Below are 57319 nucleotides of genomic sequence, written 5' to 3' on the forward strand. Positions count from 1 at the left end.
CGCGGCGGTCACGGCGATTGCGGCAGTTTTTGCTCCGCGCGACCGGCCGTACGAGAAGGGGCACCGGGCCATCGGGTCCGGTGCCCCTCTCGCGTGTGCCGGCGGTACGTGTGTGACGCTGGCCCACATGCCTGTCGTACGGGATCTGCGCTTACTCCTGCGTCTCAGGGACTTCCGCCGGCTGCTCGCGGTCCGGCTGCTCTCCCAGGCGGCCGACGGTGTCTTCCAGGTCGCGCTCGCCGCGTACGTCGTCTTCTCCCCCGAGAAACAGACCTCGCCCGCCGCCATCGCCTCCGCGATGGCCGTACTGCTGCTGCCCTACTCGCTGGTCGGCCCGTTCGCCGGAGTACTCCTCGACCGCTGGCAGCGCCGCCAGGTCTTCCTGTACGGGAATCTGCTGCGCGCCCTGCTGGCCGGGTGCACGGCCCTGCTGATCCTGGCGTCCGTACCCGACTGGCTCTTCTACGCCTCGGCGCTCTCCGTGACCGCCGTCAACCGGTTCGTGCTCGCAGGGCTCTCGGCGGCCCTGCCCCGGGTCGTCGACGACGAGCGCCTCGTCCTGGCGAACTCGCTCTCCCCCACCGCCGGCACCCTCGCCGCGACCGCGGGCGGCGGACTCGCCCTCGTCGTACGGCTGACCGCAGCCGACTCCGACGCCGCCGTGATGCTGCTGGGCGCCGTCCTCTACATCTGCTCGGCGCTCACCTCACTGCTGCTGGCCCGCGAACTGCTCGGCCCCGAGCACGCGCCCGCACAGCCCCGGCTGGGGGCCGCGCTCACCTCCACCGCGCACGGGCTCGCCGACGGACTGCGCCATCTCGCCGAGCGGGGTGCGGCGGCGGGCGCGCTGGCCGCCATGACGGTAATGCGCTTCTGCTACGGGGCACTGACGGTGATGGTGCTGATGCTCTGCCGCTACGCCTGGACGGACCGGGAGTCCGACGGCCTGGCACTGCTCGGGCTCGCCCTCGGAATCTCCGGCGCGGGGTTCTTCGCGGCGGCGCTTCTCACCCCGTGGGCGGTGGGCCGGCTCGGGGCGCCCGGATGGATGGTGCTCTGCGCCACGGCCGCGGCCGTGCTCGAACCGGCGCTCGGGCTGCCTTTCGCGCCCGTACCGCTGATGGCCGCCGCGTTCCTCCTCGGTCTGATCACCCAGGGCGCGAAGATCGCCACCGACACCGTGGTGCAGACGACGGTGGACGACGACTTCCGCGGCCGGGTCTTCTCCCTCTACGACGTTCTGTTCAATGTCGCCTTCGTGGGCGCCGCCGCGGTGGCCGCGCTGATGCTGCCGCCGGACGGCCGGTCCGCGCCGCTGGTGGTGATGGTCGCGCTTCTCTACGCGGCCGTCGCGGCGGCCCTGACACGCGGGAGGCGGTGTTTCACGTGAAACACCGCCTCCCGGGGAACCGTGCCCAGGCGATGTTTCACGTGAAACATCGCCTGGGCGTCATCAGTTCTGCGCCGCCCACCACTCCTTGAGCGCGGCGACGGCCGCATCCTTCTCCATGGGGCCGTTCTCCAGCCGCAGCTCCAGCAGGAAGGTGTACGCCGCGCCGATCACCGGCCCGGGGCCGACATCCAGGATCTCCATGATCTGGTTGCCGTCCAGGTCCGGCCTGATGGCGTCGAGCTGCTCCTGCTCCTGGAGCTGGGCGATGCGCTCCTCCAGGCCGTCGTAGGCGCGGGAGAGCGCGTTCGCCTTGCGCTTGTTGCGGGTGGTGCAGTCGGAGCGGGTCAGCTTGTGGAGCCGGCTCAGCAGCGGGCCCGCGTCGCGTACGTAGCGGCGGACCGCCGAGTCGGTCCATTCGCCCGTCCCGTAGCCGTGGAAGCGCAGATGCAGCTCGACCAGACGGGAGACGTCCTTCACCATCTCGTTGGAGTACTTGAGCGCGGTCATCCGCTTCTTGGTCATCTTCGCGCCCACCATCTCGTGGTGGTGGAAGGAGACCCGGCCGTCCTTCTCGAAGCGCCGGGTGCGGGGTTTGCCGATGTCGTGCAGGAGCGCGGCCAGCCGCAGCACCAGGTCAGGGCCGTTCTCCTCCAGGTCGATGGCCTGCTCCAGAACGGTGAGCGAGTGCTCGTAGACGTCCTTGTGACGGTGGTGCTCGTCGCTCTCCAGCCGCAGCGCCGGCAGCTCGGGCAGGATCCGTTCGGCGAGCCCGGTGTCGACGAGCAGCGCCAGCCCCTGGCGCGGGTGAGCGGCGAGGACCAGCTTGTTCAGCTCGTCCCGGACCCGCTCGGCGGAGACGATCTCGATACGTCCGGACATGTCCTTCATGGCCGCGACGACCTCCGGCGCCACCTCGAAGTCCAACTGCGCGGCGAAGCGCGCGGCCCGCAGCATCCGCAGCGGATCGTCGGAGAAGGACTCCTGAGGGGTGCCGGGCGTGCGCAGCACCTGGGCCGCGAGGTCCTCCAGCCCACCGTGCGGATCGATGAACTCCTTCCGCGGCAGGGCCACGGCCATCGCGTTGACCGTGAAGTCCCGGCGTACGAGGTCCTCCTCGATGGAGTCGCCGTAGGACACCTCGGGTTTGCGTGACGTACGGTCGTACGCTTCCGAGCGGTACGTGGTGACCTCGATCTCGAAGCGCTGATCCGCGTCCCCGACGCGGGCGTCCTTCTGGCAGCCGACCGTCCCGAAGGCGATCCCGACCTCCCACACCGCGTCCGCCCAGGGCCGCACGATCTTCAGTACGTCCTCGGGGCGGGCATCGGTCGTGAAGTCCAGGTCGTTGCCGAGCCTGCCCAGCAGGGCGTCCCTGACCGAGCCTCCGACCAGGGCGAGACCGAAACCGGCCTCCTGGAAACGGCGGGCGAGATCGTCGGCGACGGGGGACACCCGCAGCAGTTCGCTGACCGCGCGGTGCTGCACCTGGCTGAGTGCACTGGGGTTGTCTTCATTGGCTTTCGGCACAACAGAAAAGGGTACGTGCCGTGGCTCATCCGGTCGTCCCCGTTTCGGGCTCCCCCTCCGATTCACGGGTTTCCGGCAGCGCATGAGATTCTTCCGATCATGTGGAGCAGTCCCCAGCACTTCGCCACAGCGCACATCGTTACCATGCGTGGACGCAGCAACCGACAACCACCAACGGCAGCAGACGATGACGAGGGACGGGCGAGCGCGTGGCCGAGGCGGCAGACTTCCAGGGGACGGGCCATTCCGCTGCCCGCCGATGGCTGCGGCGCACAGCCTCCCTCCTCGCCGGGGTACCGCTCATGGCGAGTCTGCTGGCCGGTACGACGGCTCCCGCCGCCCAGGGGGCGACACAGGCCGCCGGGGGCCGTACGGTCCATGTGGCGCTCGACACATTCGCGCCCAGCGCCCCGGTGAAGGGCGACACGCTCACCATCTCGGGGACCGTGACCAACGAGGGCAAGAACACCGTCAACGACGCGCAGGTGGATCTGCGGGTCGGGCCGCGGATGGCCGGCCGGACCGCCATCGACGACGCCGCGGCGCGCTCCGGCCTCTCGGGTGACGTGGCCCCGATCGGCGGGGCGTACAAGGTCGTCATCCCGAAGCTCCCGGCCGGGATCCCGCAGGACTTCGCCCTGTCCGTCCCTGTCAGCAAGCTGGGGCTCGACGAGGACGGGGTCTACCAGCTCGGCGTCTCGGTGACGGGGCAGACCTCGGCCGCCCCGTACGACCAGGTGCTGGGTGTCCAGCGCACCTTCCTGCCCTGGCAGCCCGAAGGGACGGACAAGAAGACCCAGGTCACCGCGTTGTGGCCGCTGATCTCGTCGACGCATCTCTCCGCCGAGACCGGGCGGGACGATCAGCAGACCCCGGTCTTCGAGAACGACGACCTGGCCGAGGAGCTGGCGCCCGGCGGGCGGCTGGAGCAGATGGTCTCCCTCGGCAGCCGCCTCCCGGTGACCTGGGTGATCGATCCCGATCTGATCGCCACCGCCGACGCCATGACCAGGAACTACAGCGTCAGAAGTGGCGACACGACGGTCCCGGGCCGCAACCAGGCCGTGGCGGTCAAGTGGCTCGACTCGCTGGAGAAGGCGGTCAAGGCCGGCAAGGTCGTCGCGCTGCCGTTCGCCGATCCGGACCTGGCCTCGCTCGCGCACCGCGGCAAGAGCGTCTCCGGCGCGCTCAGCCATCTCCAGCCGGCCACCGATGTGGCCGACGACACGGTGGAGACCGTCCTCCACGTCAAGCCGTCCGTGGACTTCGCCTGGCCGGTGGACGGCGCGATCGACCCGTCGATCGTCGATGTGGCGACCTCCGCGGGCGCCCACAAGGTCATCACCCGCAGTGACAGCCTCCAGGACAACCTCCCGTACACCCCGAACGCCGCACGGCCGATCGGCGGCGGCACGACGGCCGTCGTCGCGGACTACCGGCTCTCGACCGCCTTCCAGGGCGACATGTCGGCGGCGAGCAGCTCCACCCTCGCCGTCCAGAAGTTCCTGGCCCAGTCGCTGGCCGTGACGCTCCAGGAGCCCGACAACGAGCGCAACGTCGTGGTCGCCCCGCAGCGGACGCCGACGGCGGCCCAGGCGCAGTCGATGGCGCGCGCGCTGCGCGCGCTGGAGCCCGAGCGCTGGACGGAGCCGACGGACCTGATCGCGGCGGCCGCGGTCGGCCCTGACGCGGACGCCACCACGAAGGTCCCGGGCGCCTCCCACTACCCGAAGAAGCTGCGCGCCCAGGAACTGCCGACCCGGACGTTCCTCGACATCAAGAACACGCAGGACCGCTTCGACAAGTTCAAGGCCATCCTCACCGCACCGGACCGGGTCGCCGCCCCCTTCGGCAATGCGATCAGCCGGGCGATGTCGACATCCTGGCGCGGGGACCCGGACGGCGCCGAGCAGTACCGGGAAACGGTCGACACCTATCTGCAGAGCCTCACCGACGAGGTGCGGCTCATCCCCAAGTCCGTGCTCACCCTGTCCGGGCGCAGCGCGACGATCCCGGTGACCGTCCAGAACCAACTGCTCCAGGGTGTGCAGAACCTGGTGCTGCGCCTGAAGTCGGACAACCCGACCCGGCTGAAGCTCGACGGTGATCTGGCCGTCGCGGAACGGCCGATCAAGATCGACGGCGGGCACAGCCAGTCGGTGAAGTTCACCGGCGCGGGCAATGCCAACGGGCCGGTGCAGGTGACCGCCCAGCTCTACACGGTGGACGGCAAGCTGTACGGCGGCCCGATGACCTTCCAGGTGAAGGTCTCGGAGATCACGCCCACCGTGATGCTCGTCATCGCGGGCGGTGTGCTGCTGCTGGTCCTCGCCGGGGTGAAGATGTACAGCCAGCGCAAGCGGGCCGTGGCCCGTAAGGCGGGCGCCGGGCCCGCGAACGGCGACGGCGGCGGGAGCGGTGACGACGGCCCGCAGGACGGCAACGGCGACGGTGACCGGGGCGGCCTGGAGGGTACGGACGCCACCGGTCCAGACGCCGCCGGACCGGACGCCACCGGACCGGACGCCGCCGGACCCGACACCACCGGACCCGACACCGCCGGTCCGGACACCACCGGGGACCCGCACGGCACGAAGAACACGGCCGCCACGAAGGCCGTCGAGGACACAGATCCCGGGCAGCCGAGTGACCCGACACCGGACACCGGTCCGGAAAGCGCGGACGCGTCGGGCGCGGGTGAGAAAGTGGACCGTTGAGCGATGTCGTGGCCGGTCGGCCGGGGACGATGAGGTGGGGTAACCATGAACGCGCCGTACGACGGTGACCGTGGGCCGGGCACGGGCGGCGATCCGGCAGGCCAGGTCCCGCCGCCTCCGCCCCCTGCCCAGGACCCGTATGTCCAGGACGCCTACGCGCAGGACCCCTACTGGGCGCAGGACCTGTCCGCGCAGGATCCGGTGACCGAGGCGCTGTACGACCGCGCCTCGCACCCGCCGCCACCCCCGGGCACCTATCCGGACCGCCAGGACCTGTACCGGCAGCCGCACGCCCAGCAGCCCGCCCCCGATCCGCGGATCTGGGCGCAGCCCCCGCCGCCCGAGCCCTCGGGCCCCTCCCGTCTTCTGCCGTACGGGGACGACGCGCGGACCACCCAGTTCACCGGCGTCGACGATCTGGTCACCCGGGCCGCGGACGAGAGTCCTGCGCCGGACGCGTTCGCGCACCTCTACCGGGACCAGCAGGCCACGGCGCAGGCCGTGGCGGCGCCGGAGCCCGAGGCGGCCCCCGCGCCGCCGCCGGCCAAGAAGTCGGGCGGCAAGGCCGCCGGGCTGCTCAAGTCCAGCGCGCTGATGGCCGCGGGCACGCTGGTGTCCCGGCTCACCGGCTTCGTACGGAGCCTGGTGATCACGGCCGCGCTGGGTGCGGCGCTCCTCGGTGACTCGTTCACCGTCGCCTACACCCTGCCGACGATGATCTACATCCTCACCGTCGGCGGCGGCCTGAACTCGGTCTTCGTACCGCAGCTCGTGCGGGCGATGAAGAACGACGACGATGGTGGCGTCGCCTACGCCAACCGGCTGCTGACCCTGGTCATGGTCGCGCTCGGCGCGATTGTGGCACTGGCTGTGTTCGCGGCGCCCGTGCTGGTCCAGGCGATGTCGGACCCGATCGCCAGCGACGCCGCCGCCAACAACGTGGCGGTCACCTTCGCCCGCTACTGCCTGCCCACGATCTTCTTCATGGGTGTGCACGTGGTCATGGGCCAGATCCTCAACGCGCGCGGGAAGTTCGGCGCGATGATGTGGACCCCGGTCCTCAACAACATCGTCATGATCACCACGTTCGGTCTGTTCATCTGGGTGTACGGCACCGCCGCCGACTCCGGTATGACCGTATCGACGATCCCGCCGGACGGCGTACGGCTGCTGGGCATCGGTACGCTCCTCGGGCTCATCGTCCAGGCGCTCGCGATGATCCCCTACCTCAGGGAGACCGGGTTCCGGTTCCGCCCGCGGTTCGACTGGAAGGGCCACGGCCTCGGCAAGACGGTCAAGCTCGCCAAGTGGACCGTCCTGTTCGTCCTCGCCAACCAGGCGGGTGTCCTGGTCGTCACCCAGCTCGCCACGGCCGCGGGCAAGGCGTCCGGCACGGACGGCGCAGGCATCCTGGCCTACAGCAACGCCCAGCTCATCTGGGGCATGCCGCAGGCCATCATCACCGTCTCGGTCATGGCCGCCCTGCTGCCCCGGATCTCCCGCGCCGCCAGCGACGGCGACCCGGGCGCCGTCCGCGACGACATCTCCCAGGGGCTGCGCAACTCCGCGGTCGCGATCGTCCCGATCGCCTTCGGGTTCCTCGCCCTCGGTGTCCCGCTCTCCGTCCTGATGTTCTCGTCCAGCGGCCTGGAATCGGCGCGGTCCATGGGCTTCATCCTGATGGCGTTCGCCCTCGGTCTCATCCCGTACTCCGTGCAGTACGTCGTCCTGCGCGGCTTCTACGCCTACGAGGACACCAGGACGCCCTTCTACAACACGGTCATCGTCGCCGCGGTCAACGCCGCGGCCTCCGCCCTCGCCTATGTGCTGCTGCCCCCGCGCTGGGCCGTGGTCGGCATGGCCGCGGCATACGGACTGGCCTACGCCGTCGGTGTCGGCGTGGCCTGGCGCAGGCTGAAGAACCGGCTGGGCGGCGATCTGGACGGCGGACGCGTCCTGCGGACGTACGCCCGGCTCTGCCTCGCCTCCGTGCCCGGCGCCCTCGCGGCCGGAGCGGTCGCCTACTTCGTACTGGAAGGTCTGGGCAGCACTGCCCTCTCCTCGATCGTCGCCCTGATCGGCGGCGGCATCGTCCTGCTGGGGCTCTTCTTCGTCGCGGCGAAGAAGATGCGGATCGAGGAGATGAACGCCATGGTCGGCATGGTCCGGGGTCGCCTCGGACGGTGACGCGGCCCGGCCCGGTACAACCATCATCGGCTACCGCGTGTCGTGCATAGCGTCCGACTGTGGGCACAATTGGCTTGGCTGTTGGACAGGGCGCAATGGATGGGGAGGCAGGAGCGACGGTGGCGGAACGTAGCACGGCTGCCGTCGACGTGGCCGGCAACAGTGGCGATGAGCCGCTGACCGCCAAGGCGGACAAGGCCACGACCGACGGGTTGGCGAAGGCCCAGGAGACGGCGGAGCGGTCCGCCGACGACACGGGCGGTGAGCGGCGGGACACCGAGCCGGGCGGCTCGGCGCCCGAACTCCACAGCGGCCACAGACTCGCCAGACGCTACCGCCTGGAGGAGTGCGTCACCCGTCTGGACGGTTTCAGCAGTTGGCGTGCCGTCGACGAGAAACTGCGCCGCGCCGTCGGCGTGCACCTGCTGCCCTCCGACCATCCGCGGGCCCGTTCCGTCCTGGCCGCGGCCCGGTCCGCCGCACTGCTCGGCGATCCGCGCTTCGTCCAGGTCCTGGACGCCGTCGAGGAGGGCGAGGTCGTCTACGTCGTCCACGAATGGCTGCCGGACGCCACCGAGCTCACCACGCTGCTCGCCGCGGGCCCTCTGGAGGCCCACGAGGCGTACCAGCTCGTCAGCCAGGTCTCCCAGGCCATGGCCGCCGCGCACCGTGAGGGGCTGGCCCATCTGCGGCTGACGCCCGGCGCCGTCCTGCGGACCTCCACCGGCCAGTACCGGATCCGCGGTCTCGCCGTGAACGCCGCGCTGCGCGGCATCCGCGCGGACCGGCCCCAGCGCACCGACACCGAGGCGATCGGCGCGCTCCTGTACGCCGCGCTCACGCAGCGCTGGCCGTACGAGAGTGACGCGCACGGCCTCTCCGGCCTGCCCAAGGGTGTCGGGCTGATCGCCCCCGACCAGGTGCGCGCCGGCATCCACCGCGGTCTCTCGGAGCTCGCGATGCGGGCCCTGATCAACGACGGCGCCACCGCATCCCGGCAGGATCCGCCGTGCACCACGCCGGACGAGCTGTCCGCTGCGGTCGCGGAGATGCCCCGTATCCGGCCGCCGGAGCCCACGTTCACGGCCCCGCCGGAGTACCAGCGCACCACGTACCAGCAGGGCACCTACGGGCGCACCCAGGCGGGCGTCGGGGTGACGTCCCCGCCCCCGGTGATGCCGCCGCCGCCCCCGCTCCAGAGCCGCACCGGCAAAGCCCTCAAGTGGACCGTCGCCGCGCTCCTCATCGCCGTCCTGGGCCTGGGAAGCTGGCAGGTCGCCGACCGGCTCCTCGACGGAGAGCGCGGCACGCCCGACACAACCCCCACGCAGACCACCACCGGGGGCGGCGACAAGGGAGTCAAGCCCGTCAAGCCCCTCAAGATCGACGGTGCGACGGAGTTCATGCCCGAGGGATCCGGGATAAGGCCGGAGCTGGTCTCGAACGCCACCGACGGCGACAGCGGCACGGCCTGGATCACCAAGCAGTACTGGAACTACCCCAATTTCGGTAACCTCCCCGGCCACACGCAGGGCAGCGGAATCGTCGTCGACCTCGGCAGTGTGAAGGACGTCTCCGGTCTCGACATACGTATGTACCGGTCCGGTCAGAAGACCGAAGTGCTGGCCGCCGGCGCGGACGCGTCGGATCCGGCGTCGCTCTCGGACTTCTCCCAGCGGCTCACCAAGCTGGAAACAGTCGGAAGCACGGTGAAGACCACTCTCGACAAGCCTGTGCGGACCCGGTACGTATTGATCCACATCACTGAGCTGCCGCAGGACGGATCCGCCACCCGCTTCCGCGGGGGCATCTCGGAGATCCAGATCACCGGCTGACCGGAGACAGGGGAGGGGGCTCACCGTTGGACGACGCCGCACTGGGCGACTTGAGCGACCAGGACCTGCTGAGCGCTCATGTCACGGGCCACTCTCGGGCCTTCGGCGAGCTGGTACGGCGCCACCGCGACCGGCTCTGGGCCGTCGCCCTCCGAACCCTGGGGGACCGCGAGGAGGCGGCCGACGCCGTGCAGGACGCCCTCGTCTCCGCCTTCCGGGCCGCCCACACCTTCCGCGGGCAGTCCGCCGTCACCACCTGGCTGCACCGCATCACCGTCAACGCCTGCCTCGACCGGGCCCGCAAGGCCGCCTCGCGCAGGACCTCGCCCATGGACGACACCGAGCGGCTGGAGCAGCTCCTCGAACCCCACGAGTCGGCCGAGGCGCCCGCCGAGCGGCAGGACCTCCACCGGGAGCTGCTGGCGGCACTGGCCACACTCCCTGTCGACCAGCGGGCCGCCCTGATCCTCGTCGACATGCAGGGTTACCCCGTGGCGGAGGCCGCCGCCGTGCTGGGGGTGCCCACCGGCACCGTGAAAAGCCGCTGTGCGCGCGGCCGGGCCAGACTTCTCCCTCTGCTCACCCATCTACGCGGGGACACCAGGGATAACAGCGGTTCCGAGCGGGGAAGGAACCGGACGCCGCGGGCATCCGTCCCACCGGCATCGGGACCAAAAGATTCAGGATCGAGCGATCCTGCTGGAGTGAAGGGCGGAGGTGGGCGCACATGACATCTACGACCGACACCGCTCAGCATCCGGATGTCTCGGAGATCTCCGACCTGGCCGAGGGCCTGCTGCCACCGGCCCGCAGCGCCGATCTGCGGCAGCATCTCGACGGCTGCGTCCTCTGCGCCGATGTCCATGACTCCCTCGAAGAGATCAGAGGACTGCTGGGCACCCTGCCGGGGCCGCCCCGGATGCCCGCCGATGTCGCGGGCCGTATCGACGCCGCCCTCGCCGCGGAAGCGCTCCTCGACGCGACCACGCCCGATGACTCCACGACCCTCGATGAGTCCCCGCCATCGACCGAGCCCGCGGACTCCGTCGATGTTTCACGTGAAACATCGCCCCCGTCCGAGCCGCACTCCCCGCCACATTCCCCGGCGGCCACGTCGGCGGTGACGACGGACACCGTACGGGCCGACCGCCCCGCCGGACGGCCGAAGGCGGCCACCGGACCCGGACGCGGCGGACCGTCCCGCCTGCGGCGCCGCCGTACCGCCGTCCTGGGTGCCGTGTTCGGTACCGCCCTCGTAGGGGTGGGCGTACTGCTGCTCCCGTCGCTCCACTCCTCGGACTCCGGGGAAGCGTCCAAGACCGCCAGCTCCGCTGCGGGCGACAGCGACCTGTTCTCCGAGACACGTCTTCAGGACCGCGTGGACACCCTGCTGGCCTCCGGCACCGATGCCGGGACGCAAAGCGAGACCAAGGCCGGCCGGCCGCGTTCCATGGAGGGCGACCGGGGCGGAGCCTCGAACTCTCCCCTGCTCACACCGGCGCCCGCCGTTCCGGCCTGTATCCAGCGAGGCATCGGCAGCAGTCTGTCGGCGCTCGCCGCCGAGCGGGGTACCTATCAGGGAAGCGACGCATATCTCGTCGTCCTGCCGCACTCCGGTGACAGCACCCGGGTCCAGGCCTATGTGGTCGACGCGACCTGCGTGAAGAGCGCTCCCTCGACCGACGGAACCGTCCTGCTGACGCACTCCTACCTCCGCCGCTGACGCCCCCTCGCGTCGAGCCGGAAGACCTCGGGAATGCGGGACCCGTAGGATCCGTTGGATGGGGTGAAAGTCGTTGATCCGGCCCCAGTAGTGCAGTCTGCAGAGACGAGGAAGAAACCCGTGAGCGACGTCCGTAATGTGATCATCATCGGCTCCGGGCCCGCCGGCTATACGGCCGCGCTGTACACCGCGCGCGCATCGCTGAAGCCGCTGGTCTTCGAGGGCGCCGTCACCGCCGGTGGTGCGCTGATGAACACCACCGATGTGGAGAACTTCCCGGGCTTCCGCGACGGCATCATGGGCCCGGACCTGATGGACAACATGCGGGCCCAGGCCGAGCGCTTCGGCGCCGAGCTGGTCCCGGACGATGTCATCTCGGTCGACCTCACCGGTGACATCAAGACGGTCACCGACACCGCGGGCACCGTGCACCGGGCCAAGGCCGTGATCGTCACCACGGGCTCCCAGCACCGCAAGCTCGGCCTGGCCAACGAGGACACCCTGTCCGGGCGCGGTGTCTCCTGGTGCGCCACCTGTGACGGCTTCTTCTTCAAGGACCAGGACATCGCCGTGATCGGCGGCGGGGACACCGCGATGGAGGAAGCCACCTTCCTCTCGCGCTTCGCCAAGTCCGTCACGATCGTCCACCGCCGGGACACGCTGCGTGCCTCCAAGGCCATGCAGGAGCGTGCCTTCGCCGACCCGAAGATCAAGTTCGCCTGGGACAGCGAGGTCGCCGAGATCCACGGCGAGCAGAAGCTCTCCGGGCTGACCCTGCGCAACACGAAGACCGGCGAGACCTCGCCGCTCGCGGTGACCGGGCTGTTCATCGCGGTGGGCCACGACCCGCGGACCGAGCTGTTCAAGGGCCAGCTCGACCTGGACGGAGAGGGCTATCTGACCGTGGCCGCCCCGTCGACGCGGACGAACCTCTCCGGTGTCTTCGGCGCCGGCGATGTGGTGGACCACACCTACCGCCAGGCGATCACCGCCGCGGGCACCGGCTGCTCCGCCGCCCTCGACGCCGAGCGCTTCCTCGCCGCGCTGAGTGACAGCGAGAACGCCGAGCCGGAGAAGACCCCCGCCGTCTGACCAGAACTCCCCATCCACACCCCTCAACCCGTAAGGAGGCCGCCGTGGCCGGCGACCTGAAGCATGTGACCGACGATTCCTTCGACGAGGACGTTCTCAAGAACGCCAAGCCCGTCCTGGTGGACTTCTGGGCCGCCTGGTGCGGACCGTGCCGCCAGATCGCCCCGTCGCTGGAGGCCATCGCCGCCGAGCACGGCGACAAGATCGAGATCGTCAAGCTCAACATCGACGAGAACCCGGCCACCGCCGCCAAGTACGGGGTCATGTCCATCCCGACCCTGAACGTCTACCAGGGCGGAGAGGTCGTCAAGACCATCGTCGGCGCCAAGCCCAAGGCCGCGCTCGTCCGCGACCTCGACGACTACATCGGCTGACGAACGGCAGGCGTCGGAAGACGCACGGTGTTTCACGTGAAACGGGTCCGCCCCCCCCCACTCGGGGGACGGACCCGTTCTCCGTTCCACACGCCGCTGCCCGCCTCAGAGCGGCCGTAGCGCCGGCTCCTTCTTCACCGCTCCCAGGAGCCGGTCGAGCGCCAGCTCCACGTCTTCCTTCCAGGAGAGCGTGGTACGCAGCTCCAGCCGCAGCCGGGGGTATCTCGTGTGCGTGCGGACCGTCTTGAAGCCCACCGCGGTGAGATGGTCGGCGGGCAGCACACAGGACGGCTCCTTCCAGCGGCTGTCACCGAACGCCTCGATGGCCTTGAAGTCCCGACGCAGCAGATCCTTCGCCACGGTCTGCACCATCACCCGGCCCAGCCCCTGCCCCTGATAGCCGGGCATGACCCAGGCAGTCATCAACTGGACGGCGTCCGGGGAGACCGGGCTCGTCGGAAAGGCCAGGGAGCGCGGCACATAGGCGGGAGGCGCGTACAGGACGAAGCCGACCGGCAGATCATCGATGAAGGCGACCCGACCGCAGGATCCCCACTCCAGCAGAACGGCCGAGATCCACGCCTCTTTCTCCGTACCCGCCCGGCCCGCTCCTACCGCGGCTTCACCGCTGACCGGATCAAGTTCCCAGAAGACACACGTACGGCAGCGATGGGGGAGGTCCGAAAGGTTGTCCAGCGTGAGCGGTACGAGCCGACGCCCCATGGAGGCTGTTCCTCACTTCTTTCCCCTGCCGCGGCCCGAGCGCCCGTCAGTGCGCTCCGTTCCCGGAGCAGGCCGCCGACAAAGCCACCGAGCACGCCGAGTGCCATTCCGGCCGACATCAGTTGGCCGCGGCTCACCGATCGCATGGCCCTCGCTCTCCTTCTGAGGTGGATCAAGGTGGATGCGCCCTACCAGAACGCATCGTATCCACCCAGAGACAAGCCGGGACACCGCGGGATCGCAAAGGGCGGGCCGTGTTCCGGTCAGCGTGGAACACGGCCCGCCCCAGTGGTGCGGTGGAGCCTCAGCTCTCCTCGTCGTCCCCGGTGTTCTCGGCGAGCGCCTGGTCCAGGACGCGCCCCTCACCGGGGGCAAGAGTTCCGAGGATCCGGTCGAGATCGTCCATCGAGGCGAACTCGACGACGATCTTCCCCTTCTTCTGTCCCAGGTCGACCTTCACCCGGGTCTCGAAGCGGTCGGAGAGCCGCGACGCCAGATCGCCCAGCGCCGGCGACACCCGGGCACCGGCCCGCGGCCCCTTCGACTTGGGGGAGGTCTGAGGACGCGACCCCATCAGGGTCACGATCTCCTCGACCGCTCGTACGGAGAGCCCTTCGGCGACGATGCGGTGGGCCAGCCGGTCCTGCTCCTCGGAGTCGTCCACCGACAGCAGCGCCCTGGCGTGACCGGCGGAGAGCACTCCGGCCGCGACCCTGCGCTGCACCGGAGGGGACAGACGCAGCAGCCGCAACGTGTTGGAGACCTGCGGGCGCGAACGCCCGATCCGGTCGGCGAGCTGGTCGTGCGTGCAGTTGAAGTCCTTGAGCAACTGGTCGTAGGCCGCGGCCTCTTCCAGCGGGTTCAACTGGGCCCGGTGCAGGTTCTCCAGCAGTGCGTCCAGCAGCAGCTTCTCGTCGTCCGTGGCGCGGACGATCGCGGGGATGCGCTCCAGGCCGGCTTCCCGGCAGGCCCGCCAGCGCCGCTCGCCCATGATCAGCTCATAGCGCTCCGACCCCACCTGCCGTACGACGACGGGCTGGAGAAGCCCCACTTCCTTGATGGAAGTGACCAGCTCGGCGAGCGCGTCCTCGTCGAACACCTCGCGGGGCTGCCGGGGGTTCGGCGTGATCGAGTCGATCGGTACTTCGGCGAAGTGGGCTCCGGCCACGGCCTGCTCGGGCGCCGCCGCACGCTCCGGTACGACGGTCTCCGACTCCGGGGAGACGGTGGCCGTCGGCAGCGACGTCACCTTCGCGGCGGCCACCCCGCGCTCCGCCGTCATCACCGGGGCCCCGCCCGGAGAAACCGGGGCCACCGCGGGGGAGGTCACCGGCTGCTCCTGCGGAGCGGCGGGGATCAGTGCACCAAGCCCACGCCCCAATCCTCTACGTCGCTCGCTCACTGGATCCCCTCCGACATGCTCTGCTGGCTGTTCTGGATACTCACATGGGCCTGCTGGGCGTCATAGTGCACCCCCACCCCCCGCAGGGCGATCTCACGGGCGGCTTCGAGATACGAGAGGGATCCACTGGAACCCGGATCATAAGTCAGCACCGTCTGCCCGTAGCTCGGCGCCTCCGAGATACGGACGGACCGGGGAATGCTGGTCCGCAGCACCTCTTTGCCGAAGTGGCTGCGGACCTCGTCCGCCACCTGCGAGGCGAGACGTGTCCGGCCGTCGTACATGGTGAGCAGAATCGTCGAGACATGCAGCGTGGGGTTGAGGTGCGCCCGCACCAGATCGACGTTCCGCAGCAACTGACCCAGCCCTTCCAGCGCGTAGTACTCGCACTGAATGGGGATCAGAACCTCTGCTCCCGCGACCATCGCGTTGACGGTCAGCAGGCCGAGCGAGGGCGGGCAGTCGATGAGGATGTAGTCCAGCGGCTGCTCGTACGCCTCGATCGCCCGCTGCAGTCGGCTCTCCCGTGCCACCAGGGACACCAACTCGATCTCCGCACCGGCGAGATCGATGGTGGCCGGGGCACAGAAGAGACCTTCGACGTCCGGGACCGGCTGGACCACCTCGGAGAGCGGCTTGCTCTCCACCAGGACGTCATAGATCGAAGGAACTTCGGCGTGATGGTCGATCCCCAGCGCCGTGGAGGCGTTGCCCTGCGGATCGAGGTCGACCACCAGCACGCGCGCACCGTGGAGCGCGAGCGACGCGGCGAGGTTGACCGTGGTGGTGGTCTTGCCTACGCCACCCTTCTGGTTGGCGACGACCATGACACGTGTCTGTTCGGGGCGGGGCAGACCCTCGCCGGCCCGGCCCAGTGCCTCCACCGCCAGTTGGGCGGCGTGGCCGATGGGGGTGTCGTCCATCGGGGGCGGTGTTTCACGTGAAACATCCTCCCCCGGCGACTCGGTGCGGGGACCGGGGACCGGATCGGCCGTCGGTCCCGCGATGTTGGCGTCGGACCGCAAGGATTCACTCTCCTCGACTTCAGACTCGCAATGGACAGAGCCTGCCATGCTTTCGGGGTCGTGAACCAGCGAGGCCCGTGGATCTGTGGATGAATCCGCGTCTGTGGACAACCCCGTCCCCCGTACGAGGGGTTTTCGGCCGCGTGGTGTGGCGGCCTCGCGACCTCGGGTGATGATGCCCTGCAGCAGTGAGCGACGTTTCACGTGAAACACGATGCACGCGCTGCGGGGCTAGACCATCACGACACTCCGCAATGCATAGGTATGGCAGCTTGTATGGACCATCACTGATAGCCACAGAGGACTGTACGGCTCAACGGCGGCGCCGTGCACGGCCGGCCCGCGCGGCCTTGGCCCGCTTCGTCGCGAACCGCACACCGCCGGGGCTCTCCCCGACCTCCACCCGCACCACCGTGGCGAGCGGATCGACGATGCCCTCCCCGACCTGAAGCACGGAGGTCTCCACCACGCCGAGCTTGCTCAGCGCCGCACGGGCCCCGTTGATCTCCTCCTCGGCCGTGTCGCCCTTCAGCGCCAGCATCTCGCCGTAGGGGCGCAGCAGCGGCACCCCCCAGCCCGCCAGCCGGTCGAGCGGCGCCACCGCCCGCGCCGTCACCACATGGACCGGCTGGAGCGTGCCGAGGACCTCCTCGGCACGGCCGCGTACCACCGTCACATGGTCCAGGCCCAGCAGCTCGACCACTTCCTGGAGGAAGTTCGTCCGACGCAGCAGCGGCTCCAGCAGCGTGATCTTCAGGTCCGGCCGGACCAGCGCCAGCGGAATCCCGGGGAGACCCGCGCCCGAGCCGACATCGCAGACCATCACGTTCTCGGGCACGACCTCGGAGAGCACCGCACAGTTCAACATGTGCCGCTCCCACAGACGCGGCACCTCGCGGGGGCCGATCAGACCGCGCTTGACGCCCGCGTCCGCCAGCAGCTCCGCGTAGCGGACAGCCTCCGGAAAGAACTCACCGAACACAGTGCGCGCCTCGTCCGGTGCGGGGGGAAGCTCTGCTGCCTCCGTCACGGGAACCGTCCTTCCATACCGAACCACCCACCGGTGGCTGACTATCAGGCTGACAAAGATCGGCCCCGCCTGCGCGACAGGCGGGGCCGAATACGTTGAACCACTCAGGCAGGGAGCACCACGACGAAGCGCTCGGGCTCCTCGCCCTCGGACTCGCTGCGCAGACCGGCGGCGGCGACCGCGTCGTGCACGACCTTCCGCTCGAAGGGCGTCATCGGGCTCAGCTTCACCGGCTCACCGGTGCTCTTCACCTCGTCCGCCGCCTTGGCACCCAGCTCGGCCAGCTCGGTACGCTTCCTGGCCCGGAAGCCCGCGATGTCCAGCATGAGCCGGCTGCGGTCCCCGGTCTCCCGGTGGACAGCGAGCCGCGTCAGCTCCTGAAGTGCCTCCAGGACCTCGCCGTCGCGCCCCACCAGCTTCTGAAGATCCCCACCGGCCGCATCGCTGATGATCGAGACCGCGGCCCGGTCTGCCTCGACGTCCATGTCGATATCGCCGTCGAGATCGGCGATGTCGAGCAGGCCCTCAAGGTAGTCGGCCGCGATCTCCCCTTCCTGCTCCAGACGGGTCAGGGTGTCGCCCCCCTCAGGGGCGGCGGAGATGGTGCCTTCCGTCACGGGTGGACTCCTTCTTACTTCTTGGTCGGGTGCTTGGGCCGCTGCTGACCCTTGCGCTGTCCGGACTTGGCCTTCTGGCGTGTGGCGCCGCCGGCGGGCTTGCCCGACGGCTTGGACGTGGTGTCCTGCGGCTCGTCCTTCTTCTGCAACGAGGTCTTCGGCTGCGGCTCGTCCGGCTCGGCGTCATCGGACGCCGGCTTGTCCGTACCGGCCTGGGTCGCGGCGGCCTGCCGCTGTGCCTTGGTCTGGCGCTTGGGCTGCTGGCGCCTGGCCGCGGCACCCGCCTCGGCCTCGGCGGCGGCGGTGTCGCTCTTGTCGACCGTGCCGTCGGGCTGCGCGGCCAGACCCGACTTGCCCAGGCCCACGACGAACTTGCGCTCGTTGTCGTTGCGGTCCGGGCCCTTGGCCACGATCGCCTGCACGACGGAACGCTTGCGACGGGACCGCACCTCGCCGTGCGCGGTGATGCTCTTCAGCAGACGCTGCAGGTACTGGTCCTGCGCCTTGCTGCCCGGGGTGGGGTTCTGGTTGATCACGTACATCTGCTGGCCCATGGTCCACACGTTGGTGGTCAGCCAGTAGACGAGCACACCGACGGGGAAGTTCACGCCGGTGACGGCGAAGATCAGGGGGAAGATGTACATCAGCATCTTCTGCTGCTGCATGTACGGCGTCTTGACCGTCAGGTCGACGTTCTTCGTCATGAGCTGGCGCTGCGTGTAGAACTGCGACGCCGACATCAGGATGATCATAATGGCGGTGACGATCCGTACATCGGTCAGCGACGCGTTGAGCGACGCGACCTTCTCGCTGCTGTCCAGGAACTTGGCGGCCAGCGGGGCACCGAAGATGTGCGCCTGCCGGGCGCTGTCCAGCAGCTCCTGGTTGATCACGCCGATGGTCTTGCCGCTCGCGATGCTGGAGAGCACGTGGTACAGCGCGAAGAAGAACGGGGACTGCGCCAGGATGGGCAGACACGAGGAGAGCGGGTTCGTACCCGTCTCCTTGTACAGCTTCATCATCTCTTCGGACTGACGCTGTTTGTCGTTCTTGTAGCGCTCCTGGATCGCCTTCATCTTCGGCTGGAGCACCTGCATGTTCCGCGTCGACTTGATCTGCTTCACGAAGAGCGGGATCAGGCAGATACGGATCAACACCACCAGGGACACGATGGACAGTCCCCAGGCCCAGCCCGTGTCGGGGCCGAAAATCATCCCGTACAGCGAGTGGAACTGGACGATGACCCAGGAAACTGGTGTGGTGATAAAACTGAACAGACTGGCAATCGTGTCCACTAATCAGGCTCCTTGAGCTTTGGGCGAGGTCTCTGCGGCCGGGCTGGGGGTGTCGGGGGCCGATCCCCCGGAAGGCACGTCAGCAGCGGGCCGCCCGCCCTTACCGCCGCGCCACGCGTTGCGCAGCAGTTCATGCCATCGCGGCCGTTTACGCGGCGGGACATGGTCCACACCGCCCGGCGACCACGGATTGCACCGCAGAATGCGCCAGGCGGTCAGCGCCGTGCCCTTCACCGCGCCATGGCGGTCGATGGCCGTATATCCGTAGTGCGAACACGACGGGTAGTACCGGCAGACAGGCCCGAGGAGCGGGCTGATCGTCCACTGGTACAGCTTGATCAGAGCCAGCAGCGGGTACTTCATCGCGCGCCCCCTCCCAGCAGCCGCCGGAGAGCGGCGTCCAGGTCTCGGGCCAGCAGTGCATGATCGGCGTCGCCTGATCCGGGCAGCGCCCGTACGACCACCAGGCTACCGGGGGGCAGCGTGGAGAGGCGGTCGCGTATGAGATGGCGCAGGCGCCGCTTCACGCGGTTCCGTACGACCGCGCCGCCCACCGCTTTGCTTACGACGAAACCCGCACGCACCGGGGAAGCGCTCTCCCCAGGCGCGTGCGGGTCCGTTGAACCGCTGTTCAGATGGACGACAAGAAGCGGGCGTCCAGCCCGGCGTCCTCGTCGTACCGCGGTCGCGAAGTCCTCGCGCCGCCTCAGCCGATTCTCGGTAGGCAGCACGTCATGACCTGTTTGTCAGCAGGCGATCAGGCGGACAGACGGGCGCGACCCTTGCTGCGGCGAGTCGCGAGAATCGCGCGGCCGGCACGGGTACGCATCCGCAGCCGGAACCCGTGGGTCTTGGCGCGACGGCGGTTGTTCGGCTGGAAGGTGCGCTTGCTCACTCGGGGGCTCCAGAAAATGATGTGTGGATGGCGGGACATCGCCTGGCTGTCACCGTGCGCCCACGAGAGGCTGAGAAGCTCGCGTTCACGCCCGAGTGCACCGCTTCACAACCACAGATCGTGATCTTTGCCCATCGGAGGCAGGCGGCAGCAGCCATCGACAACTCGACCTGGTCACGGTACGCGCGGCTACGCCATCCGGTCAAACCAGCTCGGTGCCGGACTCCATTGTGCACAGGCTGTGGACAACAACTTGAACCGCGCGGGTCGCCCTGACTACCTTGGCGGAGACCGCTCCCTATGCGCCGGTCGGTCTTCACCCCGGCTTTCCCCGCCGGCCTTCCCACCCCGTCCCGAGAAGCACACATTCGTGGGACCAGCGAGAGAGCGTGCCTTGTGGCTGATGTACCTGCCGATCTTGCCGCAGTGTGGCCACGAGTGCTGGAGCAGCTCCTCAGGGAGGGCCAGCAGGGCGTAGAGCCCAAGGACAAACAGTGGATCGAACGGTGCCAGCCACTGGCCCTGGTCGCGGACACCGCGCTGCTCGCCGTCCCCAATGAATGGGGCAAGCGCGTCCTGGAGGGGCGACTCGCCCCCCTCATCAGCGAGACCCTGAGCCACGAGTGCGGCCGGCCCATCCGGATCGCGATCACCGTCGACGACTCGGCGGGTGAGCCCACCCCGCCGGCCCCGCCCGTACCCCAGCAGCACCGCTACCAGGGCCCGCTCCACGACGAACCGCGGCAGGACGACGCGTACGACGGCTACGGGCACCGCCCTGCCGACGACGGCATGCCGTCCGTGCGCCCCGCCTACCCGGACTACCAGCAGCAGCGCCCCGCCCCCGGGGCCTGGCCGCATTCCCAGGAGGACCTGTCCTGGCAGCCCCGTCTCGGCGGGTACCAGGACCGCGACCCCTACGCCACCGCCCGGCCGCAGCAACACGACTACCGGCAGCCCCAGGGCCAGGACCGGTCCCCGTACGAGCACCCCACCAACCAGCACGACCAGCGCGACCACCACTCACGCCACGACCGTCACGACCTCCAGGAGCCGCCCGCGCCGCGGCACGGCGGCGGGCAGAGCGTGGGCCGCGCGCGCGCCGGGGCGCCGGGACCGCTGGGCGCCCAGCCCGCCCCTGCGCCGGGCCCCGGCGAGCCGCAGGCCCGGCTCAACCCCAAGTACCTCTTCGACACCTTCGTCATCGGCGCGTCCAACCGCTTCGCGCATGCGGCGGCGGTCGCCGTCGCCGAGGCGCCCGCCAAGGCGTACAACCCGCTCTTCATCTACGGCGAATCCGGACTCGGCAAGACGCACCTGCTCCACGCCATCGGGCATTACGCGCGCAGCCTCTACCCCGGTACGCGGGTGCGGTACGTCAGCTCCGAGGAGTTCACGAACGAGTTCATCAACTCGATCAGGGACGGTAAGGGCGACACCTTCCGCAAGCGCTACCGCGATGTCGACATCCTCCTTGTCGACGACATCCAGTTCCTGGCGTCCAAGGAGTCGACGCAGGAGGAGTTCTTCCACACGTTCAACACGCTCCACAACGCCAACAAACAGATCGTGCTCTCCTCGGACCGGCCCCCCAAGCAACTGATCACGCTGGAGGACCGGCTGCGCAACCGCTTCGAGTGGGGACTGACCACGGACGTCCAGCCGCCGGAGCTGGAGACCCGTATCGCGATCCTCCGTAAGAAGGCGGTCCAGGAGCAGCTCAACGCGCCGCCCGAGGTGCTGGAGTTCATCGCCTCGCGGATCTCGCGCAACATCCGCGAGCTGGAGGGCGCCCTCATCCGGGTCACCGCGTTCGCCTCGCTCAACCGGCAGCCGGTGGACCTCGGGCTCACCGAGATCGTGCTGAAGGACCTCATCCCCGGCAGCGAGGACGCGGCCCCGGAGATCACCGCGACCAACATCATGGCGGCGACCGCCGACTACTTCGGGCTGTCGGTGGACGACCTCTGCGGCTCCTCACGGAGCCGGGTGCTCGTGACGGCGCGGCAGATCGCGATGTACCTCTGCCGTGAGCTGACCGATCTCTCGCTGCCGAAGATCGGCGCCCAGTTCGGCGGACGCGACCACACGACGGTGATGCACGCGGACCGGAAGATCCGCGCGCTGATGGCCGAGCGCCGCTCCATCTACAACCAGGTGACGGAACTCACCAACCGCATCAAGAACGGCTGAGACCGCCCCACCCGTCGCGGGACGGTGCGAGAGAGCGGCCTGACAGCGCTCACGAGGGCGTCCGGGACCCCGTCCGACACGGTCCTGGGCGCCCTTTGGCCGTCCCGGAGGGCTCGCGGCGCCTCCTCCGGCGTGTCGCCGGACGGTCTCGCTGTTCGAATACGCGGCGGTGCGGAGGTCTTCTCCACAGATTCGGGCAGAATCTTCCGTCCACAGCCTGGGGACCCAGGAGTTGTCCCGATCGTGTCCACAGGGGAGGCCACCGACCGGACATCGCTCCAGGTCAGGAGGGTGTGGATTTGTGGTTGACGCCGCTCCACAGGCTGTGGACGGAAATTTCGTCCACAGGGCGTCCGAGATCTTGTCCACCGACGGCCCACAGGCAACCGTTCGTCGCCCACAGCTTCTCCACAGCCCTGTCCACTGTTCGGCAACGAAACCCCCGGGGTCGCTGAGTCGAGTGAAAGGCGTCACACCAAGGAGGTCGGTTGGGCTGTGGGGAACATGGGTAAAACTGGGGACGCGGCTGGGGAGAAGTCACGGTGTCCTGTGCATGGGGTGTGCAGAACTTTCGTCCGTCCACAGAAGAGCCGAGTTCTCCACGGCTCCGCCCACAAGCGCGGTGGATAAAAAAACGGGCTTGACCTGCGCATAAGGCGTTATCCACGGTTTCCACAGGGCCTACTACTACTACCCCTGAGAGTTAGCCAGGAGTCCGCTTCGAAGCAGGGCCTGTGCACAACTTCGCGGCCGACCATCCGGAACGTCTCGCCTCGACTTGACCCGCGACAGCACCGAGTGTCGGTGCCGTAGGTCAGACTGGTCCCCGGCATCACAGCCGACGACGAAGGCCAGCAGGGCGAGCGAGCAACAGCAGGAGGCGGTTCCGGTGAAGATCCGGGTGGAGCGCGATGTACTCGCGGAGGCGGTGGCCTGGGTGGCCCGTAGCCTTCCGGCCCGTCCGCCGGCACCGGTACTCGCGGGCCTTCTGCTGAAGGCGGAGGACGGCGCTCTCAGCTTCTCCAGCTTCGACTACGAGGTCTCGGCGCGGGTCTCGGTGGACGCGGAGGTGGAGGAGGACGGCACCGTCCTCGTCTCCGGCCGGCTGCTCGCCGACATCTGCCGCGCCCTCCCCAACCGTCCGGTGGAGATCTCCACAGACGGTGTACGGGCGACCGTCGTCTGCGGCTCCTCGCGGTTCACGCTCCACACCCTCCCTGTGGAGGAGTACCCGGCGCTGCCGCAGATGCCGACGGCCACCGGCACCGTTCCCGGTGAGGTCTTCGCCTCCGCCGCCTCCCAGGTCGCCATCGCCGCGGGCCGCGACGACACGCTGCCCGTGCTCACCGGCGTACGGATCGAGATCGAGGGCGACACGGTCACCCTGGCCTCGACCGACCGCTACCGCTTCGCGGTCCGTGAGTTCCTGTGGAAGCCCGAGGCGCCGGACATCTCCGCGGTCGCCCTGGTGCCCGCCAAGACGCTGCTGGACACCGCCAAGGCGCTCACGAACGGCGACACGGTCACGCTGGCGCTCTCCGGCTCCGGCGCGGGCGAGGGTCTGATCGGCTTCGAGGGCGCGGGACGCCGTACGACGACCCGCCTTCTTGAGGGCGATCTGCCGAAGTACCGCACGCTCTTCCCGACCGAGTTCAACTCGGTCGCGGTGATCGAGACCGCCCCGTTCGTCGAGGCCGTCAAGCGCGTGGCCCTGGTCGCGGAGCGGAACACCCCCGTACGGCTCAGCTTCGAGCAGGGCGTTCTCATCCTGGAGGCGGGTTCCAGCGACGACGCACAGGCTGTGGAGCGGGTCGACGCGCAGCTCGACGGCGACGACATCTCGATCGCCTTCAACCCGACCTTCCTGCTGGACGGTCTGAGCGCGATCGACTCCCCGGTGGCCCAGCTCTCCTTCACGACGTCCACGAAGCCGGCACTGCTGAGCGGCCGTCCGGCCGTCGACGCGGAGGCGGACGAGGCGTACAAGTACCTGATCATGCCGGTACGCCTGAGCGGCTGACCCCACAGGTGAGTGGCCGGGTCCGGGCGTAGGCTCGGACCCGGGTACGAATCGCCTCAACGCTTAAGGAACGCCTGATGGAGCTCGGTCTTGTGGGTCTCGGCAAGATGGGCGGCAACATGCGCGAGCGCATCCGCCGTGCCGGCCACACCGTTATCGGATACGACCGCAACCCGGACCTCGCGGACGTCCACAGCCTCAAGGAGCTGGTTGACCGGCTCAAGGGTCCGCGCGTCGTGTGGGTGATGGTCCCCGCGGGAGCCGCGACCCAGGCGACGATCGACGAGCTGGCCGAGCTGCTGTCCCCCGGCGATGTCGTGGTCGACGGCGGGAACTCCCGCTGGACCGACGACGAGAAGCACGCGGTCGAGCTGGGCATCAAGGGCATCGGCTTCCTCGACTGCGGTGTCTCCGGCGGCGTCTGGGGCCTCGACAACGGTTATGCGCTGATGTACGGCGGTGCCCCGGAGCATGTGGCGAAGGTCGAGCCGATCTTCGACGCGCTCAAGCCCGAGGGGAACTTCGGCTCCGTGCACGCCGGCAAGGTCGGCGCGGGCCACTTCGCCAAGATGGTTCACAACGGCATCGAGTACGCCATGATGCAGGCGTACGCCGAGGGCTGGGAGCTGCTGGAGAAGGTCGACTCGGTCACCGACGTCCGTGAGGTCTTCCGCTCCTGGCAGGAGGGCACGGTCATCCGTTCCTGGCTGCTGGACCTGGCGGTCAATGCGCTGGACGAGGACGAGCACCTGGACCAGCTCCGGGGGTACGCGGAGGACTCGGGCGAGGGCCGGTGGACGGTCGAGGCGGCCATCAACCACGCGGTGCCGCTGCCCGCGATCACCGCGTCGCTCTTCGCGCGGTTCGCCTCCCGCCAGGAGGACTCGCCGCAGATGAAGATGGTCTCGGCGCTGCGCAACCAGTTCGGCGGCCATGCCGTCGAGTCGGCCGACGACAAGTAGTGACATCGGGGGAGGTCCGCGCACAGCCATGCATGTGACGCATCTGTCGCTGGCCGACTTCCGGTCGTACGCCCGGGTGGAGGTGCCCCTCGACCCGGGCGTCACCGCGTTCGTGGGGGCGAACGGGCAGGGCAAGACGAATCTGGTCGAGGCGGTCGGTTATCTGGCGACGCTCGGCAGCCACCGGGTCTCGTCGGACGCGCCGCTGGTCCGGATGGGCGCCGAGCGCGCGGTGATCCGGGCGGCGGTCACGCAGGGCGAGCGCTCCCAGCTCGTGGAGCTCGAACTGAACCCCGGCCGGGCCAACCGGGCGCGTATCAACCGTTCGTCGCAGGTCAAGCCGCGTGACGTGGTCGGGATCGTACGGACGGTGCTGTTCGCGCCGGAGGATCTGGCGCTGGTGAAGGGCGATCCGGGCGAGCGCCGCCGGTTCCTGGACGAGCTGATCACCGCGCGGTCGCCGCGGATGGCGGGGGTGCGGTCGGACTACGACCGGGTGCTCCGTCAGCGGAACACGCTGCTGAAGTCGGCGGCGATGGCGCGGCGGCACGGTGGGCGTGGCATGGACCTGTCCACGCTGGACGTCTGGGACCAGCATCTCGCGCGCGCCGGGGCGGAGTTGCTGGCGCAGCGGGTCGATCTGATCGCCACGTTGCAGCCGCTGACGGACAAGGCGTACGAGCAGTTGGCGCCGGGCGGCGGGCCGGTGACGCTGGAGTACCGTTCCTCCGCCGGTGGCCCCGGCGGTGACGAGGCCGCGGGCCCCCCGGGCCCGGGTGAGCCGGCCGCCGGGTCCTCGCGCGACGAGCTGTACGCGCATCTGCTGGCGGCGCTGGCCGAGGTGCGCAAACAGGAGATCGAGCGGGGTGTGACGCTGGTCGGCCCGCACCGGGACGATCTGGTGCTGAAGCTGGGCCGGCTGCCGGCGAAGGGGTACGCGAGCCACGGCGAGTCCTGGTCGTACGCGCTGGCGCTGCGGCTGGCCTCGTACGATCTGCTGCGCGCCGAGGGCAATGAGCCGGTGCTGGTGCTGGACGACGTGTTCGCCGAGCTGGACGCGCGGCGCCGGGAGCGGCTGGCCGAGCTGGTGGCTCCGGGGGAGCAGGTGCTGGTGACGGCGGCGGTGGACGACGATGTGCCGGGTGTGCTGGCCGGGGCGCGGTTCATGGTGGCCGAGGGTGCGGTGGAGCGCGTATGAGTCCGTCCGGAACGCTGGGGTTCCCGGGGACACCGGAGCCGGGAGCCGGGCCCGGGGCCGCTTCCGGGGCCGGTCCTTCGGTGCCGTCGTCATCCGGGGCTTCGGGGTCGGTGCCCGAGCCGTCCGGGGTGGATCTGGCCCGGGTCGCGCTGCGTGCGGCGAAGGAGCAGGCCCGCGCCCGGGGCAATGCCGTCCAGCAGAAGAAGCAGGCCAGGCGGGGCGGCGGGCTGCGGTCCGGCGCGCGGGCCGACGGGCGTGATCCGCTGCCGCTGGGCGCCGCGATCAACCGGCTGATCATGGAGCGGGGCTGGGAGACCCCGGCCGCCGTGGGCGGGGTGATGGGCCGCTGGCCGCAGATCGTCGGGGAGGACCTGGCGAAGCACTGTGTGCCGCAGCGTTACGACGACGCCGAGGACGCGCGGGTGCTGACCGTGCAGTGCGATTCGACGGTGTGGGCGACGCAGCTCCGGCTGCTGGCGCCGCGCCTGGTGGCCCGGCTGAACGAGGACCTGGGGCACGGCACGGTGCGGATGATCAAGGTGCTGGGGCCGGGGGGCCCGCCGCAGCGGTACGGCCGTCTCCGGGCGCCGGGGAGCACGGGGCCCGGCGACACGTACGGCTGAGAAGGCCGAGAGGGCCGGGAAGGCCGAGAGGGCCGAGGCGACCGGGAGGACCGAGCCCGTCGCCCTCCTGTCCCCCTCCCCTGCCCCTCCCGTGTCCCGCGCCTCGTACGTCCCCGTCCCTCCGTCCCCGTACCTTCCCGGTGCCCGTACGCGGCACCGTTCCTCCTCACGAGCCGTCCTTCTTACGGGGGACGGCTCGTCCCGTTCCGTACCGTCCCGATGGCGCTGTGACCTGGGGAAGCGCCTGGGGAGATTGAGGTGTCCCTCACCGTAGCGGGAGGTTGACAGGCCGAAGCGCTCAACGCCGGTGTGAGCCTCTTGGAGCCCCTTCCCGAATATGGGGAGTCGGAGGCTGCTCATCCAGGGCGGCACATGCGGACTCAGGTACCGGCAAACCCCCATTCGGGTCGGCGCTACCGGTAGACTGATGGAAAATCCCGCGCTGCTTGCGGGGGACTGTCAACAGATGCTGACACAAGCCGAACGACGCAGCCGCTCCCGCTTGCTCGGAGGACGGCCTGTGCTGTGCCAGAAAGGGCGCTTCGTGGCCGATTCCGGCAACCCCAATGAGAAGACCCCGTCCGTCGCCACTGGCGAGCACGGCGAGGTAACCGCCGCGTACGACGCCAGTGCCATCACCGTCCTCGAGGGCCTGGACGCGGTCCGCAAGCGGCCCGGCATGTACATCGGCTCGACCGGTGAGCGCGGGCTCCACCACCTCGTGCAGGAAGTCGTCGACAACGCCGTCGACGAGGCGATGGCCGGTCACGCGGACACGATCGACGTCACGATCCTCGCCGACGGCGGGGTCCGGGTGATCGACAACGGCCGCGGGATCCCGGTGGGCATCGTTCCGTCCGAGAACAAGCCGGCCGTCGAGGTCGTGATGACAGTGCTGCACGCGGGCGGCAAGTTCGGCGGCGGCGGGTACGCCGTCTCCGGCGGTCTGCACGGCGTGGGCGTCTCCGTCGTCAACGCGCTGTCGACGAAGGTCTCGGTCGAGGTCAAGACGGACGGTTACCGCTGGACGCAGGACTACAAGCTCGGTGTGCCCACGGCGCCGCTGGCCCGTAACGAGGAGACGCCGGACTCCGGTACGTCGGTGACGTTCTGGGCCGACCCGGATGTCTTCGAGACGACGGACTACTCCTTCGAGACGCTGTCGCGGCGCTTCCAGGAGATGGCCTTCCTCAACAAGGGCCTGACGCTGACCCTGACGGACGAGCGCGAGTCGGCGAAGGCCGTCGTGGGCGCGGATGTCGCGGGTACGGACGCGGTGGAGAGCCCGGGCGAGGAGCCGCCGGCGCGTACGGTGACGTACTTCTACGAGGGCGGCATCGTCGACTTCGTGAAGTACCTCAACTCGCGCAAGGGCGAGCTGATCCACCCGACGGTCATCGGCATCGAGGCCGAGGACAAGGAGCGGCTGCTCTCGGTCGAGATCGCGATGCAGTGGAACGCGCAGTACAGCGAGGGTGTGTACTCCTTCGCGAACACGATCCACACGCATGAGGGCGGTACGCACGAGGAGGGCTTCCGCGCGGCGATGACCGGTCTGGTCAACCGCTACGCGCGCGAGAAGAAGTTCCTGCGGGAGAAGGACGACAATCTCGCGGGCGAGGACATCCGCGAGGGTCTGACCGCGATCATCTCGGTGAAGCTGGGCGAGCCGCAGTTCGAGGGTCAGACGAAGACGAAGCTGGGCAACACGGAGGCGAAGACCTTCGTCCAGAAGATCGTGCACGAGCACCTGACGGACTGGTTCGACCGTAATCCGAACGAGGCCGCGGACATCATCCGCAAGTCGATCCAGGCCGCCACGGCCCGGGTCGCGGCCCGTAAGGCGCGGGATCTGACCCGTCGCAAGGGGCTGCTGGAGAGCGCGTCCCTGCCGGGCAAGCTGAGCGACTGCCAGTCGAACGACCCGTCGAAGTGCGAGATCTTCATCGTCGAGGGTGACTCCGCCGGTGGTTCCGCGAAGTCGGGCCGTAACCCGATGTACCAGGCGATCCTGCCGATCCGCGGCAAGATCCTGAACGTCGAGAAGGCGCGGATCGACAAGATCCTCCAGAACACCGAGGTGCAGGCGCTGATCTCGGCGTTCGGCACGGGGGTGCACGAGGACTTCGACATCGAGAAGCTCCGCTATCACAAGATCATTCTGATGGCGGACGCCGACGTCGACGGCCAGCACATCAACACGCTGCTGCTGACGTTCCTGTTCCGTTTCATGCGTCCCCTGGTCGAGGCCGGGCACGTCTACCTCTCCCGCCCGCCGCTCTACAAGATCAAGTGGGGCCGGGACGACTTCGAGTACGCCTACTCCGACCGGGAGCGCGACGCGCTGGTCGAGCTGGGCAAGCAGAACGGGAAGCGGATCAAGGAGGACTCGATCCAGCGCTTCAAGGGTCTGGGCGAGATGAACGCCGAGGAGCTGCGGATCACCACGATGGACGTCGACCACCGGGTGCTCGGCCAGGTCACGCTGGACGACGCGGCCCAGGCCGACGATCTGTTCTCGGTGCTGATGGGCGAGGACGTCGAGGCGCGGCGGTCCTTCATCCAGCGCAATGCCAAGGACGTCCGCTTCCTCGACATCTAGTCGGTCACTGCTGACGGATTCGACAAGGCCGAAAGGAACACTGACCAGCAATGGCCGACGAGAACACCCCCGCAACACCTGACAACGCCGACGGCTCCGAGAACTCCGGCGTCCCCGGCACCCCCGGGACCCCTGTGGTCCAGGAGGTGGTCGAGGCGGTCGAGGGACTGGCGATGCGCGTAGAGCCCGTGGGGCTCGAAACGGAGATGCAGCGCTCGTACCTCGACTACGCGATGTCCGTCATCGTGTCGCGCGCGCTGCCGGACGTACGGGACGGCCTCAAGCCCGTGCACCGGCGTGTGCTGTACGCGATGTACGACGGCGGTTACCGGCCCGAGAAGGGCTTCTACAAGTGCGCCCGCGTCGTCGGTGACGTGATGGGTACGTACCACCCGCACGGCGACTCCTCGATCTACGACGCGCTGGTCCGCCTCGCGCAGCCGTGGTCGATGCGGATGCCGCTGGTGGACTCCAACGGCAACTTCGGTTCGCCGGGCAACGACCCGGCCGCCGCCATGCGGTACACCGAGTGCAAGCTGATGCCGCTGTCGATGGAGATGCTCCGGGACATCGACGAGGAGACCGTCGACTTCACGGACAACTACGACGGCCGCAACCAGGAGCCGACGGTGCTGCCGGCGCGGTTCCCGAACCTTCTGATCAACGGTTCGGCGGGTATCGCCGTCGGTATGGCCACCAACATCCCGCCGCACAATCTGCGGGAGGTCGCGGCCGGCGCGATGTGGGCGCTGGAGCACCCGGACGCCTCGCACGAGGAACTGCTGGACGCGCTGATCGAGCGGATCAAGGGTCCCGACTTCCCGTCGGGCGCGCTGGTCGTGGGCCGTAAGGGCATCGAGGAGGCGTACCGTACGGGCCGCGGCTCGATCACGATGCGCGCGGTGGTCGAGGTCGAGGAGATCCAGAACCGCCAGTGCCTGGTGGTCACGGAGCTGCCGTACCAGACCAACCCGGACAATCTCGCTCAGAAGATTGCCGACCTGGTCAAGGACGGGAAGATCGGCGGTATCGCCGATGTCCGTGACGAGACGTCCTCCCGTACGGGGCAGCGCCTGGTCGTCGTCCTGAAGCGGGACGCGGTCGCCAAGGTCGTGCTGAACAACCTGTACAAGCACACCGATCTCCAGTCCAACTTCAGCGCGAACATGCTGGCGCTGGTGGACGGGGTGCCGCGCACGCTATCGCTCGACGCGTTCATCCGGCACTGGGTGACGCACCAGATCGAGGTCATCGTCCGGCGTACGAAGTACCGGCTGCGCAAGGCGGAGGAGCGGGCGCACATCCTGCGCGGTCTGCTCAAGGCGCTCGACGCGATCGACGAGGTCATCGCGCTGATCCGGCGCAGCGACACGGTCGAGATCGCGCGTGAGGGCCTGATGGGGCTGCTCACGATCGACGAGATCCAGGCGAACGCGATCCTGGAGATGCAGCTCCGCCGGCTGGCGGCCCTGGAGCGGCAGAAGATCGTCGCGGAGCACGACGAGCTCCAGGTGAAGATCAACGAGTACAACTCGATCCTGGCGTCGCCGGAGAAGCAGCGCACCATCGTGCGCGAGGAACTGTCCGTCATCGTCGACAAGTTCGGTGACGACCGACGCTCCAAGCTGGTCCCCTTCGACGGTGACATGTCCATGGAGGACTTGATCGCGGAGGAGGACATCGTCGTCACCATCACGCGTGGCGGCTATGTGAAGCGTACGAAGACGGACGACTACCGCTCGCAGAAGCGCGGCGGTAAGGGCGTACGCGGGACGAAGCTCAAGGAAGACGACATCGTCGACCACTTCTTCGTCTCCACGACCCACCACTGGCTGCTGTTCTTCACGAACAAGGGCCGGGTCTACCGGGCCAAGGCGTACGAGCTCCCCGACGTCGGCCGGGACGCGCGGGGTCAGCATGTGGCCAATCTGCTGGCATTCCAGCCGGACGAGCAGATCGCCGAGATCCTCGCGATCCGCGACTACGAGGCCGTGCCGTATCTCGTTCTCGCAACAAAGGCGGGGCTGGTCAAGAAGACCCCGCTCAAGGATTACGACTCTCCGCGGTCGGGTGGTGTCATCGCGATCAACCTGCGGGAGACGGACGCGGGCGCGGACGACGAGCTGATCGGCGCCGAGCTGGTGTCGGCGGAGGACGATCTGCTGCTCATCAGCAGGAAGGCGCAGTCGATCCGGTTCACCGCGACGGACGACGCGCTGCGGCCGATGGGCCGTGCCACGTCCGGGGTCAAGGGGATGAGTTTCCGCGAGGGCGACGAGCTCCTCTCGATGAATGTCGTCCGGCCCGGTACGTTCGTCTTCACTGCCACGGACGGCGGATACGCGAAGCGGACCGCTGTTGACGACTACCGCGTCCAGGGCCGTGGCGGCCTCGGCATCAAGGCCGCCAAGATCGTGGAGGACCGCGGGTCGCTCGTCGGCGCGTTGGTGGTCGAGGAGACTGATGAGATCCTTGCCATCACCCTCGGCGGTGGTGTGATTCGCACGCGAGTCAACGAAGTCAGGGAGACGGGCCGTGACACCATGGGCGTCCAACTGATCAACCTGGGCAAGCGTGATGCCGTCGTGGGTATCGCGCGTAACGCCGAGGCGGGCCGTGAGGCTGAAGAGGTCGACGGGACCGATGACCCGGGGACCGATGAGGCCGGTACGGCCGAGGTCGCCGGGGGCAGCAAGCCTCCGGCCGGGGAGCACGAGGAGTAAGCGTGAGTGGAGCCACGGGCGCCGGATCGGCCGCTTCCGGAGCGAACGGTGCCCGTGGCCCTGCCACGGACTCCCAGGGGGTTACGGTGACCGACACCCGGGGGAACAAGCCCCCGTACGAGACCTATGGCGCTGGGCAGCCGCAGCCGGCCGCTCAGCCGTACCACCCGCCGCAGGCGTATCCCTCTCCCGGCGGCGGAGCCACTCAAGCCGGAAAGGGATCCATGCCGGCCGGACAGCAGGGCCAACAGGGAGCTTCCGTGACATCTGCCCCTTCCGCCACCGGGACCGCCGGGTCCTCCGGTGGCGGCGGATCCGCCACACCGACGGGACCGGCCGCCGCAGCCGCGGCGGTGCGTCTGCCGAGGACGGGCGCGCGGACCACGCCCCGTACCCGCAAAGCGCGACTGCGGGTCTCCAAGGCCGACCCGTGGTCGGTGATGAAGGTCAGCTTCCTCCTCTCCATCGCGCTCGGCGTCTGCACGATCGTGGCGGCGGCGGTGCTGTGGATGGTCATGGACGCCATGGGCGTCTTCTCGACCGTCGGCGGGACGATCAGCGAGGCCACGGGGTCCAACGAGAGCAACGGGTTCGATCTCCAGTCGTTCCTGTCGCTGCCGCGGGTGCTCGTCTTCACGTCGGTCATCGCGGTGATCGACGTGGTGCTGGCGACCGCGCTGGCCACGCTCGGGGCCTTCATCTACAACCTCTCCGCGGGCTTCGTGGGCGGCGTCGAGCTGACGCTCGCCGAGGACGAGTGAGGACCGGGTATCGATTTTGGGGCTGGCCCTGAAGTGCGCTAATCTTCAGGGGCAGCGCGGGGCTATAGCTCAGTTGGTTAGAGCGCATCCCTGATAAGGATGAGGCCACAGGTTCAAATCCTGTTAGCCCCACCGCGAGTATCGGCCCGTACGGATCACCTCCGTACGGGCCGATTGCATTGCGCCGGTCGCGCGCGACCGGCGCAATCGGTCCGGCTGCCTTTCGCGCGGCTCATTGCGTACGTGTCCGCCGGTTGAGCGACCGTTCTTTTACTGTCGGTGTCCGGCCGTGAAGAAGGCGGGAGTTGGGGTGCGGACAGGTCACCGATCGATATCGATCGGTGTGTATAGTCGGGCGCCAGAAGTCCCCTACGTCAAGGAAAGACGAGGTCGCGCGGTGAAGAAGCTTCTCTTGGTCGCACTGGCTGCCATCGGCGGGCTCCTCGTGTACCGCCAGATCCAGGCGGACCGCGCCGAGCAGGATCTGTGGACGGAGGCGACCGACTCCGTGCCCGCAGGTTCGGGTGTGTGAGTCGCAGCAGTCCTGATGCGAGCCCCGGTCGCTGAGCGGCCGGGGCTTCGTGCTGCCCGGGGCCTGGTGGCGTACGTGGTCCGCTGCCGGTCGCCCTGGGGGTTCGTACCGCCTGTCGCCCTGGGCCTCGTACCGTCCGGGCAGACAGGGGCGCGGCTGCCGGGGCAGGATGGAGCCTCGCAGACGGAACGTGGCAGCGGGCACAGGCAGGGGGAGAAGCGCGTGAACGGGCAGCGCAGCAGGGGCCGGGTGGCGTCGGCCGCGACATCGGTGATGTGCGTGGCGGCGGCCGTGAGCGCGGTCGCCGCGCTGCCGGGGCAGGCGTGGGCGGCGGGCGAGCCGGCTCCGTACGCCTTCGCGCCCGACGCGCGGCAGATCACCGGCGCGGCGACCACGAGCGAGGCGAAGACGCTGGACACCGGCGCCGTCTACCGCGACGCGATCAAACCGGGCGGGAAGCGCGTCTACCGGCTGGACCTGACGAAGAATACGAGCGACTACGTCTCCGCGGTCGCCGTGCCCGGGCCCGGTACGAAGGTCGCCTTCGGGGACAAGATCGAGGTGTCGTTCCAGAACCGCGAGGGTACCGACTGCAGTTCGAACTACTCGAACTTCGGTACGCAGGGCGAGTTCGCCCGGCCGCTCGCCGCCTACGCCTACCGGGTGGTCAAGGAAGGCTCGTCCACCTGCCAGGAGTCCGGGCCGTACTACGTCGTCATCGAGCGGACCAGTGAGAAGACCTCCTCGGCCACGCCGTGGGAGCTGGAGATCCGCCATGTCACCGAACCGGGGCTCAAGGAGACCGGGCCGACCGAGGCGCCCTCGCAGTGGCCGAGCGCCTCCCCCGAGCCGGTCGCGGGCGCCGTGCGCGAGCGGGCGGGCGGCAACGGCTTCACCGACGCCAAGGGGCTGGAGTCGGGCGAGTGGACGACGAAGATCGAGCCGGGGGCGAGCCTCTTCTACCGGGTGCCCGTCGACTGGGGGCAGCAGCTCTTCGCCAGCGCCGACCTCGGCAGCTCGGACGGGGACGGGTTCGTGGGCGGCGCCCTCGGGGTGTCCCTGTACAACCCGGCGCTCGGGTACGTGGACGGCAGCAGCTCGGTCTCGTACGACGGCAAGCAGAAGACGACCGCCCTCGACCCGCTGCCGCCGGTGGCGTACGAGAACCGCTTCGGATACAGCTCCGGCGACCAGGACATGCGGTTCGCGGGCTGGTACTACCTGCGGATCAGCCTCAACCCGGAGGTCGGCAGGACGTTCGGCCAGAAGCCGTACGGGCTGACGCTGCGGGTCGACGTCAAGGGCACGCCGAAGACCGGGCCGGGATACGACGGGCCCGCCGGCCTGTTCAGCGTGACCGACGACGACCGGGACGCGGCCTCGGCCGGCCAGGCCCCGACGGACGCGGCCAGGAGCGACACGATGGCGCTGGTCGCGGCGGGCGGGATCGGCACGGGCACGGTGCTGGTGCTCGGACTCGGCGTGTGGACGCTGCTCGCGCGGCGGGGCGGGGCGGGCGGCGGCCGGGACGGGGCCGTACAGGGGGCGTGACCGGCGGGTCCGTCAGACCTGGGTGAGCGCCCAGAAGCCGACCGCGAAACAGGCCAGCGCCAGCAGCAGGACCGGGACCGTCACCTTCGGGGGCGGTCCCGGTCGCTTGCGGGGCGCGTGGTGGGCGACGGCACGGTGCGCCGGCTGGTCCTGCTGGGCCTGCTGTGGCAGGGAGGCCTGCGGGAGGGGCGCCTGCGGGCTCTGGGCGGTGTACGGACGCGTGAGGCTGTAGTCCTGCCGTACGGCCGCGGTCTGCGCCTGGGAGTGGGCCAGCTCGGCCGCGGAGGGGTGCTGCTGGGGCTGCTGCTGGGGGGCCTGCTGCCGGACCGGCGGTGGGGGGAGATGGAAGCTGCCGGTCTCCGACATGGGGGTGGGGGGAGGCGTGGGGGACGGTTGTACGGGCGGTTCCTGGGCGGGGACGGCTTCGTGCGCGGGGACGGGGGCGGGCCGGGGATCCGGGGCGGGCTCGGCCTCCGCCTTCGGCTCGGGCTCCTTCACGGGGCCGGACGGGCCGAACCCGGGAGGCAGCGGACCGATCTGGTCGAAGATCTCGACCGGCTCCTCGTCCTCCCCGGCCTCGGGGAGGAGATCCACGGCCGTCGTCAGCGCCTTGCGCGCCCCCGTGGCCGTACGGAACCTGGCCTCCGGGTCGGGCTGGACCAGCCCCGCCAGAACCTGCCACAGCGGCTCCGGGATGCCCTGAGGCGCCCCCGGGGTGCCGTGCGCCGCGAAATGCTCGACGAGCGCCTTGGAGTCGGGTTTCCGGCCCTGCAACAGGTAGAGCGCGACGAGGCCCACCGCGAAGAGATCCGCGGGGAAGTCCGGCTCCGCGCCCATCATCTGCTCGGGCGCGAAGTAACCGGGCGTTCCCACCACGTAGTTGGTCTCCGTCAGCCGCGGCTCCCCCTTGCGCATGGAGATGCCGAAGTCGGACAGGCGCAGGTGCGGCCGCGCCGTTCCGGTGGCGTCCAGCAGGATGTTGGCCGGTTTGATGTCGCGGTGCACGACCCCCTCCGCGTGCACCGTGGCCAGACCGGCGAGCAACTGATCGAGCAGGGTGCAGACGAAGCGGGGCGGCAGCGGGCCGTAGTCGCCGATGACATGCGCCAGCGACCCGCCGGTCACCAGATCCATGGTGAACAGCACCTTGTCGTCGTCCGCGGCCCAGCTCGCCGGGGCGAGGACATGCGGATGATCGATCCTGAGCGCCTGCTCACGGACGAACCGCAGCAGGGTGTGCGCGTCGCTCTGCTGGAGGACCTTCGCGGCCACGTAACGGCGGCGCCGGTGGTCCCAGGCGCGCCAGACGGCGCCCACACCGCCGCGGCCGATCGGATCGATCAGCTCGTACCGCCCCGCGAAGACCTCACCCATGGCGCCGCGCTCGCTCCCCGTCGTCGTGTCCGGCGGACTTCCGCCCTTGCCCTGCCCGTACCGCTTGCTGCTTGTCGCTTGTTGCTTGACGCTTGTCGCTCTAGCTCTGGTGCGCCTCGTAATGGGCGACCGCGTCCGCGGTGCGCCCGGCACCGTAGACCCGGAGGAACTCTGCCAGTTCGGGCTGGGTCGGGGCGAGGGAGTCCGCCGCGTCTATGATGTCGCCGGCCGCGGCGACCGACCGCAGCAGGGACTGGATCTCCCGCACCACCCGGCGCACGGTGGGCGCGCCCGAGCTGTTCGTCGTCTGGCTGGTACCCGTCAGGACGGAGCCCCCCTGGGACTTCTTGATCTCCTCCATCCGGTCGGTGGCCTCCCCGGCGCTGACGCTGCCGTCCGCCACCTGCCCCGCGAGATCCTGCAACGCCTGCACACGCTGGACCACCGCCGGGTTGCCGATCTTCGCGCGCTGGCCACTCATCAACTGCGAGAGCATCGGCGCCGACAGTCCCAGCACGGCCGCGAGCCGCGCCTGGTTCAGACCCAGGTCATCGATGAGGCGACGGAAGAGCGCCCCCAAAGGCTCTCCGTACCAGCTTCTCTGGAGCTCTCTGGCTCTGGCAGTCGATTCCTGCTGTGCGGCATCCATGCGCGTCTCCCCATCGCTTCCCCAATGCGGCAGCTTCACTGCTGCGAACCTCGTGGGGCATCTTACGGAGCGTGGTCGCGCACGGGGAGCCCCAATCGTTTTGCGGGATCCCCCGGTACACCCGGTACTCTGGTGCCCGGTGATGGGAGAGCCAATCTCTGCTGGTCGGCGTACCCGCCCGTCCCGGGGCCTTAGCTCAGTTGGTAGAGCGCTGTCTTTGCATGGCAGATGTCAGGGGTTCGACTCCCCTAGGCTCCACTTCGTTGGAGGCCCCCTGACCTGCGGAAACGTAGGTCAGGGGGCCTTTCTGTGTTCATAACGTCAGCACCGTGTCAGCACCGGTCTGATTTGCGGTGCCTTCCATGGCGTACATCAAGAAACGGGACAAGCGCGACGGAACGGCGAGCCTCACCGTCATGTGGAGGGCCGGCGGAGCCCGTGGTGGCAAGCAGGAGTCCGAGGTCTTCGAGGACGACACGGCCGCCGAGCGCTTCCGTGACCTGGTGAACGGCCACGGCCGGCAGTGGCCACCCGGGTGGGTACGGGGTCAGGGGTTCGTAGCCGAACTCCGCAGGCCGGACACGATGTTCGAGCCCTTCGCCCTGGCCCACATCGACCGGCTTACCGGCATTCAGGGTGATACGCGATCGAAGTGCAAAAAGCTGGTGATCGACAACATGTCGCCCTGGTTCAAGCCGTACGGGCTTCTGGCCGCCATCTTGCAGGCCGCCGTCGATGCCGAGCCATCCCTCAGAGCATCTAACCCGTGCGCAAAGACACGCTTGCCCCGGCTGGACGGCGAGGAGGACGAGGAAGAAGCCGTCTTCCTGGAACGGGACGAGTGGGCGTGGATCCACGAGTGCCTTGGGGCGGCCCCGGAGGCCCGAGAACTGGCGGAACTGATCGCGGAGACCGGGTTCCGCTGGGGCGAGGCCACCGCACTCCAGCCCCGGGACATGCGACGTCGCAACGGGCGTCCCGCGATCCGGATCCAGCGCGCGTGGATGCGGAACGAGGACGGGAAGCCGTACATGGGCGCCCCGAAGTCCAAGAAGTCCCGCCGGACGGTTGTCATCAGGTGGAGCCTGTGGGAGAGGCTTCAGCGCCGAGCCAAGGGGCTCAAGCAGAACGATCTTCTTTACACCGGCCCCGCAGGCGGACGATGGGATGCAGGAACGTTTCGTCGCCTTCGGTGGCTGCCCGCCATCGAACTCGCGGCGGAGAAATACGGACTGATCAAGCGACCCAGGATCCACGACCTCCGGCACTCACGCGCGTCGTGGCTGATCGCCGCGAAGGTGCCGCTGCCCGCCATCCAGGCCAGGCTGGACTGGGGTCCGGCCCGCGTCCATGACCTTGAGTACGTCCCAGGGCAAGGGCGCCACCGATGTGCTGGCGAAGGTGTCGGCGGTGATGGAGGCGATCGAACCGTGGCACGTCGAGCAGCCACTGCCCGTCGCGGCACGTGGCCCGGCCGAGGACGTCGCTCCGGACTGTCCCCTGGCCGCGCTGCCGCTGACTGTCCCGTACGACAGAGGGACGCTGGCTCGGATGGTGTGGGAGTGGACGCCCGGCACCGGCCTGGCGTGTGGGAACACCCGCGGTGAGGCGCTGCTGCACGCCCTGTTCGAGGTGGTTGAGAGGGACGTGCTGTACCGGGACGGGGGCGGTGGGTGGCCGGGCGCGGACGCTGATCGACCCGGGGACGGTCGAGGACTCCTACGGCCGGGAGGTGATCGACCGGGTGACGGCCGCTGGAATGTCGGTGGAGCTGGCCCTCGTGGACGGCCCGTACGGATTGCCGGTGTGCCTGGCCTACCTGTGGTCGGAGGATTTTCCGGTGGTGTTCGCAGGCGGCGGGTGCCACACCAGTCCCGTGATCGCGTTGACCCGGGCGCTGACCGAGGCGGCGCAGTCGCGGCTGACGGCCATCGCCGGACACGCGACGACCTCCCGAGTGATCCCGGCTCGTTCGACATCCCTCCCTTCCGCCCAGCGCGCAGGGACGGGCTTACTCCGTGGCCGGAGACATCGGCCCGCTTCGAGCCGGTTCCCGGCGGCTTCGCCGGCCAGGCCAGGGAGGTAGCGCGGCGGGTCGAACACGTCACCGGGCACGAGCCGGTGGCTCTGGACCTGTCCGACGCGGCCGAGCCCGTCCACGCGCTGCAGGTCATCTGTCCCGGTACCCGCTCACGAATCAGAAGGGCGATGCCCCGATGACGCACCCCTCCGTCACTCCGTCCGCCGCACCGTCGGCAACGGCCGAACAGCAACTCGAACTGGCGGCGCAGTTCGACGCGTTCCACGCCGCGCGGGCACGGACTACGCCGAGTTGCTCGGCTGTTCGGTCCGTACTCCGTGCAGCCCGGGAGGCCACCGGTAAGGGGGTGCGTGAGCTCATCGACGAGCGGCGCCTCCTGGAAGCCCGGCGCCTACTGGGAGACGCCCGGTGGGACGCCCGGTGGGACACCCGGTCCGTGGCCGTCCACCTCGGCTTCACCGATCCCTCGAACTTCGGCCGCTTCTTCCGCGACCGCACCGGTCTCACCCCGGCCGCTTTCGCGGCCCGGTAGGCAACGCGTGGGTGGGTGTGCCGATCGGGCTGGGGTCAGACCCAGTTGGGGATGTGCTCTTCGGCGTAGCGGGCGCCGAATCCGCCGGTCGGGAGGATCTCGTGGATCGCGGCGAGATCGGCCTCGGTGAGGGTGACGTCGGCGGCGTGGGCGTTCTCCTCCATGCGGGCGGCGCTTCGGGTGCCCGGGATCGGGACGATGTGCTCGCCCTGGGCGAGCAGCCAGGCCAGGGCGAGCTGGGAGACGGTGATGCCCTGGGCCGTTGCCAGCCGGCCAAGTCGCTCCACGGCTTCGACGTTCTTCTCGAAGTTGCCGGGCTGCCAGCGCGGGTTGGTCTTGCGGAAGTCGGTGGCGTCGTACTCTGCCGCGGGCTTCGCGCTACCGGTGATGAAGCCGCGGCCGAGGGGCGAATAGGGGACGAAGCCGATGCCGAGCTCCTCAAGGACCGGGAAGAGCTGCTCGACGTCGCGCTCGAAGAGCGAGTACTCGGTCTGCAGGACCGAGACCGGCTGGACGGCGTGCGCTTTGCGGATGGTCTGCGGGCCGGCCTCGCTGAGGCCGAAGTACTTGACCTTGCCCGCGTCGATGAGCTCCTTGACGGTGCCCGCGACGTCCTCGATCGGCACGTCCGGGTCGACGCGGTGCTGGTAGAGGACGTCGATCTGGTCGACGCCGAGGTAGCGCAGGCTGTTGTCGGTGACGGTGCGGATGTTGTCCGGGCGGCTGTTGAGGCCCAGTCCCTGCTCGGTCTGCGCGAAGCCGAACTTGGTGGCCAGGACCACCTCGTCGCGGAAGTCGCTCACCGCCTTGCCGAGCAGAACCTCGTTGTTGCCCGTGCCCCAGCCGTAGATCTCGGCGGTGTCGAAGAAGGTGACGCCCAGCTCGTGGGCGCGGCGGATGGCGGCAACGCCCGCCTCCTCGTCACTGGGGCCGTAGCCCTGGGTCAGGCCCATCGCGCCGTAGCCGATCGCCGAGACGGTCAGGCCCTGGGTGCCGAGTTTCCTGTGCTGCATGCCAATCTCCTCATGTCAAACCAAACGGTTCTGTTTGGAGCGTACGCTGATCGTTTCCCTGTGGCAAACCAAACGGTTTGGTCGGGTAGCGTGGAGGCATGAGCCCTTCCACCCGCGCAGACTCGGTCCGCGACCGCATCGTGAGCGCCGCCAAGGCCGAGTTCTCCCAGCACGGGATCGCCGGGGCGCGGATCGACCGGATCGCCAAGGCCGCCAGGACCAGCAAGGAACGCGTCTACGCCTACTTCTCCAGCAAGGTGGCCCTCTACCGGTTCGTCTCCGCGCAGGAACTCGCGGCCGTGACCGAAGCGACCCGCATGGACCCCACCGACCTGCCCGGTTACGCCGGCCGCCTCCATGACTACTTCACCGACCACCCCGACCGCTTCCGGCTCATCAGCTGGGGGCAACTGGAACTCGACGCCGGCGACTCCCTCCCCTACGACTCCTTCCGGGAAACCGTGGCTCACAAGGTCGAGCAGGTCCGCCAGGCCCAGGAAGCCGGCCAGCTGGACGCCCACTGGGACCCGGTCGACATCCTGGTCCTCGTCCACCAGATCGCCACCGCCTGGGCTGCACAGCCTGACCTGCTGCCTCCGTCCGGCGATGACCGCGCTGCGTTCCTGGTGGCGCGCCGGGCTGCCATCGTCGCGGCCGTCGAGCGCCTGTTTCCCGCGACTGTGAACTGAGAGGTTCCGCGAGTTCTTGAAGCGGCGCCACGCGGGATCGGGGCTCGGGCGAGTGGTCGAGCTCTGTCGCATCTCGTGAAGATCGAACAGCGGGTGACGGTGCCGCCTCCTCGAGGCCCGGCGCCTGCTCGGAGATGCCCGGTGAGGCGCCCGGGCCGTGGCCGCTCACCTCGGCTTCACCGACATCGCGAACTTCGGCCGCTTCTTCCGCGACCACACCGTCCTCACCCCGGCCGTCTTCGCGGCCCGCGAAGCGAGGTCCGACGCTTGACGGAAACGCGGCTGACGCCCCTTGCCCGTCAGGAGGCAATGGCTGTCTTCGCAGTCTGCGCGTTGTCGCACCGCTCACCTGTCGAGAGCCCGCCGGATGAACTCCTCACGGGTCGCGTTGGAAGCACGCGACACAGCCGCATCACCAACCGACATGTCGAACCCGTGGAAGCCTCCGCCCCACATGTGGAAATCGACGCTCACTCCCGCCTCGGACAAGCGGCCGGCGTAGATCAGGATCTCGTCGCGGAACCCCTCCGCCGAGCCGGTGTCGATGTAGGTGCGCGGCAGCCGGCAGAGGTCCTCGGCGCGGGCCGGCGCGGCGTACTGCGAGACGTCCGGGCTGCCGCGCCGCTCGCCCAGTACGGAGGTCCACGCGTACAGGTTGCTGTGGCGGTCCCATACGCCTTCGCGGTCCACCATGCGACTGCTGTGTGTCTCGAAGCGGTCGTCGAGCATGGGGCAGATCCGTGTCCCGATCGTGGAGCTGCCACTCTTCGGTCGGCCAACTGCTGATCTGTGCAGCTTCCTCTTCAGCCGCGTCATAGAGCGGGCGGCGGAGCCGCTCACGATCGGCCTCGGTGGCCAGGGGAAGAACCCGTCAGGACTTGGAGCTGGGCCGACCGGGAATGTGACTGAGAATGGACTTGGAGAAACCTCCATCGACGCAGACATCTTGGCCGGTGACATATCCTGCCAGCGGGCTGACAAGAAACTCGATCACGTTCGCGATATCCATCGGATCGCCGATTTTCGACAACGGGATGATTTTTTCCCTTGCCTTCTTGACTTCGGGATCGAGGTACATTTGTTCAGTCATCTGCGTGCGAGTCATTCCCGGGGATACCACGTTCACGCGGATTCCATCAGGTGCCCATTCCAGTGCGAGTGTCTGAGCCAACAGCGTGAGCGCAGCCTTGGTCGGACTGTAAGCACCCGATCCGGCATGTGGGAGCTGGCCGGACATTGAAGAGGTGAAACAGGCGGACCCGCGGCTATCCTTCAGGTGCGGGTAACTTGCTTTGGCAAGTAGCCACGCCCCGCGGAGGTTGACGGAGAACATGCCGTCCCAGTCCTCGAGGGAGAGATCCTTGAGTGCGCCAGGTTTGGCGATTCCGGCATTTGCCACCAGCGCATCCAAGCCGCCGAACTCGTCGACCACAGCGGTTACCAGCTGACCGGGCACGTCGGGATCACCCAGGTCTCCTGTCAATGCAATGGCTTTGCCGCCCATCGACTGGATCGATCGGACGACCTCGTCTTGTCGCGCGTTCGCAGTAAGGCCGGATACCGCGATCATCGGCTGTTCGCCACGGGCAAGCGCTGCCTCTGCGAGCCTCAGGCTTGCAGACGCGCCGATGCCGCTGCTTCCGCCACTGACCAGAACTCTCATTGCACACTCTCCTTGCATATTTCCAGCGGGCATACTCAGCAGGACACCCAAGTCGTGACAGCTGTACCTAATGCGTTTCGAAGCACTTCGACTCACACCGGTGATCGAGAACTGTCACCTCACTGTTCGATGACCCTCGGAGTCACTCTGAACCCCGAGGTGCTGAAATCACTCTCCGAGATTCCAACCCTCTTCAATGAGGTCACGCATCGCCTTCGCGAATTCTTCAAGGGTGTTCTCTTCGCGGATGATTTCGAGCACGACGTTGTCTACCCCAATTGTTTCTTGGACTGCTTTACCCAGCCCGTTCCAATCGATCACCCCAGTGCCGATGGGGTCATGGCCCCACGTTTCCGTACCCGTGTCGGAGATATGCATGAGTGCAACCGATTCGTGGTGTGAGCGCAGACTCGATACGGGATCCTCCCCGATGTAAGCAGCGTTCGCGACGTCGTACACGATTTTTAGTGCATCATCATTGACCGTGCCGACGATATCCGCCAGTTCCCCAATCGTCGGAGCAAAGCAGTAGGGGGTGTTCTCGAAGAGGAGTCGTTTTCCCGCCCGCTTGGCCAGCGGGACCACTTCGCCAGATCGTCGATGACCTCCTGGGCGGGGGTGCCGTCGATGCGGACCTCGTTGCTCAGCTTGACGGGGTTGACCACGAGCAGCGCCACCACGGCGGACACCACCGCCAGCCAGCCGGCGATCACATACCAGGGCCTGGCGTAGGCGAAATGCCCCAGCCGGTACAGCAGTACAGACATGCCCTTCTCCCTTCTCCGGCGCACCCTGCTGGGCACGCACACCGAACGAAGTGAGAGAGTACTATCAAAACGATAGGGAACTATCAAAGCGGTAGGGTGCTACCGTCCCGCAGGCGATTGAGTAGTCTGCGGTGCAGAACGGGAGGGTCAGAGATGCCGAACGCCGCACCGCGCACACACCGGCTCCGCAGGGTTGACGCCCGCTCCAGCGTGGAGCGCATCATCGCGGCCGGACGCAATGTCCTGGGCGCGGGGGAGGGCTCTTTGGAGCAGATCGCCGCCGAGGCGGGCGTGGGCATCGCGACGCTCTACCGACACTTCCCCAACCGGGAGGCCATCGTCCGGGCCGTCCTCGACGACATCCTCGAAACCGACCTCCTCTCGCTGATCAACGACGCCACGGCCTCCCGCCACCCACGCCAGGCCCTCCTGGACATCGCCACCCGGCTGCTCGACCTGATCACCGAGGAGCGGGGACTGGTCACCTTCGCCGCCAACTTCGCCGACGTCGCCGTGGACGCCCTCCAGCGCCTCAGCGAGTCCCTCCGCCCCCTCCTTGAGCACGCACAGGAGCAGGGCGAGATCCGTACCGACCTCACCGCGGACGACATACCGCACTTCCTCGTCATGGGCATCGCAGGCCTCGCGCTCCCCGGCACCGCACCGTCCATGCGTGCACGCTTCATGACCCTGCTCTTCGACTCGCTCAACCCCGCCAGCGCGTCCCCTCTCCCACCGGCACGCGCGGAAACGGGAGATGACGACCTCCGCGCCGCGATCAGCGGCGTCGTCCGGGACTGACTCCCGGAGGCCGCGACTGACCTCAGTAGCGCCTGATTCGGTGGTGCTGCAGGCGAGTAGAGATGACTGGGCGGCTTGGCACCCTGAACCAAACTCTGGTCACCAGTGCACGTACCCCGTTGCGCGCGGGCCAGGTGTCCGGAGCGGGTCTTCTCAGCCCGCTCGAGGGAATAGCTGCTCGACTGCGGTGACCACGGCGGCGCGGCGGGCTGCGGTGGTGGAGTCGGTGGCGTGTTCGGCCGCGGCTTCGGTGAGTTCGGGTTGAGCTGCCCAGGTAGTGGCGATCTGGTTGACCAGGGCGAGGATGTCGGCCGGGTCCCAGGCGGGATTGAGCTGCCCGGCCTGCTGGGCCCGGCGGAGCTTGTCGAGTTTGCGGGTGATGACCGCCCGGGTGGGATCGTCTTCGGTGTCGGCAGCATCAGCCAGTTCGAGGCGGCCCCAGGTGATCAGGCGGTGATGGTCGGGGCGGGCGGTGAAGTAGTCGAACAGGCGGCCCGCGTAGCTGGGAAGGTCGGACGGGTCTATCTGGGTGGCGTCGGCGATGACAGAGAGCTCTCGCGCGGCGACGTGGGCGTAGAGCGCTTCCTTGCCGCGGAAGTAGGCGTAGACCCGTTCCTTGCTGGTCCGAGCGATTTTGGCGATGCGGTCGACGCGGGCGCCGGCGATGCCGTGGCGGGCGAACTCCTCCATGGCGGCGGCGAGGATCCGCTCACGCGTGGTGTCGCCACTGTCAGAAGTGGCTGCGTGCGCTGAGGTCTGGCCGGAGTCGGGGGAGTGGGACATAACCCCAGGATAAGACACCGAACGGTTTGGTTTGGTGTTGTGGGATGCGCGCCCGTAGGGTTAAAACCGAACAGTTCGGTTCGGCCCGTTCGGGGTGGAACCGGCAAGCACTGAGGAAGTGAACTCATGCAGCACCGCAATCTGGGCTCTCAGGGCCTGCGCGTCTCGGCGCTCGGTCTTGGCGTCATGGGCATGTCCATGGCCTACGGCACCTCGAACGACGACGAGGGCACCGCGACCATCCGCCGCGCCCACGAACTCGGGATCGACCTCTTCGACACCGCCGAGCTGTACGGCGCCGGCGCCGGCAGCAACGAGATCCTGCTGGGCAAAGCGGTCCGGGACTTCCGCGACGAGGTGGTCCTGGCCACCAAATTCGGCTTCGACATGACCTCCCAGCCACTCGGTTCCGGCTTCAACAGCCGCCCCGAGAACATCCGCAAGGTCGCCGAAAACAGCCTGCGCTACCTGCAGACCGACCACATCGACCTCTTTTACCAGCACATCTCCGACCCCAACGTCCCCGCCGAGGAAGTCGCGGGCGTAGTCGGTGAACTGATCACCGAAGGCAAAGTCAGGTACTTCGGCCTGAGCAACGTCGGCCCCCAGTACATCCGCCGCGCCCACGCCGTCACCCCGGTCTCCGCCCTCCAATACGAGTACTCCCTCTTCGAGCGCGAGGTAGAGGAGAAGATCCTCCCCGTCCTGCGGGAGCTCGGCATCGGCCTGGTGCCCTACTCCCCGCTCGGCCGAGGCTTCCTGGCGGGCGCGGTCAAGCCCGCGACCGAATACCCCGCGGACGACATGCGCAGCTGGGACGAGCGCTGGCAGGGCGAGAACTACGCCTACAACCTCCGCGCCACCGAACAGCTCACGGAACTCGCCGCAGCCAAGGGCATCACCACCGCCCAACTCGCGCTGGCCTGGCTCCTCGCCCAGGGCCAGGACGTCGTGCCCATCCCCGGCACCCGCAGCGCCAAGCGTCTTGAGGAGAACGCCGGCGCCGACGGCGTCCAGTTCACCAGCGCCGACCTGGCCCGCATCACCGAGATCCTCCCCCACGGATCGGCGGGCAGCCGCTACCCGGCCGCGTCACTGTCCAGCTTCACCACCGACTGACCACGCCGACGCCTGGACGCCTTCCCACCGACGTACGGAAGCTCCTGGTAGATGGGTTCACGACCAAGGTCGCCTGCCGCCCAGGAGCTTCCGCGGGCTTGTCTACCCGTCCGGCATCGATGTGTCCACCTCGACCCTTCGCTTCCTGTCCGGGCGTCTGCGGGTGATCCGCAGGGAACGCGGCGGCACTCGCTGGCGCCGCCTGAGCACTGGCCGCCAGGCCCTGCTCGCCCTCGCCCATCTACGGCACGAGCACACCTACGCTCAGCGGCACGAACGTGCAGGTCATCACCGATCCGGCGGGGCGGGTGCTGCGGGCGTCGCCCACGCTCCCGGGGGCAGTCCACGACATCAAGGCCGCGCGCACCCACGGCATCATCGACGCCCTGGAAGTAACCGGCGTGCAGTGCTGGGCAGGAGCATCAAGGGCTACCCGGGCGCCGACGGCACCGTCCGCGTTCCCTACTGAGGGCGTTGGGAGACGTTGTCCGCAGGTCAGCAGGCAGCCAACCGCTCGCACGCGAAGATCCGAGCCCTCGTCGAACGGGCCATGGCCACCCTCAAGACCTGGCGGCTCCTGCGCAAGCTGTGCTGCTCCACCACTCGCATCACCAGCCTCGTAGGAATTGACTCTTTTCAAATCAGCGTGGTGTCGTGAAGTGGGTGCGCTGGAGCGCAATGATCTCGCTTTGCCATACCGAGGATGATGTGAACACCCTTCACTGCCATGGCGTTGACGGCCAAAGGCTGACAGGGCACCGCCACAGCGCCGATTAACATCAGGTCCGACACCCGCACCGTCTTGTCCGTGCCCGTGACGGCGTGTGGGCGGTTGACGATCTCCAGCACTGCCATCGCGCTCACCGATTCGGTGTAGCCGGTGAGGGCGGCGCGCTCGGTGAATGCCACGGCTTGTGAGTCATGCCCGAAGGCTGGGGTGTTCGGAGCCACGGAATGGACCGAAGAGGTTGACGTCGTCCGCTCTCGCCAGGAGGGTTTGCGCCAGCAATCGATGCCTCGAAGCTGCGCGATCCTTTGTCCTGGTTTTCCGGTGAAACTGCAGGTCAGGGGGGTAACAATTTCGGGTTCGACTCCCCTGGGCTCCACATCGGAAGAGGGTCTGACCTTCGGAAACGCAGGTCAGGGGGGCCTCTCTGTGTTGCTGCGGACGGCGTGCGGTCCCGGATCTCTCCGGGGCTGGCTCGGTATGCGGACAACAATGCTTGGGCGGTCTGTTCCGGCCGCTGCTATGCCCACCAGGCTGCGCCATGTCGGTGCTCAGCCGGGCCTTGCGTTCGGCAGTCGGGAACTGCTCGGGGCGCAGGTCCTTTCCTGATTCCAGGGCGGTGCACGCGTCTCCGAGCGCCCAGTGCACGCCGACCGCATACAGGTCGACGGCGGCGGGGTTGATGGGGAACAGCGGCCCGCCGGGGCGCCGGCGGTGACCATCCCCAGCAGGGCGCCGCCCACTCCGGAGAGGCGGGCCGCCGGGGCTACGGCCAGTTCGTCCACTTCCCGGCCTCCGCACAGCCACTCGGCCGTGCGCCGCGGGCCGAGGGCCACCGCGACGTAGGGATAGCAGCGGTCGGAGGGAAAGACCGGAGGCGGGGTCCAGGCGGTCGCGAATCCCCGTACGGTTGTCCCCGTCGAGAGCCAGGGCCGCGACGAACCCCGGGCGCCGGACGTCTTCGGCCGGACGCTCCAGGTACTGGCCGGCCCGTGCCTCGTTCTCCTGCCATGGAGGCTCCGCGAACGCGTCGGCGTACACCTCGCGTATCCCCGCGGCGTGGGACAGCAGCAGCGCGCCGGACACCGGCCGGACCGCCGGTGTCATCACGCGGCCCGGATGCCGGTGCGGGCGCCGTAGTGCGGCGTACTCCAGCGGCGCCGACGGGTCGACGGACACATCCAGCGGCGCGGGCTCGGCTCCGGACCGGACCGGACCAGAAGGTCGCCGACTGCCGCGATCATCGCGCCGTTGTCGGTGCACAGCCCCGGCGGCGGCCCCCTCAGCGTGATCCCGGCGGCCCGGCACCGCTCCTCACCCAGGGCGCGTACGCGTGAATTGGCGGCCACCCCGCCCACCAGGACGAGGGTGCCGACACCGTGTTCCCGGCAGGCGGCCACGGCCTTGCGGGTCAGCACGTCCGCGACGGCCTCCTGGATGGAGGAAGGAGACCCGCCACGGCAGGACCGGCGGACTTCAGACGCGCGTGGTCCGGTCCGTGTGGAGTGGCTCGGCCGCGTACGTGATGCGGACGACTCCGTCGGGATGGCGGTCCGCACGGGCGGCCACGCCGAAGACGTCGGCCAGGATCTGGGTGGTGAGAACGTCGAGGACCTCGCCCGCGACGACCACGGCCCCTTCGTTGAGCACGATGATCCGGTCGCAGAGCCGGGCCGCGAGGTCGAGGTCGTGCAGCACGGCGAGCGTCGTGGTGCCGGTGGACCGGATGAGTTCGAGGAGTTCGAAACGAGCCCGGATGTCCAGGTGGTTGGTGAGTTCGTCGAGAACGAGCACGTCGGGACGCTGGGCCAGGGCACGGGCGAGAAGGACGCGCTGGCGTTCGCCGCCGGACAGGGAGGCGAAGTCCCGGTCGGCGAGGAGGTGTGCGCCGCATCTCCGGAGGGAGTCGTCCACAGCCTGGTGGTCGTCGGCGCTGTCCCGGCCGATGAGGCCGTGATGGGGGGTGCGGCCGAGGGCGACGATCTCGGTGACGCTCAGCCCCGACACGTTGCCGCTGTCCTGCAGTACGGCGGCGGTCCGGCGTGCGGCGACCCGGGAGGAGAGCGTCCAGACGTCGTCGCCGCCGACGCGGACGACGCCGGTCCTGGGGCGCAGCGAGCGGTAGACGGCGCGCAGGAGTGTGGACTTGCCGCTGCCGTTCGGGCCGACGAGGCCGACGACGGCGCCCGGCGGTACGTCCAGTTCCACATCGCGCAGGATCGGCTGACGGTCGAGGGTGATGTGGAGTTGTTCGATGGTGAGTCTCATGCGGTGTCCAGCCCTTTGTTGCGGCGCAGGAGCCACAGGAAGAACGGAGCGCCCAGCAGGGCAGTGAGGATGCCGATGGGCAGTTCGTTGGGGCGGTTGAGCGTGCGGGACAGCAGGTCGACGAGGACCAGGTAGATGGCTCCTGCCACGGCGGTCAGGGGGAGCAGTCTGCGGTGGTCGGCGCCGGTGGCGAGCCGTACGAGGTGGGGGATTATCAGGCCGACGAAGCCGATCCCGCCGGCGACGGCGATCACCGTGCCCGTGAGGAGGGCGGACATCACCAGGAGGAGGCCCCGCAGTCGGTGGACGTCGACGCCGAGTGCTGTCGCGGATTCGTCCCCGGCCAGGAGGGCGTTGAGTCGGCGGCCGAACAGCGAAAGCGCGAGGGCGCTGGCGAGGACGACCGTGGCGACCACGGGCAGTTGATCCCATCTGGCTCCCGCGACGCTTCCGAGCATCCAGAACATGACGGTGCGCAACTCGGTCGGCGTCGCCCGCAGCTGGAGGAAACTGGTGGCCGCCAGGAAGAGGTAGCCGACGGCGACTCCTGAGAGGACCAGCCGGGTTGGTGCCATGCGTCCTCTCTTCTGCCCCAGGACGAAGACCAGAGCCCCGGCGGCGAGTGCGCCGACGAAGGCCGCGGAGGAGACGCCGAGCCCGCCCAGTGTCGCGCCGCCGGCCGCGGTGATGGCGAGGACAGCACCGAGCGACGCTCCGTAGGAGAAGCCCAGAACGGTGGGGTCGGCGAGCGGATTGGCCACCACCGCCTGGAGGATCACACCGGCGACCGCGAGCCCGGTGCCGACGAGAGCGGCCAGCACGACGCGGGGCGTACGGAAGTTCCACACAATCTGGTCCGTGGCCCGATCGCCCGTCGCGCCGCCGCCCGTCAGGTGATGGAGGATGATGCGCCACACCTCTCCGACCGGGATGGTGACCGCCCCGATACTGACGCCCACCACCATCACTGCGGCGAGCAGGGCCAGGAGCACCGTCAGGAGGAGCGGCAGGGGAAGCCGGTTCAGAACGCGTCGGGGTGAAACGTCCTTGCCAGCTTGTCGACGGCCACGTCGTTGCTCGGCCCGAGGTACATCGAGTCCGACAGTACGGTGTACGTGTTGTTCTTGGCGGCCGGCCACTGGGGGAACTCCTTGAGCAGTTTCTTGGCGTACGCCTCGGGGTCGGGGTCGTTGTAGCTGATGACGACGAGCGCGTCGACGGAGGTGGCGGCCACCTTTTCCTTGCTCACGTCGGCGAAGGTGGTCCTGGAGGAGTTCGCGAAGGCGTTGGTGCCGCCGGCCTTGGTGAGAATGTCGTTGACGATGCCGTTGGCGAGGACCGCGCTGAATTCGTTGCCGCCCATGGCCATGTTCGAGAACATCACCATCACGTTCGGCTTGTCCTCGCCCGCGACCTCGGCGGAGATCGTGTCGATGCGTTTCCCGGACTCGGCAATCAGCTTCTCCGCCCGGTCGCTCACGCCGAAGATCCTGCCGAGATCGCGCAGCAGTGTGTAGCTGTCGGCCATGGTCATCTTGGCGGGGTCGTCGTCGCAGCCCTGTGGCGAGATGTAGCTGTTCGCGTTCACCGAGCCGAGGTCCTCGCGGGTGGCGAACCCGTTCTTCGTGTCGAACCCGTAAGAGGTGACGGACAGGGCCAGATCGGGGCGCAGCCCGAGCATCGCCTCGCGGGGGATGTCGAGGGCGTCGTTCAGCTTGACGTCACCTTTCGGCAGGGCCTTGATGGCCTCGGCCCGTCCTTCGACCTCGGACCTCCCGTACGACTGCTGGTTGGCGATGATCCGATCGCCGAGGCCGAGCGCGAGGAGCGAGGAGACCTCGGCGACGGACATGCCGTTCATGACGACGACGCGCTCGGGCGCTTTTGTGAAGGTCTGCTTCTCGCCGCAGTTCTCGATGGTCACCGGATAGCCCGACCCCGAACCGGACTTGGGCGACTTGTTGCCCACTGTCCCTGTCGAGGAGTCGGCGCATCCGGCCGCGAGCAGACAGAGCGCGGTGACCGCGATGGCGACCGGCCGTTTCCTGGACATGCTGGCTCCTTGGTGCTGCCCGATCAGATTTTCTGTCCGAGTAGTCGGGGCGGTGGCCGCCGTGGTTCCCTCTCTTCGCCGCATCAGGCCGCCGCCTCCGTGAGATCCGGCACGGGGGGCCTGTGGGACGGGCCTTTTCTCTCGGCCGCCGAGCGCTCGGCGGCGGTGAGCATGCCGATCAGGTGGCCGCGGGCTGGACTGCCGTCAAAGCCGACAGGTAAGTGGGCGCTGCTGAACAGCTGATGTGAACCGAGTCTCCTGGCGGTCTGGGAGACGTGCGATTGACGCGGTCACCCGCGCGACTCGCTTCCAGTGATGGTCGGTCACCCGGTGCTCGGAGTTCCCGCGACTTGGCGGGATTATCCTCACACAATTACGAGCCCGCGGAACTGCGGCCCGTGAGTCCGCCTCATGTCAGCATGGCATCGCGAGCGTGCGCGGGGCCGACCGCCACGGCCCTGAATTCCCTCCGGTTGTGCGGCAGTCGGCGGAGATCTCTTTTCTGGAGCAGTAATGGCGGACCGGTATGGGCTTTCCCTCCAGCGAGCGGTGGCGCTGCTGAAGCGATGCGTGCCGCCGCCGGCGTTGACCGGGTTCCTGGTTCTGCTGATGGTGGTCCTCGGAGTGTCGTTCGCGGTCGGCTCGGCGGTCGGCCCGGTCGCGCCCGGCATGCAATCCACCGGCACCGGACCCCAGGATCCGTCCGACACCGCACCGGGCGGCGACACCGGTGACATGGGCGACATGGGCGGTATGCACTCGGACGGCGGGCGATGAGCACGGAGACCAAGGGATCTGCGGCCGTCACCACGGATCTCCTGGTCGGCGGGATGACCTGCGCGGCGTGCGTGGGCCGAGTTGAGAAGCGGCTGGCGAAGCTCGAAGGTGTCACCGCCACGGTCAATCTGGCCACGGGCAACGCGCGCGTCAGCCATCCTGCGGACATCACCCCCGAGGTCCTGGTGGTGACGGTCGAACGGGCCGGTTACACCGCTCAGCTGCCTGCGCCACCCGAGCCCCAGGACGGCTCGGAGCAGGCCGAGGAGCCCGACTCCGAGGAGGCGAGCGAAGCGCGCAGGCGGCTGACGCTGACAGCGCTCCTTTCCGTACCGGTCCTGGTGCTCTCCATGGTTCCGGACCTCCAGTTCCGTAACTGGCAGTGGCTCTGCTTCGCGCTCGCCGCTCCGGTGGCGACGTGGGGCTCCTGGCCCTTTCACCGTCGTGCGCTCTCGGGAGTGCGGCACTCGGCGGCCACGATGGACACGCTGGTGTCGCTCGGTGTGGTGGCCTCCTTCGCCTGGTCGACCTACGCCCTCTTCCTCGGCGGTGCCGGCGATCCGGGCATGCGTATGCCGTTCACGTTTCTGCCTTCGGCGGGTGACGCGATACCTCACATCTATCTTGAAGCGGCGGTCGGTGTACCGCTGTTCGTCCTGACTGGGCGATTCCTGGGGGCGAGGGCCCGGCGGGCCACAGGTCAGGCCATGCGCGCGCTCGCCGGACTGGCCGTCAAGGACGTGACGGTGCGGGTCGACGGCGAAGACCGCAGTATCCCCATCGAACAGCTCCGCGTGGGACAGGAGTTCATCGTCCGGCCGGGCGAGCGGGTCGCCACCGACGGGGTCGTGGTCTCGGGCAGTTCCGCACTCGACCTGTCCCTGGTCACGGGGGAGAGCGAACCCGTCGAAGTCGCCCCCGGCCAGGCAGTGGTGGGCGCCGCGGTCAACGCCGGGGGCCTGCTGACCGTCCGCGCCACAGCGGTCGGGACGGACACCCAGCTCGCCCGCATCACCCACCTCGTCACCGAGGCCCAGGCAGGCAAGGCCCGTGCCCAGCGGCTGGCCGATTCGGTGGCGGGCGGCTTCGTCCCCGTCGTACTGACTCTGGCGGTCACCGTGCTCGGCTTCTGGCTCGGTGCCGGAGCCGATCCGCAGGCAGCGGTCACCGCGTGTGTCGCGATCCTGGTCGTCGCCTGCCCCTGTGCACTCGGCCTGGCGACCCCCACCGCGCTGCTGGCGGCGACCGGGCGTGGCGCGCAACTGGGCGTACTGGTCAGCGGTCCCCAAGCGCTGGAGACACTGCGTCACATCGACACGGTAGTTCTCGACAAGACGGGGACGCTGACCACGGGCCGCATGAGCGTCACCGACGTCACGGTGGTCGCCGACGGCCTCGGTGAGCGGACCGTGCTCCGGCTGGCGGGAGCGGTGGAACGAGGTTCGGAGCACCCGCTCGGGCGCGCAGTCACCTCGTACGCCCAACGCACGTGGCCCGACGTGCTCTTGCCCGAGGTGACGGAGTTCGCCGCCACCGCCGGGATCGGCGTCACCGGTCTCGTCGACGGCCACCACGTCGAGGTGTGCGCCCCCGGGGACGACATGGCGGAGTCCCTGACACGGGCGCTGTCGAACGCGGAAGCCGCGGCACGCACGGTGGTACGGGTCCGGGTCGACGGGGTGGACGAGGCGCTCATCGCCCTGGGGGACGTCCTGCGCCCCGGGAGCTACCGCGCCGTCGACCGCCTCAAGCGCCTCGGAGTGAACCCCGTACTGGCGACGGGCGACCGCGAGGCCACAGCCGAGGCGGTCGCCGCCGAACTCGGCATCACCGAGGTACACGCCCGCTGCACCCCCGAGGGCAAGGCCGACCTCGTCCGCCGGCTGCGCGACGAGGACCACCGCGTCGCGGTGATCGGAGACGGCGTGAACGACGCCGCCGCCCTCGCGGGCGCGGACCTGGGCATCGCGATGGGGAGCGGCGCTGACGCCGCCATCGGAGCGGCCGACGTGACGCTGGTACGCGGCGACATCGAGTCGGTCGCCGACGCGATCGGCCTCGCCAGACGCACCCTCGGCACCATCCGTACCAACCTGATCTGGGCCTTCGGCTACAACGCCGTCACCGTGCCGCTCGCGGCCGTGGGGTGGCTCAACCCGATGGTCGCCGCCGCGGCGATGTCCGTGAGTTCCCTGCTCGTGGTGGGCAACAGCCTTCGGCTGCGCGCCTGGCGGCCCTCGCGCGCCCCGAGAAACGGAGCGCGGACGAAACAAGGAGCACAGCGGCGATGACCGACAGCCCCTCGCACGAGACCTCAACGGGATGGAACATCACGCGCGAGCGGCTGCGCGACGGTTTCTATGCCGGGCTCATCCCTTGGACGGCCTGCGTAGTGGCGCTGGCGGGTCTGACGCAGTGGGTCGGGGCGGGGCAGGCGGGCAGGCCGCCTGCCCTTGAGGTCACCGACCCGCACGTCTTCCTTCCGTACAACGACAACAGGGAGACCGCGGCGTTCTTCACGGTGACGAACACGGGCGGCGCCGACGACGACCTCGTGTCCGTGACATCCCCCGCCATTTCGGAGGCCATGCTGAGCCGTCACCAGACCAACGGAGGGGGCGCCGACTTCATGGGGATGGCGGACTCGGCGACGGTTCCCGCCGGGGCGGCTCTGACCATGTCGCCGTACGGCCTGGACGTGATGGTCACGCTCAATGAGGGGACTCGCTGGAGCGAAGGTGACGCCGTCCCGTTCGTTCTTCACTTCCGGCACAGTGACAGCGTCGAAGCGGTGGCGACCGTGGTGCGCCCCGGCAGTTGACCGGGCGCACCACGTCCCGCAGCTCAGGCCCGCCGCCACACCGTCCCGCGCCGCTCGTACTCCAGCACCGTCTCCACCCGCTGCGCGAGTTCCGCGCCCACGAAACGCTCCACCAGCCAGAGCGCGACGTCCAGCCCGGAGGTGATGCCACCGCCGGTGACCAGGTCGCCGTCATCGACCACGCGCGCGTTGATCACCGTCGCGCCCTGGGCGGCCAGATCCGCCTTCGCACCCGCGTGGGTGGTGGCATTACGCCCTTTGGTCTGCCCTGCGGCCGACAGCACCATAACGCCGGTACAGATCCCTACCGGCAGTGCTTCCGAGGCGGCCAGCCGGCGCAGAAATCCCCGGTCCGCGATGACTTGGTTCACGCCCGGCCCGTCCTTGGCCGTGTACCCGCCGCCCGGCACCACGAGCACGTCCGCCTCCTGCGGCGACCAGCCCTCGGCCACCTCGACCTTCGTTCCGTACGTACAGGTGACCGTGGCCGGCCGGCCGGTCGTCACCATCGTCGTCGTCAGTGCTCCGCCGCTCATCCGCCCGGCGAGCCCCAGCACCTCGACCGGGGCGATGAAGTCCTGCTCCTCCACGCCGTCGAACATCAGCACCCGCACCCGCAGTGGATTCGCCGCCGAAACCGCCGACGCGCCCTCGCTCATCGTCCCCACTCCGGTTGCCGCACCGACGGACAGAGCCGAAGCGCGCAAGAACGTACGTCGTTCCATGACCGACCTCCCTGGATTCATCATCTGCACAAGGTGTCGGCACACATCCGCGTCCAGTTCCTGGGTGCGACCAAGTGGTCGGCTCGACGGTCGACTCCAGTCGTTCAGCGCCTTCGACAAGTTCCCGGAGATAGTGATGTTTTTTCAAATGCCCATGAAATGCGGAGTCCGGATCGCTGTCTTCCACGGCGGGAAAATCGTCGTTACTCTCCACCGCAGGAAGAGTGGTACAGACCAACGTTGCCGCGGGTTGTTCACCATCGGTGCCCGTGACACGCCGTACGGGAAACGGAGTTGAGTGATGGCGAAGTCCTCGGGATCGGTGACGCCTCCTTCGCGTCAGGGGAAGGAGCGTGCCCGTTTCGACTGGGCCGGTCTGCGCGCCGATCTGCGAGGCGCGGTACCGGACGCCTCACTGGCCCTGGTGGCCACCCTGTTGATCTACTGGCTGCTCTACGTCCGCGTGGAGAACGGGACATCGGCGACCGTCGAACTCATGCCGGACATGGCGGACGCCGGCGAGTACTGGATGTACTGGATGTGCCAGGCGTTCGGCTGGTCGGCGATGCTGTGGGCCTACGGGACCTTGATATTCGGGCTGATGCGCTCAGGGCCGAGACCCCGCTGGGGCTGGCTGCCCGCGGCGCGGCTGGAGAAGTGGCACCGCACCACGAGCCTGACCACCATCGGTCTGATGTTCATGCACGCGCTGTTCTTCTTCACCGACCAGGTCAAGACCAACCAGGATCAGTGGTCTTTCGGACGCAGCGTGTGGACCGCGTTCGTCGACGTCTTCGTCCCCGGTGGATACGCGACCGGCACCGGCCGCGTCGCCATCCTCATCGGCCTGCTGGCGATGTACCTGGCCATCCCGCTGGGTCTCGCCTTCTACCTGCGGCACCGGACCGGTTCGCGCATGTGGCTGGCCCTGCACCGCTTCGTCATCGTGGTCTACATCCTCAGCGCCTGGCACACCCTGCTCTACAGCAGCCAGGCGTGGTTCGACGGCCCCTTCCGCACCATGGTGTGGGCCTTGCAGATCCCGATCGCCGTCCTGCTCCTGGCCCGTCTGATGGCACCGGCCCGTCCGGGCGAACGCCTGCGGCTGCGCGGCCCCCGGCGCCGCGACGTCGCGCTGCCGATCAGCGCGCGGCTGCTCGGCAGGATCGTGGTGGTGGCCACGATCCTGGGGCTGGTGGCGGTCATCGTCACCGGTGTGGACGGCGGGCGGTCACCCAAGGACGGCTCTCTGGTGCCGTGGCCGCACAAGTGGGTGATCTGGGCGGGTCTGGTGCTGTTCACCCTGGCCATCGTCGCTGTGGTTCTCAGGCTCCGGCCCCGGGCCGGTGCGGCAAAGCCCGCAGCCCCCGCGGAGGAGCAGGCGACCGACACGGTCGACCGGGTCTGACGTCGCGTCGGCATTCTCCGCCGGACGCATGGCGAATTCGGAGAGTTGGGGCCGAAGGTTTCCGTTCCAGGGAGCCGGAGATTCCCTGGAACGACTCCCGTGAATTCAC

General features: G+C 68.8%; 49 protein-coding genes, 2 tRNA genes and 7 pseudogenes. 33 read left to right on the forward strand and 25 right to left on the reverse strand.

Annotated features, from left to right (window positions below; all coding sequences use genetic code 11):
* The first annotated feature begins 127 nt into the window (after window positions 1-127).
* A complete protein-coding gene (locus tag ACIBJC_RS25480; RefSeq protein ID WP_399296223.1) occupies window positions 128-1390 on the forward strand; it encodes an MFS transporter in 1263 nt (420 codons plus the stop codon).
* Between the two features lie 63 nt (window positions 1391-1453).
* Here the strand turns inward: ACIBJC_RS25480 and ACIBJC_RS25485 are convergent, their stop codons facing one another.
* Entirely contained in the window at window positions 1454-2920 is a 1467-nt protein-coding gene (locus ACIBJC_RS25485) for a CCA tRNA nucleotidyltransferase (protein ID WP_399296225.1), read from the reverse strand.
* 209 nt (window positions 2921-3129) lie between these two features.
* Between ACIBJC_RS25485 and ACIBJC_RS25490 the strand changes: the two genes are divergently transcribed.
* The 7 genes from ACIBJC_RS25490 (at window position 3130) to trxA (ending at window position 12848) form a co-directional block, all read left to right on the forward strand.
* Window positions 3130-5637 carry a DUF6049 family protein gene (locus tag ACIBJC_RS25490; RefSeq protein WP_399296227.1) on the forward strand — a complete coding sequence of 836 codons (2508 nt, stop codon included), beginning with the start codon at window positions 3130-3132 and terminating at the stop codon, window positions 5635-5637.
* Between the two features lie 45 nt (window positions 5638-5682).
* Window positions 5683-7824 (forward strand): murein biosynthesis integral membrane protein MurJ, encoded by a 2142-nt coding sequence (murJ, locus tag ACIBJC_RS25495; RefSeq protein WP_399296229.1) that lies wholly within the window; start codon window positions 5683-5685, stop codon window positions 7822-7824.
* Window positions 7825-7943: 119 nt separating this feature from the next.
* A complete protein-coding gene (locus tag ACIBJC_RS25500) occupies window positions 7944-9659 on the forward strand; it encodes a protein kinase family protein (RefSeq protein ID WP_399296231.1) in 1716 nt (571 codons plus the stop codon).
* A 26-nt stretch (window positions 9660-9685) separates the two neighbouring features.
* Window positions 9686-10390, forward strand: a complete 705-nt coding sequence (gene sigM, locus ACIBJC_RS25505) for an RNA polymerase sigma factor SigM (protein WP_399296233.1) — start codon at window positions 9686-9688, stop codon at window positions 10388-10390.
* Window positions 10387-11382 carry a hypothetical protein gene (locus ACIBJC_RS25510; protein ID WP_399296235.1) on the forward strand — a complete coding sequence of 332 codons (996 nt, stop codon included), beginning with the start codon at window positions 10387-10389 and terminating at the stop codon, window positions 11380-11382. The genes sigM and ACIBJC_RS25510 overlap by 4 nt, the downstream gene beginning before the upstream one ends.
* A gap of 120 nt (window positions 11383-11502) precedes the next feature.
* Window positions 11503-12474 (forward strand): thioredoxin-disulfide reductase, encoded by a 972-nt coding sequence (gene trxB / locus ACIBJC_RS25515; protein ID WP_399296237.1) that lies wholly within the window; start codon window positions 11503-11505, stop codon window positions 12472-12474.
* Window positions 12475-12518: 44 nt separating this feature from the next.
* The gene (trxA, locus tag ACIBJC_RS25520; RefSeq protein ID WP_399296239.1) at window positions 12519-12848 is read left to right on the forward strand and encodes a thioredoxin; all 330 of its coding nucleotides are present in this window, start codon (window positions 12519-12521) and stop codon (window positions 12846-12848) included.
* A gap of 105 nt (window positions 12849-12953) precedes the next feature.
* Here trxA and ACIBJC_RS25525 read toward each other — a convergent pair whose 3' ends face one another.
* The 9 genes from ACIBJC_RS25525 to rpmH form a co-directional block, all read right to left on the reverse strand.
* Window positions 12954-13571 carry a GNAT family N-acetyltransferase gene (locus tag ACIBJC_RS25525; RefSeq protein ID WP_399296241.1) on the reverse strand — a complete coding sequence of 206 codons (618 nt, stop codon included), beginning with the start codon at window positions 13569-13571 and terminating at the stop codon, window positions 12954-12956.
* 304 nt (window positions 13572-13875) lie between these two features.
* Window positions 13876-14973: a ParB/RepB/Spo0J family partition protein gene (locus tag ACIBJC_RS25530; protein WP_399296242.1), complete on the reverse strand. Its 1098-nt coding sequence runs from the start codon at window positions 14971-14973 to the stop codon at window positions 13876-13878.
* Entirely contained in the window at window positions 14970-16046 is a 1077-nt protein-coding gene (locus ACIBJC_RS25535; protein ID WP_399296244.1) for a ParA family protein, read from the reverse strand. Before ACIBJC_RS25535 ends, ACIBJC_RS25530 begins: the two co-directional genes overlap by 4 nt.
* A 265-nt stretch (window positions 16047-16311) precedes the next feature.
* Window positions 16312-17028, reverse strand: a complete 717-nt coding sequence (gene rsmG / locus ACIBJC_RS25540) for a 16S rRNA (guanine(527)-N(7))-methyltransferase RsmG (protein ID WP_329822812.1) — start codon at window positions 17026-17028, stop codon at window positions 16312-16314.
* Window positions 17029-17132: 104 nt separating this feature from the next.
* Window positions 17133-17645 carry a R3H domain-containing nucleic acid-binding protein gene (locus ACIBJC_RS25545; RefSeq protein WP_329822811.1) on the reverse strand — a complete coding sequence of 171 codons (513 nt, stop codon included), beginning with the start codon at window positions 17643-17645 and terminating at the stop codon, window positions 17133-17135.
* Between the two features lie 14 nt (window positions 17646-17659).
* The gene (gene yidC / locus ACIBJC_RS25550) at window positions 17660-18940 is read right to left on the reverse strand and encodes a membrane protein insertase YidC (RefSeq protein ID WP_399296247.1); all 1281 of its coding nucleotides are present in this window, start codon (window positions 18938-18940) and stop codon (window positions 17660-17662) included.
* 3 nt (window positions 18941-18943) lie between these two features.
* Window positions 18944-19303, reverse strand: a complete 360-nt coding sequence (yidD, locus tag ACIBJC_RS25555; RefSeq protein WP_384916027.1) for a membrane protein insertion efficiency factor YidD — start codon at window positions 19301-19303, stop codon at window positions 18944-18946.
* The gene (gene rnpA, locus ACIBJC_RS25560) at window positions 19300-19671 is read right to left on the reverse strand and encodes a ribonuclease P protein component (protein ID WP_329822808.1); all 372 of its coding nucleotides are present in this window, start codon (window positions 19669-19671) and stop codon (window positions 19300-19302) included. Before rnpA ends, yidD begins: the two co-directional genes overlap by 4 nt.
* A gap of 26 nt (window positions 19672-19697) precedes the next feature.
* Window positions 19698-19835 (reverse strand): 50S ribosomal protein L34, encoded by a 138-nt coding sequence (gene rpmH / locus ACIBJC_RS25565; protein ID WP_003975051.1) that lies wholly within the window; start codon window positions 19833-19835, stop codon window positions 19698-19700.
* Between the two features lie 396 nt (window positions 19836-20231).
* Here rpmH and dnaA point away from each other — a divergent pair, with 396 nt between their 5' ends.
* The 11 genes from dnaA (at window position 20232) to ACIBJC_RS25620 (ending at window position 35000) form a co-directional block, all read left to right on the forward strand.
* Window positions 20232-22028, forward strand: a complete 1797-nt coding sequence (gene dnaA, locus ACIBJC_RS25570) for a chromosomal replication initiator protein DnaA (protein WP_399296250.1) — start codon at window positions 20232-20234, stop codon at window positions 22026-22028.
* An 889-nt stretch (window positions 22029-22917) separates the two neighbouring features.
* The gene (gene dnaN / locus ACIBJC_RS25575) at window positions 22918-24048 is read left to right on the forward strand and encodes a DNA polymerase III subunit beta (RefSeq protein ID WP_329822806.1); all 1131 of its coding nucleotides are present in this window, start codon (window positions 22918-22920) and stop codon (window positions 24046-24048) included.
* 77 nt (window positions 24049-24125) lie between these two features.
* Entirely contained in the window at window positions 24126-25010 is an 885-nt protein-coding gene (gnd, locus tag ACIBJC_RS25580; RefSeq protein ID WP_399296252.1) for a phosphogluconate dehydrogenase (NAD(+)-dependent, decarboxylating), read from the forward strand.
* A 28-nt stretch (window positions 25011-25038) separates the two neighbouring features.
* Window positions 25039-26208 carry a DNA replication/repair protein RecF gene (gene recF / locus ACIBJC_RS25585; protein WP_399296254.1) on the forward strand — a complete coding sequence of 390 codons (1170 nt, stop codon included), beginning with the start codon at window positions 25039-25041 and terminating at the stop codon, window positions 26206-26208.
* Window positions 26205-26831 carry a DUF721 domain-containing protein gene (locus tag ACIBJC_RS25590; protein ID WP_399296256.1) on the forward strand — a complete coding sequence of 209 codons (627 nt, stop codon included), beginning with the start codon at window positions 26205-26207 and terminating at the stop codon, window positions 26829-26831. The genes recF and ACIBJC_RS25590 overlap by 4 nt, the downstream gene beginning before the upstream one ends.
* Window positions 26832-27351: 520 nt before the next feature.
* Window positions 27352-29433 carry a DNA topoisomerase (ATP-hydrolyzing) subunit B gene (gene gyrB, locus ACIBJC_RS25595; protein ID WP_399296257.1) on the forward strand — a complete coding sequence of 694 codons (2082 nt, stop codon included), beginning with the start codon at window positions 27352-27354 and terminating at the stop codon, window positions 29431-29433.
* Window positions 29434-29483: 50 nt separating this feature from the next.
* On the forward strand, window positions 29484-32156 hold the full coding sequence (gyrA, locus tag ACIBJC_RS25600; RefSeq protein ID WP_399296259.1) for a DNA gyrase subunit A: 2673 nt from the start codon (window positions 29484-29486) through the stop codon (window positions 32154-32156).
* 86 nt (window positions 32157-32242) lie between these two features.
* Window positions 32243-32917 carry a DUF3566 domain-containing protein gene (locus ACIBJC_RS25605; protein ID WP_399296261.1) on the forward strand — a complete coding sequence of 225 codons (675 nt, stop codon included), beginning with the start codon at window positions 32243-32245 and terminating at the stop codon, window positions 32915-32917.
* A 58-nt stretch (window positions 32918-32975) separates the two neighbouring features.
* Window positions 32976-33049, forward strand: a tRNA-Ile gene (locus ACIBJC_RS25610).
* A gap of 265 nt (window positions 33050-33314) precedes the next feature.
* Entirely contained in the window at window positions 33315-33449 is a 135-nt protein-coding gene (locus ACIBJC_RS25615; protein WP_003958712.1) for a DLW-39 family protein, read from the forward strand.
* A gap of 222 nt (window positions 33450-33671) precedes the next feature.
* Window positions 33672-35000 (forward strand): hypothetical protein, encoded by a 1329-nt coding sequence (locus ACIBJC_RS25620; RefSeq protein ID WP_399296262.1) that lies wholly within the window; start codon window positions 33672-33674, stop codon window positions 34998-35000.
* A 12-nt stretch (window positions 35001-35012) separates the two neighbouring features.
* On the opposite strand, the gene ACIBJC_RS25625 is transcribed toward ACIBJC_RS25620, so the two are convergent.
* Both ACIBJC_RS25625 and ACIBJC_RS25630 read right to left on the reverse strand, forming a co-directional pair.
* Window positions 35013-36374, reverse strand: a complete 1362-nt coding sequence (locus ACIBJC_RS25625) for a protein kinase (RefSeq protein ID WP_399296264.1) — start codon at window positions 36372-36374, stop codon at window positions 35013-35015.
* A 100-nt stretch (window positions 36375-36474) separates the two neighbouring features.
* Entirely contained in the window at window positions 36475-37023 is a 549-nt protein-coding gene (locus tag ACIBJC_RS25630) for a DNA-binding protein (protein WP_329822797.1), read from the reverse strand.
* 185 nt (window positions 37024-37208) lie between these two features.
* Between ACIBJC_RS25630 and ACIBJC_RS25635 the strand changes: the two genes are divergently transcribed.
* The 5 genes and pseudogenes from ACIBJC_RS25635 to ACIBJC_RS25655 form a co-directional block, all read left to right on the forward strand.
* Window positions 37209-37281 (forward strand) — tRNA-Ala (locus ACIBJC_RS25635).
* Window positions 37282-37700: 419 nt separating this feature from the next.
* Window positions 37701-38297, forward strand: a pseudogene (locus ACIBJC_RS25640) (site-specific integrase); the annotation flags it as partial.
* A gap of 277 nt (window positions 38298-38574) precedes the next feature.
* Window positions 38575-38631 (forward strand): annotated as a pseudogene (locus ACIBJC_RS25645) (hypothetical protein); the annotation flags it as partial.
* Window positions 38632-38767: 136 nt separating this feature from the next.
* Window positions 38768-39109, forward strand: a complete 342-nt coding sequence (locus ACIBJC_RS25650; protein ID WP_399296787.1) for a YcaO-like family protein — start codon at window positions 38768-38770, stop codon at window positions 39107-39109.
* A gap of 234 nt (window positions 39110-39343) precedes the next feature.
* Window positions 39344-39596 (forward strand): annotated as a pseudogene (locus tag ACIBJC_RS25655) (helix-turn-helix domain-containing protein); the annotation flags it as partial.
* Between the two features lie 35 nt (window positions 39597-39631).
* Here ACIBJC_RS25655 and ACIBJC_RS25660 read toward each other — a convergent pair.
* On the reverse strand, window positions 39632-40609 hold the full coding sequence (locus ACIBJC_RS25660) for an aldo/keto reductase (RefSeq protein WP_399296267.1): 978 nt from the start codon (window positions 40607-40609) through the stop codon (window positions 39632-39634).
* A 98-nt stretch (window positions 40610-40707) separates the two neighbouring features.
* On the opposite strand from ACIBJC_RS25660, the gene ACIBJC_RS25665 reads away from it, so the two are divergent.
* Window positions 40708-41298, forward strand: a complete 591-nt coding sequence (locus ACIBJC_RS25665; RefSeq protein ID WP_399296268.1) for a TetR family transcriptional regulator — start codon at window positions 40708-40710, stop codon at window positions 41296-41298.
* Between the two features lie 103 nt (window positions 41299-41401).
* Window positions 41402-41569, forward strand: a pseudogene (locus ACIBJC_RS25670) (AraC family transcriptional regulator); the annotation flags it as partial.
* Between the two features lie 74 nt (window positions 41570-41643).
* Here the strand turns inward: ACIBJC_RS25670 and ACIBJC_RS25675 are convergent.
* From ACIBJC_RS25675 to ACIBJC_RS25690, 4 genes are all read right to left on the reverse strand, one after another.
* Window positions 41644-42027, reverse strand: coding sequence for an alpha/beta hydrolase (locus ACIBJC_RS25675; protein ID WP_399296270.1), 384 nt, complete (start codon window positions 42025-42027; stop codon window positions 41644-41646).
* A gap of 142 nt (window positions 42028-42169) precedes the next feature.
* A complete protein-coding gene (locus tag ACIBJC_RS25680; RefSeq protein WP_399296272.1) occupies window positions 42170-42961 on the reverse strand; it encodes an SDR family NAD(P)-dependent oxidoreductase in 792 nt (263 codons plus the stop codon).
* A gap of 168 nt (window positions 42962-43129) precedes the next feature.
* Window positions 43130-43537: a sugar phosphate isomerase/epimerase family protein gene (locus ACIBJC_RS25685; protein ID WP_399296789.1), complete on the reverse strand. Its 408-nt coding sequence runs from the start codon at window positions 43535-43537 to the stop codon at window positions 43130-43132.
* Window positions 43426-43728, reverse strand: coding sequence for a hypothetical protein (locus ACIBJC_RS25690; RefSeq protein WP_399296274.1), 303 nt, complete (start codon window positions 43726-43728; stop codon window positions 43426-43428). Before ACIBJC_RS25690 ends, ACIBJC_RS25685 begins: the two co-directional genes overlap by 112 nt.
* Before the next feature lie 153 nt (window positions 43729-43881).
* Between ACIBJC_RS25690 and ACIBJC_RS25695 the strand changes: the two genes are divergently transcribed.
* The gene (locus tag ACIBJC_RS25695) at window positions 43882-44529 is read left to right on the forward strand and encodes a TetR/AcrR family transcriptional regulator (RefSeq protein ID WP_399296276.1); all 648 of its coding nucleotides are present in this window, start codon (window positions 43882-43884) and stop codon (window positions 44527-44529) included.
* A gap of 153 nt (window positions 44530-44682) precedes the next feature.
* Here ACIBJC_RS25695 and ACIBJC_RS25700 read toward each other — a convergent pair whose 3' ends face one another.
* Window positions 44683-45312: a TetR family transcriptional regulator gene (locus ACIBJC_RS25700; RefSeq protein ID WP_399296278.1), complete on the reverse strand. Its 630-nt coding sequence runs from the start codon at window positions 45310-45312 to the stop codon at window positions 44683-44685.
* Window positions 45313-45438: 126 nt separating this feature from the next.
* Between ACIBJC_RS25700 and ACIBJC_RS25705 the strand changes: the two genes are divergently transcribed.
* Both ACIBJC_RS25705 and ACIBJC_RS25710 read left to right on the forward strand, forming a co-directional pair.
* On the forward strand, window positions 45439-46431 hold the full coding sequence (locus tag ACIBJC_RS25705; RefSeq protein WP_399296280.1) for an aldo/keto reductase: 993 nt from the start codon (window positions 45439-45441) through the stop codon (window positions 46429-46431).
* A gap of 73 nt (window positions 46432-46504) precedes the next feature.
* A pseudogene (locus tag ACIBJC_RS25710) lies at window positions 46505-47089 on the forward strand (transposase family protein).
* On the opposite strand, the gene ACIBJC_RS25715 reads toward ACIBJC_RS25710, so the two are convergent.
* The 6 genes and pseudogenes from ACIBJC_RS25715 to ACIBJC_RS25740 form a co-directional block, all read right to left on the reverse strand.
* Window positions 47068-47340: a hypothetical protein gene (locus ACIBJC_RS25715; RefSeq protein WP_399296282.1), complete on the reverse strand. Its 273-nt coding sequence runs from the start codon at window positions 47338-47340 to the stop codon at window positions 47068-47070. The pseudogene ACIBJC_RS25710 and the gene ACIBJC_RS25715 overlap by 22 nt on opposite strands.
* Window positions 47341-47606: 266 nt before the next feature.
* Window positions 47607-47863: pseudogene (locus ACIBJC_RS25720) on the reverse strand (transcriptional regulator); the annotation flags it as partial.
* Window positions 47864-48295: 432 nt separating this feature from the next.
* Window positions 48296-48603: pseudogene (locus ACIBJC_RS25725) on the reverse strand (tRNA (adenosine(37)-N6)-threonylcarbamoyltransferase complex transferase subunit TsaD); the annotation flags it as partial.
* Window positions 48604-48634: 31 nt separating this feature from the next.
* A complete protein-coding gene (locus ACIBJC_RS25730) occupies window positions 48635-49426 on the reverse strand; it encodes an ABC transporter ATP-binding protein (protein ID WP_399296283.1) in 792 nt (263 codons plus the stop codon).
* Window positions 49423-50391 carry a FecCD family ABC transporter permease gene (locus ACIBJC_RS25735; RefSeq protein ID WP_399296791.1) on the reverse strand — a complete coding sequence of 323 codons (969 nt, stop codon included), beginning with the start codon at window positions 50389-50391 and terminating at the stop codon, window positions 49423-49425. Before ACIBJC_RS25735 ends, ACIBJC_RS25730 begins: the two co-directional genes overlap by 4 nt.
* 56 nt (window positions 50392-50447) lie before the next feature.
* Entirely contained in the window at window positions 50448-51479 is a 1032-nt protein-coding gene (locus tag ACIBJC_RS25740; protein WP_399296285.1) for an ABC transporter substrate-binding protein, read from the reverse strand.
* Window positions 51480-52028: 549 nt separating this feature from the next.
* Here ACIBJC_RS25740 and ACIBJC_RS25745 point away from each other — a divergent pair.
* The 3 genes from ACIBJC_RS25745 to ACIBJC_RS25755 are packed head-to-tail and all read left to right on the forward strand — an operon-like array spanning window position 52029 to window position 55077.
* Window positions 52029-52256 carry a hypothetical protein gene (locus tag ACIBJC_RS25745; protein WP_399296287.1) on the forward strand — a complete coding sequence of 76 codons (228 nt, stop codon included), beginning with the start codon at window positions 52029-52031 and terminating at the stop codon, window positions 52254-52256.
* Entirely contained in the window at window positions 52253-54547 is a 2295-nt protein-coding gene (locus ACIBJC_RS25750; protein ID WP_399296289.1) for a heavy metal translocating P-type ATPase, read from the forward strand. Before ACIBJC_RS25745 ends, ACIBJC_RS25750 begins: the two co-directional genes overlap by 4 nt.
* Window positions 54544-55077 (forward strand): copper chaperone PCu(A)C, encoded by a 534-nt coding sequence (locus ACIBJC_RS25755; RefSeq protein ID WP_399296291.1) that lies wholly within the window; start codon window positions 54544-54546, stop codon window positions 55075-55077. The genes ACIBJC_RS25750 and ACIBJC_RS25755 overlap by 4 nt, the downstream gene beginning before the upstream one ends.
* A 23-nt stretch (window positions 55078-55100) precedes the next feature.
* Here the strand turns inward: ACIBJC_RS25755 and ACIBJC_RS25760 are convergent, their stop codons facing one another.
* Window positions 55101-55802 carry a DJ-1/PfpI family protein gene (locus ACIBJC_RS25760; RefSeq protein WP_399296293.1) on the reverse strand — a complete coding sequence of 234 codons (702 nt, stop codon included), beginning with the start codon at window positions 55800-55802 and terminating at the stop codon, window positions 55101-55103.
* Between the two features lie 301 nt (window positions 55803-56103).
* On the opposite strand from ACIBJC_RS25760, the gene ACIBJC_RS25765 reads away from it, so the two are divergent.
* Window positions 56104-57210 (forward strand): ferric reductase-like transmembrane domain-containing protein, encoded by a 1107-nt coding sequence (locus tag ACIBJC_RS25765; protein ID WP_399296295.1) that lies wholly within the window; start codon window positions 56104-56106, stop codon window positions 57208-57210.
* Window positions 57211-57319 lie beyond the last annotated feature (109 nt).

The sequence above is a fragment of the Streptomyces sp. NPDC050509 genome, from assembly GCF_044457965.1.
In the GTDB taxonomy this organism is placed as follows: domain Bacteria; phylum Actinomycetota; class Actinomycetes; order Streptomycetales; family Streptomycetaceae; genus Streptomyces.

Excerpts from the sequence above, each read along its gene's own strand:
- ACIBJC_RS25480 (WP_399296223.1), top strand. The coding sequence starts at position 128 with ATGCCTGTCGTACGGGATCTGCGCTTACTCCTGCGTCTCAGGGACTTC.
- murJ (WP_399296229.1), top strand. The coding sequence starts at position 5,683 with ATGAACGCGCCGTACGACGGTGACCGTGGGCCGGGCACGGGCGGCGAT.
- ACIBJC_RS25510 (WP_399296235.1), top strand. The coding sequence starts at position 10,387 with ATGACATCTACGACCGACACCGCTCAGCATCCGGATGTCTCGGAGATC.
- ACIBJC_RS25525 (WP_399296241.1), bottom strand. The coding sequence starts at position 13,571 with ATGGGGCGTCGGCTCGTACCGCTCACGCTGGACAACCTTTCGGACCTC.
- ACIBJC_RS25535 (WP_399296244.1), bottom strand. The coding sequence starts at position 16,046 with ATGGCAGGCTCTGTCCATTGCGAGTCTGAAGTCGAGGAGAGTGAATCC.
- yidD (WP_384916027.1), bottom strand. The coding sequence starts at position 19,303 with ATGAAGTACCCGCTGCTGGCTCTGATCAAGCTGTACCAGTGGACGATC.
- gnd (WP_399296252.1), top strand. The coding sequence starts at position 24,126 with ATGGAGCTCGGTCTTGTGGGTCTCGGCAAGATGGGCGGCAACATGCGC.
- recF (WP_399296254.1), top strand. The coding sequence starts at position 25,039 with ATGCATGTGACGCATCTGTCGCTGGCCGACTTCCGGTCGTACGCCCGG.
- ACIBJC_RS25590 (WP_399296256.1), top strand. The coding sequence starts at position 26,205 with ATGAGTCCGTCCGGAACGCTGGGGTTCCCGGGGACACCGGAGCCGGGA.
- gyrA (WP_399296259.1), top strand. The coding sequence starts at position 29,484 with ATGGCCGACGAGAACACCCCCGCAACACCTGACAACGCCGACGGCTCC.
- ACIBJC_RS25625 (WP_399296264.1), bottom strand. The coding sequence starts at position 36,374 with ATGGGTGAGGTCTTCGCGGGGCGGTACGAGCTGATCGATCCGATCGGC.
- ACIBJC_RS25630 (WP_329822797.1), bottom strand. The coding sequence starts at position 37,023 with ATGGATGCCGCACAGCAGGAATCGACTGCCAGAGCCAGAGAGCTCCAG.
- ACIBJC_RS25660 (WP_399296267.1), bottom strand. The coding sequence starts at position 40,609 with ATGCAGCACAGGAAACTCGGCACCCAGGGCCTGACCGTCTCGGCGATC.
- ACIBJC_RS25665 (WP_399296268.1), top strand. The coding sequence starts at position 40,708 with ATGAGCCCTTCCACCCGCGCAGACTCGGTCCGCGACCGCATCGTGAGC.
- ACIBJC_RS25675 (WP_399296270.1), bottom strand. The coding sequence starts at position 42,027 with ATGCTCGACGACCGCTTCGAGACACACAGCAGTCGCATGGTGGACCGC.
- ACIBJC_RS25680 (WP_399296272.1), bottom strand. The coding sequence starts at position 42,961 with ATGAGAGTTCTGGTCAGTGGCGGAAGCAGCGGCATCGGCGCGTCTGCA.
- ACIBJC_RS25690 (WP_399296274.1), bottom strand. The coding sequence starts at position 43,728 with ATGTCTGTACTGCTGTACCGGCTGGGGCATTTCGCCTACGCCAGGCCC.
- ACIBJC_RS25695 (WP_399296276.1), top strand. The coding sequence starts at position 43,882 with ATGCCGAACGCCGCACCGCGCACACACCGGCTCCGCAGGGTTGACGCC.
- ACIBJC_RS25700 (WP_399296278.1), bottom strand. The coding sequence starts at position 45,312 with ATGTCCCACTCCCCCGACTCCGGCCAGACCTCAGCGCACGCAGCCACT.
- ACIBJC_RS25705 (WP_399296280.1), top strand. The coding sequence starts at position 45,439 with ATGCAGCACCGCAATCTGGGCTCTCAGGGCCTGCGCGTCTCGGCGCTC.
- ACIBJC_RS25730 (WP_399296283.1), bottom strand. The coding sequence starts at position 49,426 with ATGAGACTCACCATCGAACAACTCCACATCACCCTCGACCGTCAGCCG.
- ACIBJC_RS25735 (WP_399296791.1), bottom strand. The coding sequence starts at position 50,391 with ATGGTGGTGGGCGTCAGTATCGGGGCGGTCACCATCCCGGTCGGAGAG.
- ACIBJC_RS25740 (WP_399296285.1), bottom strand. The coding sequence starts at position 51,479 with ATGTCCAGGAAACGGCCGGTCGCCATCGCGGTCACCGCGCTCTGTCTG.
- ACIBJC_RS25750 (WP_399296289.1), top strand. The coding sequence starts at position 52,253 with ATGAGCACGGAGACCAAGGGATCTGCGGCCGTCACCACGGATCTCCTG.
- ACIBJC_RS25755 (WP_399296291.1), top strand. The coding sequence starts at position 54,544 with ATGACCGACAGCCCCTCGCACGAGACCTCAACGGGATGGAACATCACG.
- ACIBJC_RS25760 (WP_399296293.1), bottom strand. The coding sequence starts at position 55,802 with ATGGAACGACGTACGTTCTTGCGCGCTTCGGCTCTGTCCGTCGGTGCG.
- ACIBJC_RS25765 (WP_399296295.1), top strand. The coding sequence starts at position 56,104 with ATGGCGAAGTCCTCGGGATCGGTGACGCCTCCTTCGCGTCAGGGGAAG.